Raw genomic sequence first — 42,062 nt, 5'->3', positions numbered from 1 at the left:
ATTTGTGTACGACAAGCTTTCCCGGATCAAGGAAGAATCAGTCGAGGGTAACGTTAAGCAATACGCTTATGACAAGCGCGGCAACCGCCAAGTGTATGCAAACGCTCCGGTAGATATCCTGGGCTCCTATGAAATGAAGCACGATTTGTTTAATCGTTTGCAGGAGTACAAGGATGGGAAAGGGACAACGACGTACACGTATTACCCAGGTGGATTGCGGGCGACGAAGCAACAGACTGGTGGCGTAACGGATACGACTCACTACGTCTATTTGGATGGGCAAGTGATTGAAGAGCTGACGCAAGATGGCAGGGTCAAGGCGCGGAATGTGTTTGGTAACCAGTTGATCTGGCGAAAGGACTATGCGTCGAATCTTGAAGGTACCTACTATTACAACAGCCACGGTGATGTTGTCAAAATCAAAGCTCCTAATGGTAATGTTCTGAATACGTACGACTATGATATTTGGGGTAATCTGATTGCGGATAAAGTCAAAGAGACGATTTCCAACCCGTTTATGTATGCGGGGGAGATGTTTGACAAGGAGAGCGGATTCTATTATTTGCGGGCCCGGTATTATGATCCGAAGATAGGGCGATTTATCTCGGAGGATACGTATAAAGGGCAAGTGGATAATCCGTTGACGCTTAACAGATATACGTATGGACATAACAATCCAATTATCTTTGTTGATCCGACAGGTCATCAAGTAACAATCGAAGGTACTGGGGAAAGGTTTAAGCCTTTAGATTTTTATAGTATGAGTCATGAAACTAAACAGATGTACGTTGATCGCTATCTCAAGTATGGGGAGAACTCAATCCCTAAAGAGCTTCGAGGTGGTGTAGAATTCGAAGTATTTAGTCAGGCATATACAAATGAACTAGCGGAGTATGGACCTGGCGGAGCAGGTGTTAAGATAGTTAAGGTGGGCAGCAAGGCGGTTATAGCAGCAGTAAATGGTACTAAAGTAGCGAAGCAGGTACTGAACACTTCAACACAAAGCTTTCGCGCTAATGCCCAAGGGCATATACTTCAAGGTAGTAATGGTGGGGGATTTCACTGGTTGGCGGGTTCAAATGGAGCTGCTAGAATTGTACCAGGAACTAAATCATCCGCTAATCAATTTGGAGTCTACGAAGCACAAGTAGAGTTTAATGGTGTGTTGAAAAATGGTAATAATGGAAAGTCAACTTTCTTCCCTGATAATTGGACTAGAGATCAAGTATTAAATGGAATTAATGAAGCCTATTCGAACAAAGCATTAGTTCAGGGGAATACCTATCGAGGAACTACAAGTTCTGGAATGGTAATTGAAATGTATTTAGATAGTGCCGGAAAAATAATCTCAGCATTTCCTAAATACTAGTATAGTTAAGGAGGATACCATGGAGTACCAATATAAGATTAAGACAGTCACTTTATCAAACGGATTAAAGGCACTGACAATTGATCTCCCAGAATCTATGGGTGCAGTAGTAGATTTTTTGACTAGTGATATATCATCGGAATTGGATGGTTTTAGAATCAACGAACTTATTGATAGCGTCCTGGATGGAATGTGTGAGTATGAAGAAGCTAGGGGCAATGCATGCCGAATTGAAATTAACAAGGAGCATACTAGGGTTGTTAATTACTTATTTGAACAACTTGAGGATGAGGAAGATGTAGAATATAGCATCAAAACAACTGAGTTGAGAAAATTGGTGCAGGAATGGGCCATTGAGATTGAAAAATTTAGAAAGCAAGTAAATTAAGAAACTGCTTGAACCCCAAACGAAAAATCAAGAACTCGTTTGGGGTTTCCTTAATTTATTCCTGAAAGAAGTAAAAAACTCTTGTTTTAAAATGTAAATTTATAGTATTATCAATTCAAAGAAGTCGAACTGTAAATTTATAGTAATCCTGTTTCATCAAGAAAGGTGTGTAACCATGTTTAACCCCGAAATAAAAACTACCTTTCTGCAAGGATATAAAGAAAACACCCAAAAAGCTTATTCAAGAGTGTTCAACCTGACAAAGAAGTTCGAAGTGGAAAAGGATAAGGATTTGCTCCACTTTACACTGGATGAGATTGAAACTGCCCTGCACAGCTTCCATGCTTCTACAGGAGACTCTCTTAATACGGCTGGGAGAACGATATCTGCTTACTTGAATTGGGCAAGGGCAGAGGGGCTTAGAGAGGACAGCAATCCACTGGAGTCCGTTTCAAAAGAATGGTTTAAGAACATGGTAGGAAACACCCATCAACAATTTACTACGAAGCAAGAAATCGATGCAATTATTGACCAATGTAATAACGATCAAGATTCAGTGATTCTCTCCCTGCTATTCGAAGGTGCGGGTGGAAAAGAGGTAAGTGAACTACGCAATCTAAAACGTGAACAAGTCAATGATGAGAAACGAACATTGATATTGTTTAACGATAAAGATGAAACAAGAGAAATTCCAATATCCGAGCAGTGTCTGAAATTGATAGATGGCGCAATCAAGCAAAAGGATTATCTCAAAGGTAATGGGGAGATGAGACGAGATCATCTCAAAGAAACAAGTGAATTAATTGAAACAGGCTATGTAATCAGGCCAGCCAAGACAAGAAATGTTCATATGGAACAAGTCAGTCCTCATCTGATTTATGGGAGATTACATGCATTAGAAGAATACTTTGGTTTGGACAATCTACGAGTGAAAACAATTCAACGCAGCGGGATGATCTGGATGGGAAAACAACTGCTTGAACGTGATGGTGAACTCGGAAAAGAGCAGTATCATGAGATATGTGAACGGTTCGGCGTAAGCAAAGTAATGAATGGCAACAAGCTAGAGTATATGTGGTGGGGATTAAAAGACTTCGTTAACCCAGACATGATTGCTGCATTGTACGAGTAACGCACCTAGAGGATGTAATTCCTCTGGGAAAACAAGATAAAACTAAAGATTTATTGTAAATCGACGGAGGAGGTGATTAAACGTATGAGTCGCTATCTTTTGTTATAACAGTCCAAATCATATTCAATATATTAAAATTTATAGTAAAAAGGAGATTATATAATTGTTTGATTCCATCAAAATGAAAGTAAGTTCCGTATTTATTCAACCTGACATATTACGACAATTTAACTTTGCATCTTTTACATACCGTAATCAGAAAACAGGTGTTATAACCACATTCCAAATGCAAGACGAGATCATTCCATATATCAAATATCAGGATGCAAGCGGCACTTTAACTATCCAAGTTTCGATTCCTAAGATGCTATATGGAAATAATGTCAAAGCAATCGAACAATCAGATATTCCTATCTTCTTTCAGCGTGTACAAGAACGATTACAGCAATTATTCGGCATCCATATTGCCCATGAAGATTGGAGAATTACCCGTTTAGATGTATGCTGCAATTTCCATGTTGGGAATCGAACAGGGGAATATGTTCGTCAGTTGAGCAAAGGGAAAATGCCCTATAAAGATACGCGAAATTATAATCATGATGAAACGGTAGAGTTTTATAACAAAAGCAGCAGAGTCATGCTATACGATAAATACAAGCAATGTAAACGAGTGAAGGAACCGAAGGAGATCATTGAGCAGTCCAAAGGAATTTTACGATTAGAAATTAGACCAAGCGACAATGACTTGAAGAAATATACCAAAGAGAAGAGAGCCATTCATCTCGTCACTCATTCCTTTTTTACTTACATAATCAATAAGACACTGGAGGGATTGCCATACACAGAAAATGTGGAAACCATTGATTATGAATGGCTTTTGGAAAACAAGGAGGAAATATCAAAGATTGAGACTTATCTAGGTTTCACTATGATCAAAAACTTGTTCCAAGAAAGTGGAATAAGAGCAATTTATACAACATCCACTCTTCCTAATCGTAGGAGTTTGGCAAAGAAAATAACCATCCCGAAAAAGGAAGGGCTAAAAAGGTTAGAGATTATTGATTCAGTTCAGGGCTGAAGACATCCACCCAATTGAATCTGTTACGTTTACGATAGCGATAATAATTACAGAATATTGTATCTGATTCAAGGTGCCAAAGTGTGAAAAGTAGGAGTAATAAGGACAAATTGGTACAACCTATGGAAAAACGAGGGGAAAACGATGCATTGACGATTGGAACAGTGGGGGGGGCAAATTACATCCAGTGCTGAATCTGACATCGACGATAAGTGTTTTGCACATCGAGTTCCACGGTGAAGTTGTAGAAATTACAATAAGCAGCTATTCAACCTCAATAAGCTGCTCAATAGGAATGTTTAAAGTCTTGCAGATGAGTTCTAGTGTTTCCAAGTAAACCCGATCAACCTTTTCAGAACAAAGATGATTCACTGTGCTGGCTCGCAAACCAGTCAATCTAGCCAACTCCCGCTGAGTTATCCCTTTTTGTTCAAGAATTTCTCTTAATTTTATACGAATTGCCATGTAGTTTCTCTCCTGAAAAGTGACTCCTAAGAGACGGAATTTGTTTTCATTATAGCATCGAAGAAGGAGGAAGTCATTGAATGTTACGGTTAAGAGTTATATAATAAAACCATAATGTTTCGGTTAAGCGTTACATTAATTTCAATTCCTGTAACGGTAGGGGTGAAACGCATGGAGAAAGTAGTCGGTTATGTGAGAGTATCCACCAAAGGACAAGTAAAAGATGGGTACAGCCTATCCTATCAAGTAGAAGAGATCGAGCGCTATTGCAAGGAGAATAACCTAGAATTACTCGGAATCTACAAAGATGAAGGAATCAGCGGAGCAAAGGTGGACGAGGATGGATTAACGATTGAGCGTGCAGGACTACAGGAATTACTTGCTAATCTTCATTGGCAAAAAGTAAGCCAGATTATCGTTCTCAACACTTCCCGATTGTGGAGAGCCGACATGGTGAAAGTCCTCATTCAAAGAGAATTAAAACGGCACAGCGTAGACGTAAAAGCAATTGAACAGCCCAACTATAGTATTTATGCCCATGACCCAAATGATTTTCTAATCAATGGCATGATGGAATTACTCGATCAATACCAACGTTTGGAGATCGCACTCAAACTAGGGCGGGGAAGAAAAAAGAAAGCGCAACAAGGAGGATATGCAGGAGGTGGCGTTGCTTTCGGATATACGGCAACGAAAGGACAAAAAGCTATTCAGATAGATGAGAGACAGGCGGAGACTGTGCGGAGATTGTTTTCCTTACGTGAAACGCATCCTACTTGGTCACTCTCCCAATTGGCTGTCCAACTGAATACAGAGGGGTATACTACGACACACGATAAATCCTTTACCAAGGTACAGGTCAAACGAATCATTGATCGTGAAGCCTTCTACAAGGGTACCTACCGCTATGGTCAGATTGAAGCAAATGGACTTCACGAAGCCATTATGTAGCGGGAGGAACGAACGTGGAAGCTCAATTCACTCATTATAAACAGGAAGAGATACGCTCTCTTGACAAGATTCAGACATGCGAAATAGGTACACAATTAATTTTTGACTATGTTCAACAAGAGAACGCTGTATTTAACATCGCTACGATAGAGGAAATAATAAAAGCCATCTTTCAGGTGGAATTACATCAACGAGAATACTTGCTGCAAATCCGTTTAGCGAAGGCATTGTCTAGCACCAAATTACAACCGTAATGATAGAACGATAATGACATGAAAAGAATGTACGAGCTAACGTATCCGTGCGTGTTCATCTTTGAATAATGCTTGTTCGGAGGGTGCTGGCATTCTTTTCTCTACATCATTACTCATCAAAGATAGGGGTGAAGTCTTTTTGCATCATAAATTGAAGTACCTATATATCGGCATAGACTTACATAAACGTCATCATACAGCGGTGATTATGACCTGTTTCCATGAAAAGAGGGACGAAATCCAATTCGAGAACAAGCCGTCAGCGTTTCCTAAGTTTCTGCAACAGGTAGAAAAAATGGCAAAGAGGGAAGGCTTGACCCCTGTGTTTGGCTTGGAGGATGTAGGGGGCTACGGAAGAGGATTGGCTATGTTCCTTAACGAAAACAAATACGAAGTAAAATCGGTTAACCCTGCCCTTACGATATCTATTCGGAGAAGCAGTCCAAATAACAAGAAAACAGATGCGTGGGATGCAGAGTGTGTGGCTCGAATCCTGATTTCCAACTTGGATACATTGCCGACTGCGAATCCACATGACCTTTATTATGCAATCTCACAGCTTGTCACAAGAAGAGAGAACATTGTGAGTGTTGTAACAGGAATCAAGTTACAGCTTCATCAATTGCTAGGCTATCACTATCCAAGTTACAAGAAATTCTTCTCACAAGTAGATGGGAAGACGGCATTAGCTTTCTGGTTGAAATATCCTTCTCCGAGTTGTTTGCGTGGGGTGAGTGTGGATGAATTGGCTACCTTTCTGTATAAGAAGAGCAATCGCAACATGTCTACCAAGAAGGCAGAGGAAATTCTATCTTTCGTACAGCAAGACGGTGACACATCGAAGGACTATCAGGAAGCCAATGATTTTCTTATAAGAAATGTGGTTCGGGACTTGATCATCAGAGACCATCAGCTATCACAAATTGACACAGAGTTGGCTAAGCATCTTGCCTTACTGGATTACAAACTAGAGACCATGCACGGAATTAGTACGGTCACGGCAGCGGAACTAATCGCGGAGATTGGCGATATTTCACGTTTTTCCAGTGCTGACAAGTTAGCTAATTTCGCTGGAATTGCACCCGTTCAGCATAGTTCAGGGAACAAGCAGAAGAGTAAAAAGAGCAAGTTAGGCAACCGTAGTCTGTATGATATCTTCTATAACCTTGCCATTCGTCAACTGGGTGTATCAAGGGCGAAGAAACCCAATCATCCTGTTTATCATGCATACTACGAAAGAAAGCTAGCAGAAGGGAAAACCAAGTGGCAAGCGATTATTTGCGTGATGCGTAAATTGGTCAATGTCATATACAGCATGATGAAGTACAAGACGGAATATAAAATGCCAGTTCTTACAGAACAGGCGGCGTAGTAGCAGGGTGGTAGCAGAAATGTTGCCACCTAACCTTTATCCATTGAGCGCTTTATCATGGAGGATACGTATAAGGGGCAAGTGGATAATCCGTTAACGTTTAATCGGTATACGTATACGCATAACAATCCAATTAGATTCATAGACCCGAGTGGACATTATATAGATCAAACAGAGGGCGGCAGTTATTTCGGTGGTAGTAATAAAGATCTTGCAATGTATTGGGCACAAAAATCTGTCAAATATGCGGACGAAAATCGGATGGATTTTGGTGATGCAGTGAATGCAATTGTGCCTGTGAATATGCGAGAAGAAGTTTCTACGATTGTATATTTCCATGGCGGATTGAATGCCTTTCATCAAGCAGGAGATATCTCCACTATGGGAAGCTCAAACACAGGGGCAAGTTTAGCAAAGACTACCGTAAAAAGCACTACAAAAAGCACTACAAAAAGCATAGCTGTTAAATCAAATGCTAAAATTTCGAATTGTAATTGCTTTACTGCGGGTACAAAGGTTAAAACAGACGAAGGGGAGAAGAATATTGAAGACATTGAAGTCGGAGATAAGGTACTCTCGAAGAATGAAGAGACTGGTGAGGTAGCTTATAAAAAGGTTACTGCTACGTTCAACCATGAGACGGATGAGATTTACCAAATCCATGTAGGCGGTCAGATGATTGAATCGACCTTTAACCATCCGTTCTATGTAAAGGACAAAGGATGGACATTCGTTAAAGACCTCAAAGTCGGTGATTTGCTAGTTCAGAGTGATGGGAATACACTCAAGATAGACAGCATCGAACTGTTGCACAAGCAGGTAACGGTTTACAACATGACGGTTGATGAGTTTCATACCTACTTCGTTAGTGACCTTGGTATTTGGGTGCATAATACTAATAATGGATGTATCGATTTGAGTTACCTTCAAAATTATGGAAAAAAATAGAGGATAAGCTTAAGGATCTAAAAGATCCAAATGGGAATTATCTAAAGATGGCAGAAGAACAGGGGATTACCAATTTTAATCCAAATGATTGGAAGAAAGGCTTTATGACATGGGAAAATGCGCAAGGGAATAGAGTGGAATGGCACTATGTAGTTAACCCAAAAACTGGTAAAATATTGTCGCAAAAAGCGTATGTTCCCGGTCCAAATAAAACTAGCGATTGGCTAGATATAAAGTAATATTTTTGAATAATCAACGAGGTGATAATAATTTGGAGTCAATAAATGAAGTGCTTCTAGCTAAACTAGAGCATGTTATGCATAATTTAACTGAAGTTGAACAACTATCCCGGTGGGCAGACGAAAAGTATCAATTATTCTGTAATAAGGGCTATGATCAATATTTAAGAAATAGGCTAATAATTGACATTTTGCAGAGGTTACGAGACTTAAATGATCCTTTACTTGATGAATGGGAATGGGGATATCAGGAGAATAATGCATCCTTTTATCTTTCTGAAATTAAGGATATTATTGAGTACTTAGAAGGAAAGAGGAAATTTATCGAGGTAACTTCTGTAAAAGAAAATTTGCTTGAATTCCCAAATAAACGATCATTATTTTTTTACCCTTTTATTACTGATTTATTAGCTAATAAATGTTTGTCTAATGATGATGTAAGTACTTTAAAAGAAATATTATCTTCAACACATGTGAAAACAAGAGATGAATATGTTTTAAATGAAACAATTGTGGCAATGTTACACATCAATGAGTCTCTTAAGTTTTCAAATGATGAAATAATTTCCATAGGTAATTTTGGTAAGAGTAACAAGGTCACTATTCAACAAGAGAAAAAAATACTGAAAGATTTATTGGAAATTATTGAAGGGAAAAAAGCTTATCGCTTAAGCGTGTGTATTGTAAAGCAAGATGTTTGTTACACAAATATTATTCCTTTATAATTTATCCAGACTTTGGGGAGCGATCCTCAAGGTCTTTTTTTTACTCCTACCTAGTAACGAATGAATTGGGAGGCTAAGCCTAACAGAGCCGAACTATCATGGATTGCAACAATGTACGTATATAAAACGATGTATAGGGTATGAGACGGTCAAAAAGTATTTATTGCAACAAAATGAGGGGATGTCCCGATTTTTTATAGTTAAGGCCCAAAAATTAATCTAGTAACGTGCCAATTTATATAGAAGCAGGTAAGGAAGGTTTTAAGCTAGCGGACTTGCCCTCTATAGTCCGAAAATCGTTAAAAAATTCGGGTTGGGGGCCTGAGTATGGAGTATGCACAGTTTCGATTGACCAGATTGTAATAAATTTTACGGATGTATTTTGAATTTCTTCTACCAATTCCATCTAGCTTTACGTATCCATTTCCTATCAGCTTTTGTCCCTAACTCAAGAAAAAACGTGTTAAGAATTGAATATCATCCTGATAGTTTAGTTCATTTCAAGTCATGGCTGTTGCCTTTAAAAAAGTATGCCGTGAATTTTTTGATTGTTAGGGCACTTGTTAAAAAGCTTAAAGTTGGAGGATTGCGTTTCAAGTGACGGTACTAAACTAGCTATTGATAAAATTGAGAAAGAGTCGCGTGAAGCAACGGTTTATAACTTTGAGGTTGTTGATTTTAATTCGTACTTTGCATCAAATTTTGGAATATGGGTGCATGATTGTGTTGTGAAGAATTGGTATACGCCTAATCCAAATAATGGAGGGTGGATTTAACTGAACCGCACATCCATATATATAGCTCGATAATAAGGGGGATATATTTAACTATGAATCGTTATTACCTTAATAACTTCTATTATTGGTAAGATTTCATTAGAGGAAAGGATAAAAGTGATGCTCTCCTTTCTCAATCAAGGAGATATTTTTCTGTTCTTTCACACTAAGGACCATTTTGAAAAGCATTGTACTTCTCAAGAGAAAGAATTTATAGGTCCAAGAATTAGGTTTATTAATAATGAGTGGGTTTTTCCTTGGGGAACTCAACCCTTACAAAACAATTCACTTGTCTGGTATGAAATAAATAATTCTAATGAGGTGGAGGAATCTTTAGGGATAAATAATTTATTTACATGTTTAGTCATTCAGAAAAACGATGAGTTTATGAATCACGCGTACGTACTTAGTTTAAGAGAAAGTGTTGATTCATTTGTGCTGATAATTGATGAGAAGCAGAAAGGAGATTTTATGGGGCGGGTATTTCCTAAAATTAAATGGTATTTTACGGAGGAAGTGAAACTCGCCTCAATAGAAGAGATATATCCATAAAATTAATCGTCGTTATTACACCCTTTTTCGAAATTGGGGAATAAAGTTAAAAATGAATGCCTGACCTTAAGGACAAAAGTTCTTAAGGTCTTTTTTCCTCTTCGGCACAATGTTGACGGTCTGCCAGTTTAGAGAGAAAATATTTGATTCTTGTTGGGTACAGGGGATGATACTGCTAGACCAGATTTAAATTGCGTTGATATCTAAGTAAACTATCTAGCAGCCCCAAATAAGCGTCCTTATTGGCTCGCAGGGGCTGTTTTGTTTATCTAGTTTATAAGTATACGTGAGCAAGCCTCCATCACTGTTTAACCTCTCAATCACCAAAATCTTTTCAATAAACAGAAATTCCTCAAACATAAAACAATGACAAAACTTGAATATTATGGTATTTTCTCTGTAAAAATACGTCACGCCTCTCGCATATCTCGAGTCGCACGAAAGGAGATCGATAGATTTGCTCATAGCCATAAACATGATCTTTCTACTTATCTTTGCCTTCATACTGGCAAAACTCCTCACCCTACTAAAACAAACACAAGATCAGGTCCATCACTTCCACCCATTCATCCCGGAAACCGGACCAGCAATCGGCACCAAACTACAATCGCTACCTTTCCGCACGCTAAACGGTCAAGAACAACAACTAAATCACCTGCCCCGCCCACTCATCGTAAACTTCACCCATACAGGCTGCGGGCACTGTGCCAATCATGTGCACGAACTATTATCCGAGGGAAGGGTACTCACAGATGCATCCGTAATCATCTCGACAGAATCCGAGTACATAACCACTTCCCAATGGCTACAAGAAAACAACATATCCGGCATACCAGTATTGATCGGTAACGAACCCATGCTGGAAGCATACCAGATCAACCATTTCCCCAGCGTTTTCGTAATCGATGAACAGGACGTCATTCGTGCCAAGCCGATAACCGCCGTGGAATCCAAAAAGAAGCTCCTGGCGCTAGCAGGTGAACCAGCATGATTCGCTCCTATTTTGCAAAAACCGTTCGATTAATTTGGACACATGGCAAGCTATGGCTCATTTGTTCTATTGCTCTCAGAATCATCCTGGCATTTTCCCCGTTAGCTACGATCTGGATTATGAAAGAAATGGTGAACGAGGTTACAGCCATTGCGCTGGACCACACGGATGATTACCAGCCATTGCTTTGGCTGCTTGCTGGATTGTTTTCCGTGACGTTGGTGACGAATGCGTTGGAAACGGTCTTGCGTGTTCTCAATGCCCATACGGAGCAACGACTGGAATATCATTTGGAGCATATGGTAGCAAAGAAAGCAGCATCTGTTCCGCTCTCCTATTTCGATGATCCGGAATTTTACAATCATCATCACCGCATTCGGGCAGAAGCAATGGGGGAACGCTTCCTGGACCCTCTGGAAAGGGTATTGGATCTCGGGAAAAATCTGATTACTCTGATTTCGTTTGCGGTATTTTTGTTTAGCATTCACTGGGGATTAGCTGTGATGAGCTTGCTGGCCGTGATCCCGCTGTTAATTGTCCAAATCAAATTTGGTATGTCGGAATACTATCTCGCAAGGCTACAGACGCCGGAAATTCGAGAAGCCTCCTACATCAGTTCGATCCTGAATGAGCGTGACAGCTCCAAAGAAGTCCGACTGTTTCAGCTCAAGGACTTTTTGCTAGGCAGATGGTCTCGCCTGTTTTTGAAAAATATGAAAGAGGTACTTCGTCTGCTCCACCGCAGAGAAAAAGCACTGATTCTCTCAGGGATATTTACCTCCTCGATGTATATTGGCTGCTTGGGATTGGTCGTATCGCTGCTTCGTGCGAGCGCCCTGATGGTAGGGGATTTTGTAGCGATTGCACAAGCGGTACAGAATACGCAGCAGCTGCTTTCGCAAATGACCTTTAACCTCGCACATATCGTCAACAGATGCTTGTACATCGCTGATCTGTTTGACTTTCTGGAATACGAGGATATAACGATTCCGCAGCTCACTGGCAAAGCTGAGTTTCCCACCAAGCTGCAATCTGGTATTAGGTTTGATCGGGTTTCGTTTTGCTATCCCAAAATGGAGCGTAATGTGATCCATGAAGTTTCCTTTACGATCAAGCGGGGGGAGCGTATTGCGATTGTCGGCGATAATGGCTCTGGAAAAACGACGCTCGTCAAATGCCTGATGGGGCTTTATCCGATTCATTCAGGAAATATTCTGTTCGACAATCAGTCGATTCGTGAGCTCGATATTTCCGACCTGCAACGAAATATCACGGTTATTTTCCAAGACTTCATACGGTATAACTTCACTGCTGGAGAGAACATCACCATTGGGAGAGTGACGCAGGAAGTCAATCCCGCCCAGATGAGGCAGGTAGCGGTTGAAACCGGTGCAGATACCTTTATTCGTCGGCTCCCTAGTGGATACGATACGATTTTGGGGCGGACGCTACAGGATGGCGAAGACTTGTCAGGTGGACAGTGGCAGAAGATCGCGTTGTCGCGGGCTTTATATAGAAGAGGTGAGATTTTTATTCTGGACGAGCCTACGGCAGCACTTGATCCGCAGGCAGAGCTGGAAGTATTTCAGCAGTTTGATGCCCTCACACAGAATAAGACGGCGATTTTTATTTCCCATCGGATGGCTGCGGCACGAATGGCGGATCGGATTTTTGTCATGAAGCAAGGTCAGCTGATCGAAGTCGGGCATCATGATGAGCTCATGGATGCAAACGGAGAATATTCGCGCATGTACCGCATGCAGGCGAAATGGTTTGCGTAACAAAGGAGGGGTGTTATGGAGGAGCTTGGGCTGCTGTTTCGGCTGATTCTCGCGTTTTTATTTCTCAGCACGTTTATTTCAAAAATAAGGGATATGGGCACGCATTTGTCCATTGTGCGAGCCTATCAGATCATACCTTATTCGTGGTCAAAAGGCTTTACGTATCTGGATCTGGGGTTGCAAGTCACCGTAGCGGTATCCTTGCTAATCGGTCTTTTTACAACGCTGGGACTGTTCTTGGCGATTTTTTTGCTAGGGGCGTACACACTTGCGATCAGTATCAATCTAGCAAAAGGGAGAAAGAAGATTTCATGCGGATGCGGCGGAATGGCGGGAAACCATTTTTTATCGTGGAAGCTTGTATTGCGTAACCTCGTATTCATCAGTCTGGCAGTCTGTGTGGGGCAATGGAGCGGGGGCTGGGCGAGTGTTGACCATTATTTGTTGTCCGGTAGTTTCGAAATCACCAACGAAGTTATGGCTATCTTCTTTTCGAGTGTATGCATCTCACTGCTCATGGCCATTAGCGGAGAAATCAGTACGTCCAAACATATTTTGCGAAAAAGGCAGGGATGAACATGTCTACAGGCTGGATGATTGGGTTCGGGGTATTATGGGTGACGGTCATCGCAATTTTGGTCGTCTTGTTTCAAGTATTAAAGGTGGTCGGGACGTTCATTAATAAAATGGAAGCAGCAGAAGAGTACAGTAGAAGAAGCGACAAACATATGAATTCCTGAAATTTCAGAAAACGCTTTCAATTTTGATATAATCATTGTATTATATACCTGTAAATACAATTTATTACAAAAAGGGGCGATAAGAATGTTCAAGAAATTACTCCAAAAGCTCGGAGCAAGTGGATTTGCAGGATGCCAAAAAGGATGCATAAGAAATGGCCCATTGTGTGAATGCCCTTGGTAGTTTTTCAGACACATAAGTAGAGCAAGACTGTCTCGCTAGTAGAGAATTCTACTACATGAGGCAGTCTTGTTTTTTTGGCTAAACCGAAAATTAACGTTCTAAATCTAAATGAAGCAGAGGAAAGGGCCTTCCCGAACCATCCAGTTCAGATCGTCCTGTTTGCACAAATCCATACCGTTTGTAGAAAGCGTGAGCCCCCTCGTTTTGCTCGTTGACATCTACTTTCAAATGAGGGCCATACTTACGCTCTGCATGTTCGAGTAATCTGCTCCCAATCCCTTTTCCGTGATATTCAGGATCAACGAACAGCATTTCGATTTTCGTTCCATCAAGGCCAATGAAGCCTACAGGCTCTTTCATTTCGTTTATTTCTATCCATACCTCAACGGCAGATAGTGCTTCATTTTTTACCATGTTTTTATAAAACGCAATATCTTCCTTTGTCAAAAAATGGTGCGTACGGCAAACGGCACGATACCAAATATCTACCAATTGATCATGATAGCTGGCTTCATAAACAACAGTTTTGGTATTCATCATGAAACCTCCCTGATTCAAACTAACAAACAGTAAAGAGCGCTCTTGAGAGCTTATTATATAGAGATGCTAGGAACTTTCCTATCATGTTCACAGCTTTCGCTCTATTTGGCGGAATTTTAAAATATTTCAGACATCAATTCGCGGATTGAGCTATACTGTCTTTATGGAACAATCTTCTAATTAGTGGGGGCGGAAAAATGAAAAAACTCGTTTCTTTGGCAGTCGTTGCAAGTATTGCGATCCCGTTACTAAGTCCAACTTTTGTCCAACAAGCAGCTGCAAACGCTATTCATGATTATCGGAATGAAGTTCAGGTCAACCAGTTCCGCCCACATGGGGGAGACAAGCAGGAAGTGAATGATTTCATCGCATCCTTGGTGAAGCAACGATCCCATCCTGCTGAAGTAGCAAAGCTGGTAGCAGATGACTCCTTGGCGAATTTTGCGATGAAAACCTATATGGAAGGATTGGCGCAATACAAAAACATTCAGGTGATCGAAGCAAAGGTAGACAAGCTGTACACCGTCACGAAAGAGGACGCCTTCAATAATTATCGCGCGATTGTAAAATTCAAATACGTCGGGTATACCGCAGATAACAAGGCCATTGAAAAAACGGATTATCTCGGCTTGGCCAGACTCGGGACAGACCCGGTAAACTGGAAGGCGTGGGGCGTCATTTGGCAGGACTCTGGCATCGATGTGTCAGATGTGAAGCTGATTCAGTTAGAGAAACCGCGCAAAGGAGAAGAAGTATGCGTGATCACGACAGATGCGGGTGTGATCAAGCTGAGGCTGTTCCCGAACAAAGCTCCAAAAGCGGTGGAAAACTTTAAAACACTCGCGAAAAAAGGGCAATACAACAATATGATTTTTCACCGTGTGATCAACGACTTCATGATTCAGGCGGGAGATTTGAAAGGGCCGGATGGCAAGGAGCTGCCGAGTATTTACGGCGAGTCGTTTGAGGACGAGTTTAGCCGGGATCTGTTCAATTTCAGAGGAGCACTCAGCATGGGGAACGCTGGACCTAATACAAATAGCACGCATTTCTACATTGTACAAAGCCCGAAGATAGATCAGGAGTACCTCGATTTGTCGGCGCTGCCGCTGAATGCAGAAGCGAAGTATAAAGAAATTGGCGGACGAGCTTACCTCGACAATCGTCACACTGTTTTTGGGCATGTATTTGCCGGGATGGAGGTCGTAGACAAGATTGCAGCCCAGAAAACAGATGAGAATGCAAAGCCCATCCAAAATCCGATCAAGGTACAAAAGATTGAATTTGTCCCGTATAGCGAATAAGTTTTGCCAACAAAAACCCCCTCTCATTCCTGAAATTTGGGATGATGAGGGGGTTTGTCAATGAAGGGGAGAGACAAGTCAATACGGCTCCCAGCGCAGTTTTCGTGCTTTTTCGAATCGCTCTTCCACATAGGGCCAGTTGACGATATTCCACCAGTTCTCTACATACTTGTCTCGCTGGTTTTGATACGCCAGGAAATAGGCATGCTCCCATACGTCCAGAGCCAGCAACGGAATTACATCCCATTGTGACAGGTTCTGGTGCTTTTCGGCTGTAAGAATCTCCAGATGATGTGCTCGCGGGGCCCAAACGAGGATCGCCCACCCCGGACCTTCTACCTTTTCTGCCGCCTGACTAAATTGTCTTTGAAAGGCGTCATACGAACCGAAATACCGATTGATTGCCGCTGCGAGATCACCAGAGGGAGTGCCACCCCCATTTGGACTCATGGATGACCAAAAGATCGTATGCAAGTAATGACCGGCCCCATTAAAGGCTAGCTCGCGCTCCCAATGGCGTATGAGATCGAAGTTGCCACTTTCTCGCGCATCCGATAGCTTCCTCTCTGCTGCATTGAGATCGTCTACATATTTTTGGTGCAGTTTGTTGTGATGGATTTGCATAGTAGCTTCATCGATGTACGGCTCTAAAGCATTGTACGCATAAGGGAGCGGGGGGAGGGTATGCCGACCGACAGCCACGGGGCGTGCCGCACGGACTGGCTCACGTGCACCGGGATAGGAAACTGGTTCTGGTACAACAGGCACTTGTACTTCTTCTGCCACCGCTGGCTGTGCATTTATTGATTCCGCAACAGGTTCCTTCGCTTCTTCTTCCAGTTGGTCATCCTCACTCAACTGTGCCAGTCGTAAAAAGTGATGGAATTGCTCCTGCACTTGTTCTGCGCGAGTGATGAGAGTAGGGAGTTCGTCGCTGTCTTTTGTTGAATAAAGCTTGGATGCTTGCCTTCCGATCCGTGTAAATGTTTCTTCGAATTTGTGCAGATGCCGTTCGAGTTCTCGGTTGAGGGTCTTATGTTTTCGCAAATGTTCGATCCATTGTCGCCCCCATTGGCTCCAGTCCAGCAAATTCTTGGCTTCTTCTACCAAAAGATTCTCCTCCTCGTGGGCACATCATCACTCCTCACATTATGAAAGGCGCTTAGAGAAGGTGCGACATTTGCGGAGTACAAGAAATTTCATCTACGCATATGGTAGTAGCACAAATGTTTGAGTGGTATGCTGTACTATATTCATTTCAACAGGGGAGACACATTAGTATGAGTAGAGAACGAGCGATTGCCGTTATTGATTCAGGAGTGGGAGGATTAACTGTTGCGAAGGAAGTCATGCGTCAGCTACCCGAAGAACGGATTGTTTATGTAGGCGATAATGCCCGTTGTCCGTATGGCTCCAAATCGCCGGAAGAGATTCGTACCTACAGCTTTCAAATGATCGACTATGTGATGCGTACACCGTTAAAGGCATTGGTGATCGCCTGTAATACTGCGACTGCCGTCGTGCTGGAGGAAGCGATAGGGGATTTGCCGCTACCCGTCATCGGGGTGATTGAGCCAGGGGCGCGTGCGGCTGTTCAAGTAACGAAAAACGGAAGGATCGGTGTCATCGGGACGGAAACGACTATTCGTACCAAGGCGTATGAACGTGCGCTTTTGCGGATTCAGCCTGATCTGTACGTCGCAGGAATGGCTTGTCCCGCATTTGTGCCACTGGTGGAGAGCCACATGGCAAATACGGAGGAAGCAAGAAGAGTTGTAAAAGAAACGCTTGCCCCGTTCTTGCACGAAGATTTGGACACGTTAATTTTGGGTTGTACACACTATCCGTTGCTGGCACCAATTATTTCGGAAGTGATGGGAGATCGAGTACGCCTGATTAACTCCGCAGAAGAGACAGCGCGAGAATTGTCCCTGCAAATTGCGACGGACGCCGAACGCAAGCAAATAGGGCGCCCGGAGCATCTGTTTGTGACGAGTGGGGATGCTAACAAATTCCGGACCATTGCAGAAGAATGGCTGGATTGCAAAGTGAACGTCCAGCACAACTCACTGGAAAAAACTGTCCAGCCCTGATGGAAGACCTTGTCTGGCGAGACAAACTTTCAACGCATAAACCCAAGCCTAGCTCGTATACATGGTAGTACAAAGTGTGTGGAGGAGGCTGGGGAAATGAAGATAAGGCACATCGGGAAAATGACGGCCGTGCTGGGAGTTAGCGCAGTGCTTTTGTCGGGCTGCGGTCTCTTTGGCCCGGAAAAGGAAACAATTAGTATTGATGCACCACCACAGTCAGAGGTATCTGTGGATTTGCCCAACGGCACGCCGACCCCGGATGCTGCAAAAGATGGCGCACAACCGGTCGTTCAGGAGACTGGAGAGAGAATGGTGTACTTGCAGGATGCTAACGGCTATATCGTTCCTGTCTCGATGACTCTTCCGAAATCAGACGGTCCTGCCAAACAAGTATTGAGCTACATGGTAAAAGGTGGACCGGTTGAGAGCATGCTCCAGGGTGGCTTCTCCGCTGTCTTGCCGAAAGGGACAGAAGTAAAAGGACTTGTCATCAAGAACGGCGTAGCCACTGTTGATTTTTCCAAAGACTTCAAAACGTACGAAGAGAAGGACGAGAAGAAAATTGTCGATGCTGTCACCCGGGCGTTGACGGAATTTAGCACCGTCAAGACTGTGCAAATTTGGGTGAACGGAACGCCGTTGACAGAAATGCCAGCAACCAAGACACCCATCACGCTATTAGACCGGAATCAAGGAGTCAATCTTGAGCTGGGCGATGGGGCAATACCAGGGGATACCTCTAGCGTAACGGTTTATTTCCAGGGTCAGCTGGATGATACACGTACGTATTATGTCCCGGTCACTCGTCTGGTTCCGGAAACAACTGACATCGCCAAGGCAACGGTCGAAGAGTTGATCAAAGGACCGAAACAAGGATCCCAGCTCTTCAGTTCCTTGCTGCGTACGACACGTGTTCTGAATGTGAAGCAGGAAAAAGATTTGGTGACAGTCAATTTGAGCAGTGACATCCTCAAGTATGACGATGGCAAGGAAGCGAGCCCAGAAGCTCTGCAATCGCTCGTCTTGTCATTGACAGAGACGACAGGAGCCAAGCAAGTGCAGCTGCTGGTGGAAGGAAAACCGCTCGCTAGTGGCGCGTTTACCAAGCCCGTGAGCCGCCCAGTTCAACTCAATCCCATACAGATGTAAGGAACGAGCCACGCCCGTATTAACGAGCGTGGTTTTTGTTCGCCAATGGTTCGTTGTCACCGGTCCGTACGGTTCTCCAAATAACGGGCCCGAGTCCAAGCGATGGGATCGTGATCAAAAGACCTGCCACAAAGCCGACTATGCGTGGGTCTGCCATCGTCAAAATCCAGCCGCCAAGGAGCATGGAAAGACCGATCAGAATATTTGAGATCGTCGCATCCAAAGCAAATACTCTGCCGTGGTAGCTAGGGGTGACATGCCGCATGATCAACGTATTCAGGCTGGCGTTTCCCATTCCTCCCGCCACGGTGGATAGCGCAAAGAACAGTGCCGTTACATAAATCGTGGGTGAAAAGCTGGTCAAAAGCAGTCCAAAGCCTTCCACAGCAAAGCTGCTGGCAGCCACTTCGTAAAAGTATCGTTGAAAGCGCTGAGCAAGTATTCCTCCGATGATGAAGCCAATCCCGATCGCTCCGTACAACAGACCAATTCCCCATTCACCGGCAGCAAACACTTGATAGGCATAGACACTGATCAAGACATTGATGATCCCCCCACCGATTGGCCACACGGCTTTTAACAAAAGGATGGCGTACACAATCGGTGTGGATGTGATGGCGCGTATCACCTCTCCGTAGGAAGAGACTTTAGCAGCCTGCTGCAACTGTACGTTAGAAACGGGGGCGTTTGGGGAGGCGGGTACCTTCAGCCTAGCCAGAAACAGAGCCGAGGCGAAAAAGGAGAGGGCATTGAAAAGAAAAGCGAGATCACTTCCCCACAGTGCAACAAAAATACCGCCGATCAACGAACCGATGGCCATGACGATTCCATAGATACTTTGATCAAGTGCATTCGCAGTCGCCAATTCCTCAGGGTCAACGATTTTAGGCAGCAGGGACATTCGTGCAGGATTGTAAAGGGAAGAAAAGGCAACTAACGAAAAAGTACCTGCATAGACCATCCATACATCTGATTTTTCAGATACGAACAAAAACGAAAGAGCAACGAAGCCGCGGACGAGATCACAGGCAACCATCACTTTTTTTCGATCAAAACGGTCTGCCATCAGACCGCCCAGTGGACCAAAAATCAAGTGAGGCAGCGTGCGTAGTGCGAGGGTTATGCCGACCGCGATAGCTGTTCCCGTTATTTCGAGCAGCAGTGCGAGTACAGCAACGCTGTTAAACCAATCTCCGATTCCGCTTAAGAAATTGGCGGTTAAAAGGCGCCGCAGATTCGGCTTTTTCAAAAGAAACAAGAAGCTCATGAGCAGATTCACCTTCCATCAAATTAATTGAATATCTAATTAGATGATATTTTAAATAGTCGAGTGACGGCAAGAAATTTTTTATGAGGAAGGAAGTGACAAGAATATTTGCAATTCACGTAAATAGGGAAGAGGCGTTTGTGCAGTGGCAGATCGTTTCCCGCCTCTGGTATAATGAGCGGAGTGTAACAAAGCGATTTAGGAGGAACTTGGAATGAGAGTGGATGGCCGTGCCCATGACCAATTGCGCCCAGTAACCATTACGCGCAATTACATTAAACACGCAGAAGGATCTTGCCTGATTGAAGTCGGAGACACAAAGGTGATTTGTACGGCGACTTTGGAAGACCGGGTACCGCCTTTTATGCGTGGTGGCGGGAAGGGCTGGATCACAGCCGAGTATTCCATGCTTCCCCGAGCAACAGCGACCCGCAACGCGCGTGAGTCGTCGAAAGGAAAAGTCGGTGGACGAACAATGGAGATTCAGCGTCTGATCGGACGCGCTCTGCGCTCCGTTGTGAACCTTGAAGCAATGGGTGAACGCACCATTTGGCTGGATTGCGATGTCATTCAGGCAGATGGAGGTACACGGACAGCTTCGATTACCGGAGCGTTTGTGGCAATGGTAGACGCAATGCAAAAGCTGGTGGATAGTGGCACCTGGAAACAGCTTCCGTTAAACGATTTCCTGGCAGCAACCTCAGTAGGGGTAGTCGGCGAGCAAGCCGTGCTCGATCTCAACTACAAAGAGGATTCTACAGCAATTGTCGACATGAATGTCGTCATGACGGGAAAAGGAAAATTTGTCGAGCTGCAAGGAACAGGGGAGGATGCTCCGTTTTCGCCTGAACAGCTACAAGAAATGATTGCCCTTGCAAAAGTCGGCATTGACAACTTGATCAACAGTCAAAAAGAGGCGCTCGCTGATGTTACGCTCTCTTTTGCACAATCGGTAGCGGAGGAAAGTCATGCCTAATCGAAAAAAAGTCGTTCTCGCAACACGGAACCAAGGAAAAGTGAAAGAATTCAACAGGCTGTTCGCAGATGCAGGCTGGGAAGGAATTAGCCTCGCTGAATTTGATGGTGTGCCTGAGGTAGTAGAAGACAAGGACACCTTCGAAGGAAATGCGCTGAAAAAAGCAATCGAAATCTCTACATACTTGAATATGCCAGCCTTGGGTGACGATTCCGGTTTGGAAGTAGATGCGCTGGAAGGACGCCCAGGTGTTTACTCCGCACGCTTCGCTGGGGAAGATGCAACAGACGAGCAGAATTGGCGTAAATTGTTGAAAGAGCTGGAAGAGGTATCGACAGAGGAACGCACAGCTCGCTTCCGTTGTACGTTGGCGTTGGTGATTCCGGGCGAAGAGCCAATTATTGCCACAGGGGCTTGTGAAGGCGTGATCGCGCGTGAACCAAAAGGGACAAATGGCTTTGGTTACGATCCGGTATTCTACGTCCCATCGATGGACAAAATGATGGCCGAACTCATGCCAGAAGAAAAGAACCAGATTAGCCACCGCGCTCGTGCCATGCAGCAACTGCTTGCAATCCTCAAGTAGACAAGAGAGAAAACAGGAGAGTGAAGCGTGATGGGAATACTCATCATGAGCGATAGCCACGGCTTGGTTCGGGAAGTAAGCCAGGTCGTCAACCGACATCATGTCGAAAAAATTCTGCATTGTGGCGATTTTTGTGTCGATCATAAGCGCGAGCCGTTTTCCAACATGACGCTTGTCCGAGGCAATTGCGATTCGACACAAGAGGTGCCGACTGAGCAAGAGACCAAATGGCGCGACCTTCACATCCTGCAAACGCACGGGCATCTTTTTGGAGTGAAAGGCTCTCTTCTGCGCCTTCATTACCGTGCAGAAGAGGTCGGGGCAAATGTAGTCGTATTCGGTCACTCCCATGTACCTGTCTGTGGAGTAGAAAGAGACATTTTGTTTCTAAATCCAGGTAGCCTGCAAATGCCACGAGGTTTTCACGTACCGACATACGCTCTTTTAGAAGAGACAGGAACGAGTCCGACAGAAACTTACATATCCGTGGCGTTTTATGATCATGCTGGCAACCTGGTTCCACAATTGGGAGGGAACTATTCTGTTCGTCGACCAATGAGGTCTTCTTGAAAACTAAAAGATTTGTGCTATACTAGAATGGTTATAATGGCTAGAATATTATCATCCGAGCCTGCGAAGATACCATGGCGCGGCTGGCGATGTTCTGTTATTCGATTTAGGAGGGGAAGTTTACGTGGCAGCAAATTGGGAAAAGGTAGAGAATAACCAGGGAGTCCTGACGATTGAAGTAGATGCTACGCAAGTAGACGCAGCATTGGATCAAGCGTTTAAAAAAGTGGTTCAAAAAGTTCAAGTTCCAGGATTCCGTAAAGGAAAAGTACCACGCAAAATGTTCGAATCCCGTTTTGGTGTAGAATCTTTGTACCAAGACGCTCTTGACATTCTGCTTCCAACTGCATACGGACAAGCTGTTCGTGAAGCTGGTATCGAGCCAGTAGATCGTCCAGAAGTAGACGTAACGCAAATGGAACAAGGGAAAAACCTGATCTTCAAAGCGACTGTAACTGTGAAGCCTGAAGTGAAGCTGGGCGACTACAAAGGTCTGTCCATCGAAGAAAAAGACTTCTCTGTAACAGAAGAGAGCGTTGACGCTGAACTGAAGCGCATGCAAGAGCGTCATGCTGAGCTCGTAGCAGTAGAAGAGGGTGCCGCACAAACAGGCGATATCGCTGTAATCGATTTCGAAGGCTTCCAAGACGGAGTAGCTTTTGAAGGCGGTAAAGCAGAAGATTATTCTCTGGAACTGGGTTCCGGTACTTTCATCGCAGGGTTCGAAGAGCAACTGGCTGGTTTGAACATCGGCGAAGAAAAAGAAATTACCGTAACTTTCCCTGAAGAGTACCACTCTCCTAACCTCGCTGGTAAAGAAGCGGTATTCAAAGTAAAGCTGAACAGCCTGAAGCGCAAAAACATGCCTGTTTTGGATGATGAGTTTGCCAAAGACGTGAGCGAGTTCGACACGCTGGAAGAGCTGAAAGCAGACACCAAGAAAAAACTCGAAGAAAAAACAGCGCAAGAAAAAGATCAATATGTTCGTGAGCAACTCGTTCTGAAGGCAGCTGAAAACGCTGAGATCGATTTGCCAGCAGTAATGGTTGAGCATGAATTGGATCAAATGGTTAATGAATTTGGTCAACGTCTGCAATACCAAGGCATGACGCTGGAACTGTACTACCAGTTCTCCGGCATGGATGAGAGCCAATTGCGTGATCAATTGCGTGCAGACGCAACATCCCGCGTTCGCACTTCCTTGACTTTGGAAGCAATCGGCAAAGCAGAAAACATCGAAGCAACAGAAGAAGACGTAAACGCAGAGCTGGATAAACTGGCTGGCGTATACGGCCGCCCAGCAGATGAGCTGCGCAAAATCTTCTCCGCACAAGATGGCATGGTTGCGCTGTACCGCGATGTGCAAACTCGCAAAACAGTAGATTTGCTGGTTGCAGAAAGCAAAGTAACAGCATAAGCTTAGAAGAACGCATGATTGGTCAGTGGGCAGGCTAACCCTGACGCTGGCTGTCAAGACCACAAGGCACGAGTGTATCGTGCCTTGTTTTTCCACCATTGACTTTTTTCGGCAAAGGAGGAAAATACATAATGTTAATCCCTATGGTCATCGAGCAAACAAGCAGGGGAGAGCGCTCCTACGATATTTACTCGCGCCTCCTGAAAGACCGGATTATTCTCTTGGGCACCGAGATTGATGATGAAATCGCCAATCTGGTTGTCGCTCAGCTGCTATTCTTGCAGGCAGAAGATCCGGACAAAGACATATCGCTATACATAAACTCTCCAGGTGGTTCTGTTACAGCAGGAATGGCCATCTATGACACCATGCAGTACATCAAACCGGATGTGTCCACGATTTGTGTGGGCATGGCTGCCAGTATGGGTGCTTTCCTGTTGGCTGCTGGTGCAAAAGGCAAGCGCTTCGCTCTGCCAAACGCCGAGGTGATGATTCACCAACCGCTCGGCGGCGTACGTGGGCAAGCAGAAGACATCCGCATTCATGCGGAATGGATTATGAAGACGAAGCGCCAGCTGAATGAGATTTTGTCTGAGCGGACAGGTCAGCCTTATGAACGTGTAGAGCAAGATACAGACCGCGACAATTTCATGAGTGCAGAAGAAGCAAAGGCCTACGGATTGATTGACTCTATTATTGAACGCAAAAACTGACCCGTTGTGAGGTGAAGCGCATGTTTAAGTTTAACGACGACAAAGGCCAACTGAAGTGTTCCTTCTGCGGCAAGTCCCAGGAACAGGTGCGCAAGCTGGTAGCTGGTCCTGGTGTTTACATTTGTGACGAATGTATCGAACTGTGCAATGAAATTGTACAGGAAGAACTGGGCACTGAAGAAGAAATCGATATGAAAGAAATTCCAAAGCCAGTGGAAATTCGCAAAATCTTGGACGACTATGTCATCGGTCAAGATATGGCGAAGAAATCCTTGTCTGTAGCGGTGTACAACCACTACAAACGGATTAATTCCGGGGCGAAGATCGAGGATGTGGAGCTGCAAAAATCCAACATCATGCTGATCGGTCCGACTGGTAGCGGAAAAACGTTGCTCGCGCAGACATTGGCGCGCATTCTGAATGTACCTTTCGCGATTGCGGACGCAACTTCTCTGACAGAAGCAGGTTATGTGGGCGAAGACGTTGAAAACATCTTGCTCAAGCTCATTCAAGCTGCTGACTATGATGTGGAGAAGGCTGAAAAAGGAATCATTTACATCGACGAGATTGATAAGGTAGCCCGCAAATCGGAAAACCCATCCATCACGCGTGATGTATCTGGTGAAGGCGTTCAGCAAGCGCTCTTGAAAATTTTGGAGGGTACCGTTGCGAGTGTTCCACCACAAGGCGGACGCAAGCATCCTCACCAAGAGTTCATCCAAATCGACACGTCGAACATTTTGTTCATCTGTGGCGGTGCATTTGATGGCGTCGAGCAGATTATCAAGCGTCGTTTGGGTAAAAAAGTCATCGGTTTCGGTGCAGACTTCGGCGATGGCGTAAAAGGCGATCTGAAAGCCGGAGAATACCTGAAATACATTTTGCCGGAAGACCTGCTGAAATTTGGTCTGATTCCGGAGTTCGTTGGTCGTTTGCCAGTGCTGGCTACTTTGGAGCCGCTGGATGAGGAGACGCTCGTGCGTATCCTGACAGAGCCGAAAAATTCTTTGGTGAAACAGTACCAAAAACTGCTGAGTCTCGACGGTGTTGAGCTGGAGTTCGATAACGGTGCGCTGCTGCAAATCGCGAAAGAAGCGATTAAGCGCAACACTGGTGCTCGCGGACTGCGTGCGATTATCGAACAAATCATGCTCGATATGATGTATGAGCTTCCTTCCAGAGAAGACGTCAACAAGTGTGTCATTACCGAAGAAACGGTACGCGACAAAGTGAAGCCGCAACTGTTGACCAAAGAAGGACAGGAATTGCACGAAGAAACAGCCTAAGCATTGTCTACAAAAACCATCTCGTTATCAGCGAGGTGGTTTTTTTGTTGGTGGTTTACGTCTACGCTTGCGGGGCAATACTACTTGATATCGTTCAAGAGAAGCTTTACATATGCACAATACGGTCATGAACGTGCTCCTCTCTCTTGGGAGGACAAAAGCTGACCGCAAGCGAAGACGCATGGGAGGGACTGCATATGGACTATACGACATTGGTCATTGCTGTCATTGAAGTGGTTGTTGGTATCGTGATCGGCACCTACTTTTGGAACTTGCTGCGAGCGCAGAGAAACACGAAAACCTCAACCGAAAAGGAATCGCGCAAGGATCTTGATTCCATTCGGAAAATGAGAATGGTTGCGTTGACAGAACCTCTATCAGAGAGAACAAGACCGGCGACTTTGGAAGAAATTGTAGGACAAGAAGATGGGCTTCGTGCGTTGCGTGCCGCTTTGTGCGGTCCCAACCCGCAGCATGTCATTATTTATGGACCACCAGGTGTAGGCAAGACCGCAGCGGCTAGGGTCGTACTGGAAGAAGCGAAGAAAAATCAGCTATCGCCGTTTTCTTCTGATGCCAAGTTTATTGAAATCGATGCGACGATTGCGCGCTTTGATGAGCGCGGGATTGCTGATCCGTTAATTGGCTCCGTACATGATCCGATTTATCAAGGGGCAGGCTCGCTTGGGCAGGCAGGGATTCCGCAGCCAAAGCCAGGCGCTGTGACGAAAGCGCACGGTGGCATGCTTTTTCTTGATGAAATCGGGGAACTTCATCCTATTCAGATGAATAAGTTACTGAAGGTTCTCGAAGACCGTAAAGTCATGCTGGAGAGTGCTTACTACAGCGAGGAAAACAACCAAATTCCTTCGCATATTCATGACGTTTTCAAATACGGTTTGCCCGCCGACTTTCGTCTGGTTGGAGCGACGACGAGGCTGCCAGAAGAACTGCCTGCTGCGCTTCGTTCCCGTTGCCTGGAAATCTTTTTCCGTCCATTAAAGGCTGGGGAAATTGGGTGTATCGTGCGTACAGCCGTGCCTAAAATGAATATGAATATAGAAGATAGCGCAGTTTCAGTGATCGAGCGCTACGCGACCAATGGACGTGAAGCGATCAATACCTTGCAAATCGCCGCGGGAATTGCCTTGACGGAAGAGCGCCAAGACATCCAGGCTGCCGATGTGGAATGGGTAATGCACAGCAGTCAAAAATCGCCACGCCCCGAAAAACAGGTGCATGATACACCGCAGGTCGGTTTGGTCAACGGTCTTGCTGTGTACGGTCCGAACATGGGCAGTGTGATGGAGCTTGAAGTGACGGCATCACCCGCAGCTGTTCCTGGTCAAGGTCGAATGGCGATGACAGGAATGGCAGAGGAAGAGGAAATGGGCAGCCGTAGCCGGACGATTCGCCGAAAGTCGATGGCAAAAGGCTCGATCGAAAACGTTTTGACTGTCTTGAGCAGAATGGGCGTCCGTCCGTATGATTATGATCTGCATATCAATTTTCCGGGAGGCATCCCTGTCGATGGGCCTTCTGCTGGCATTACCATTGCCACTGCGATCTACTCGGCGATTGTGAATCAGCCTGTCGATAATTTACTGGCGATGACTGGCGAAGTGAGTATACATGGGAAGGTAAAGCCAGTTGGGGGTGTAGTGGCAAAGGTGGAAGCTGCCAAACAGGCGGGAGCGACCAGAGTCCTCATTCCACAGGAAAACTGGCAAAGTATTTTTGTGGACATGAATGGGATCGAAGTCATTCCGGTGTCTACAGTCTCTGAAGTAATCGAGCTAGCTGTACCGCAAGCTACCATGCAAGAAGAAGAGGCGACGGGATTTACTTTGCAAATCCCAGAAGAGGATCTCGCTTCCTCTCCGCTATCCCTGTAACAGTCGGGTATGCTCGCAAATTAGACATCGGATTGTGTTTGCGCTACAATGGAAAAAAGCTTCTGCTTGCAAAGAGCCAGAGGCCTTGCCCGGCCTGAAACGAGCTCCACAAAAAATGATTGTGTATGATCTTTTTTGTCTCGTTTTTTGGGGCCGGGTGGGCGTTTAAAAAACGGCTTTGAGGGCCGTTTTTGTCTGTTATAAGGCTCTTTGTAAGAGGGTAGATCAACAAGGAGAGGTGCATCCGCTTGGGCGAACGTTCCGGTAAACGAGAATTACCGCTTCTCCCGTTGCGAGGATTGCTTGTTTATCCGACAATGGTACTCCATTTGGACGTTGGACGGGAAAAGTCCATCCGCGCATTGGAGCAAGCCATGGTAGACGATAACAAGATTTTGCTTGCGACACAAGAAGAGGTCCACATAGAAGAGCCAGATGCTGAGCAAATTTACAGGATTGGTACTGTTGCGCGTGTGAAACAAATGCTGAAGCTGCCAAATGGGACAATCCGTGTTTTGGTAGAAGGCTTGCAACGCGCGAAGATCGAGGAGTATCTTCAGCAGGAAGATTATTTCGTCGTGTCGATTACATATTTGCAAGATGAAAAGACAGAGAAAAATGAAGTGGAAGCTTTAATGCGTTCCTTGCTGGGCCACTTTGAGCAGTACATCAAGCTGTCCAAAAAGGTTTCTCCAGAGGCACTGACCTCTGTGCAGGATATTGAGGAACCAGGACGTTTGGCCGATGTCATTGCTTCCCATTTGCCACTCAAGATGAAGGACAAACAAGAAATTCTGGAGACGACCAACATCAAGGAACGTCTCGAAATTCTTTTGACCATTTTGAACAACGAGCGCGAGGTACTTGAGCTGGAGCGCAAGATCGGCAACCGCGTGAAGAAACAGATGGAGCGCACGCAAAAGGAATACTACCTGCGTGAACAAATGAAAGCTATCCAAAAAGAGCTGGGCGACAAGGATGGCCGCCAAGGTGAAGTAGATGAGCTACGTGCCGGGCTCGAAAAATCGGACGCTCCTGAACGGATCAAAGCGAAGATCGAGAAGGAGCTCGAGCGTCTGGAAAAGATGCCGGCGACTTCTGCGGAAGGCTCAGTCATTCGCACATATATCGATACCTTGTTTGCGCTACCGTGGACGAAGACGACAGAAGACAATCTGGATATTCATCATGCACAGCAAGTTCTCGATGAAGATCATTACGGCTTGGATAAACCAAAAGAGCGCGTCTTGGAGTATTTGGCAGTACAAAAGTTGGTAAACTCCATGCGTGGACCGATCCTTTGTCTGGTTGGTCCTCCGGGTGTCGGGAAAACATCTCTGGCCCGTTCCGTAGCGCGTGCAATCGGGCGTGAATTTGTTCGCATTTCCTTGGGGGGAGTGCGCGATGAAGCAGAAATTCGCGGTCACCGCCGTACGTATGTAGGAGCTCTACCAGGACGAATCATCCAAGGAATGAAGCAAGCTGGCACGGTTAATCCTGTCTTTTTGCTGGATGAGATCGACAAGCTCGCGTCCGACTTCCGCGGAGACCCTGCGTCTGCCCTACTTGAAGTGCTAGATCCAAACCAAAATGATAAATTCAGTGATCACTATATCGAAGAGACCTATGATTTGACGAACGTCATGTTTATTACGACCGCAAACAGTCTCGATACGATTCCGCGTCCGCTCTTGGACCGGATGGAGGTCATCTCGATTTCCAGCTATACCGAACTGGAAAAGCTGAACATTTTGCGTGATTACCTCTTGCCGAAGCAAATGCAGGATCACGGTCTTGGCAAAGATAAGCTGAAGATGAACGACGATGCGATGCTGAAGCTTGTTCGTTTGTACACGCGGGAAGCGGGAGTTCGAAACCTCAATCGCGAAGCAGCAAACGTATGCCGCAAAGCTGCCAAGCTGATTGTGGGCGGTGAGAAAAAGCGTGTTGTGGTTACGGTCAAGACGTTGGAGACGCTGCTCGGCAAACCGCGCTACCGCTACGGTCTGGCGGAGATAAAAGATCAAGTCGGCTCTGTTACGGGTCTGGCTTGGACACAAGCAGGCGGAGATACGCTGAATGTAGAAGTCAGCATTTTGCCTGGAAAAGGAAAGCTCACCCTGACAGGGAAACTGGGTGACGTCATGAAGGAATCTGCGCAGGCTGCATTCAGCTATATTCGCTCCCGTGCAGAACAGTGGGGAATCGATCCTGCCTTCCACGAGAAGAACGACATCCACATCCACTTTCCGGAAGGGGCGATTCCAAAAGACGGTCCGTCTGCTGGGATTACGATGGCAACCGCACTCGTATCCGCCCTCACGAAAATCCCTGTGAAAAAAGAGGTGGGGATGACCGGGGAGATTACCTTGCGAGGTCGGGTACTGCCAATTGGCGGGCTGAAAGAAAAGTGCATGTCCGCTCATCGCGCAGGTTTAACCACGATTATTTTGCCAAAAGACAACGAGAAGGATATCGAGGATATCCCGGAGAGCGTACGCGGTGAACTGACATTCTATCCAGTTGACCATTTAGATGAAGTGCTGCGTCACGCGCTAACTAAACAGCCAGTAGGTGACAAAGCATGAAAGTAACATCATCAGAGTTTATTATCAGTGCGGTTGGACCGAAGCAGTATCCGACAGATGGCCTCCATGAGATCGCGCTGGTAGGACGCTCTAACGTAGGAAAATCATCGTTGCTCAATAAAATGATGAACCGCAAAGGGCTTGCCCGGATTAGTTCTCGTCCGGGTAAAACCCAGACATTGAACTATTTCCGTGTCAATCAAATGCTCTACTTCGTTGACTTCCCGGGTTATGGGTATGCAAAGGTAGCGAAGACGATCAAGGAACAATGGGGAAAAATGATCGAGGGTTATTTGAAAAACCGGAATGAGCTTCGCTTCATTATTCAACTGGTCGATATTCGCCATGCTCCGAGTAAAGACGATATTGCGATGTACGATTGGTGCAAGCAAATCGGGCTCCCTACCGTAGTCGTAGCGACGAAAGGTGATAAAATCGCTCGCGGGCGTTGGCTACAGCATACAAAGATCATCCGTCAAAGCCTGAATTTGCGCGGGGATGATACAATCATTGTATTTTCCTCGGAGACAGGTCAAGGCAAGGATGAGCTGTGGGCAGAAATCATGCGTCGTATCCGTGCTGGTGAGGAAATGGCAAGGGAGACGGCTGCCAGGGCAGAAGAGATTGCTCCAGCCAGTGAGTAATTCTTAGACCCAATTCGTCGTGGGGAAGGGAGCATCTAAGTGAGCGGGAGTGCTTGCTTTGCTGTACGTGGTGTGATCGAAGGCTTCTACGGAACACCTTGGACACATGAAGAGCGGCTGGATATGATCGACTTTTTACACCGATATGATTACAATGCGTATTTCTACGCTCCCAAAGATGACGAGTATCTGAGGGAACGCTGGATGGAGCCGCTTCCTGTGAAAGCCAATCAACAGTTAGATGAGCTGATTCAGCGGGCAAAGACTCACAACATGCAGTTTATTTATTGTCTGGGTCCCGGACTTAGCATGGAATATACGAATCGTCAGCACTTGGAGCTGTTAGGTAAGAAGTATCGGGATTTGTATGATCGCGGTGTGCGTTATTTTGCGCTATTGTTCGATGATATCCCCATGCACCTGTTGCATGAGAAAGATGTAGCCGAGTTTGCCCATTTGGCGGAGGCGCATGCCCATACGACGCTTTATGTGTGGGATTTGATACGTAGCTGGGGCGATCCAGTTAAGCTGGTTGTCTGTCCTACACAATACAACGGGATAGGAAAAGAAGCGTATATCATGTACCTCGGCAAGCATTTGCCGCCAGAAATCGATTTGTTCTGGACGGGACGATTCGTCTGCTCGCCTTACCTGACGGACGGTGATGCGATTCGCTTTCAAGAGTACACCGGTCATCAGCCATTTTATTGGGACAACTACCCGGTGAATGATTTGGCCATGGCGAACGAACTACATATCGGTCCATTGCGTCACCGTGACCCTGACCTGTGGCAATACGCAGCAGGCTATGTGGCGAATGCGATGTCTAGACCAGAATGCTCGAAGATTCCTTTGATTACGACGGCAGCCTATTTGCGAGATCCGATCGGCTACGACCCTGAGACGGTATGGAAACAAGCGGTCGAGGAAGTAGCGGGACAAAAGGATGCGGATGCTTTCTTCACCTTTGCGAATAACGTGCAAAGCTCGTTTTTATGCGAGGTGGAATCGCCGCGATTGCTAGAAGCGATCCTGACCTTCCGCTTTCATTTCTTGGAAGGAGATCGACAAAAGGCCATTTCGGACTTGACGGCTCTTTTTCAGAAGATGGAGGCAGCGGCAAACAAGCTGTTGGCAGGAATGGCGAATGAGAAGCTTGCAGAAGAAACGAGGCCGTGGGTGGAGAAGTTCCATCTGTGGACCAAAGTCGGTCTGTCGGCAGTCGCGCTCATCGATCATGGGACAAGAGGGCGACTGCCACAAGCAGTCTATCACTTGCTCCGCCTCAAACAGTGGCTCAAACGAACGGAGCGTTACCCGCAAGAAGTGTGTGGACCTGTTATGCAGCTTTTTGTGGATGCCGTCATGCTAGAGGTTAAGAAGAGTTCATAAAAAAGTTCCTAATCCCGCAGGGGAGAAGGAACTTTTTTGCTTTTCGCATCAGGCGGATTCACGACCGTCATTTGGCTTTCTCTGACGGAAATTCCGCACCCATTCTTGAATCGGCAGCTCAGCGAGAATCATGCCGGTGAAAATCAGGAGACATCCGGTTAACTGTCTTCCACTTAATATTTCATGAATAAAGACGTAGGAGGTGACTGCAGCAAATACGGGCTCCAAAGCGAAAATGAGAGCGACCCGCGTCGAGCTGGTTTGCTTTTGCAAGGCCGTTTGCGCGAGAAAGGCCAGTGCCGTGGCAAAAATAGAAGTGACGATCAAACCAAAGGCCACCTCGGGTATGAACAAAATCGCCGGATCAAAAGCACGACTCCAATCCTCAAAGAAAAAGGCGTACAGCCAGCTCATTACAGCTACTGTGCCTAATTGCGTGATGGCAAGGGGCAATGCTGCAAAACGAGGTGCGTATTTACCGGTAAAGACGATTTGCATGGCGAAGCAGATGGCAGCGACGAAGATCAGAGCATCACCGAGATTAAAGGAGAATGACTGGTTCTGCGTTAGCAAATACAAGCCGAATGCTGCCAGAATCACACCGAAGATAGCGAAAGGCTTGACGCGCTCACGTAAGAGCAAAAACGAGAAGAGCGGCACCAATACGACGGCTAATCCAGTGATAAAGCCAGCTTTGGACGGCGAAGTATACAATAGTCCTACGGTCTGTAAGGCGTATCCCAGACAGAGCCAAAAGCCGAGAATGACGCCTGCACGAAGTAGTGGCCCTCTCCATTCAGAGGTTTGCCCACGATGACGATTGCGGATGAAATAGATGATCAATAAAAATAACGCAGCAATGGTAAAACGAACAGCGTTAAACGTATTGGGAGGCAGCGATGCGATTGCCTGCTGTACGATCAAAAACGTAGTTCCCCAGATAACTGCGACGAGGAGCAGCGTTATGTCTGCCATCCAAGGTTTTCTCAAAGCTTCTTTCCTCTCCTTTCTGACATTTTCACAATTTTTCTTCGGTTTTCATGTATAGGCGAAATCATAAGGGATTCCCGGAAGGAACGCAAGCGGATTATATAGGAGATACGCAAAGTGCGCTCCGTTAAAAAACTTTTCACAATTACTCCTATCCGATTCGGGACATAATGATATAATAATAGTGCATTTTACATATGCCGCTAACAGGTTTGTTATTCTGGGAGGACATTATGGATATTCTTTTGCTGGGTTTAAACTATAAAACAGCTCCTGTCGAAATTCGCGAAAAATTTACATTCAGCGACGATGGGACAGCACGCGCTCTTCATCTACTCTCCCAGACGAAGAGTATCGCAGAATGTATCATCCTGGGGACGTGCAACCGGACGGAAATTTACGTCGTTTGCGACCAGGCAAATATAGGCCGAGACTATACCCGCCGTTTTTTGGCTGAATGGTTCGGCGTGGAGAAAGAACAATTTAAGGATCATCTCTATATAAAAGAGAACGAACAGGCAATCGAGCACTTGTTCCGCGTCTCTTCCGGTCTTGATTCGATGGTAATGGGAGAAACACAAATCCTCGGACAAGTCCGGGATGCGTTCCTATTGGGGCAGGAGCATCAAACGACAGGGACTGTCTTCAACACCTTGTTCAAGCAAGCGATCACGTTTGCCAAGCGTGCCCATACAGAGACAGCGATTGGACAAAATGCGGTTTCTGTTAGCTACGCTGCTGTCGAACTGGGGAAAAAGATCTTCGGTTCCTTTGCAGGGAAGTCTGTCCTGATCGTCGGAGCGGGCAAAATGAGCGAGCTGACCGCCAAGCATCTGCACGCAAATGGATCGGAACGCGTCATGGTTGCCAATCGTACATTGGAGCGAGCGCAGCTTTTGGCAGAGAAGTTCAAGGGTGACTCCTGTACGATGGAGCAGCTGCCTGAGGCACTGCTCACAGCAGACATCGTCATCAGCTCGACCGGAGCGACAGGTTATGTCCTCGGTAAAAAAGAACTGGCTCCGATCATGAAACAACGAAAGCATCGTCCGTTGTTCATGGTGGATATCGCAGTTCCTCGCGACCTGAATCCTGACTTGCATGATCTTGATAACGTATTTTTATATGATATTGACGATCTGGAAGGCATCGTTGCGAGTAACGTTGCGGAACGTTCTCGTGAAGCGGAACGGCTGGATGTCATGATTCAAGAAGAGATCGTGGCATTTACGACCTGGTACCAGACGCTTGGCGTGGCGCCATTGATCGCTGCACTGCGTGACAAGGCAAACACGATCCAAAGCGAAGCGATGCGAAAAATCGAAAACAAGCTGCCGAGCCTGTCTGAGCGGGAGATGCACATCATCCGCAAGACAACCAAGGGCATTGTCAATCAACTGTTGCACGATCCGGTCGTGCGTTTAAAAGAAATGGCAGCTACCAAAGATGGGGAAGAAGTACTGGATATTTTCGAGAAAATGTTTGCGTTGGAGGAGATCCTGGAGCGAAAAGAACAGGAAGCAATCTGGGCTAACGATAAAAATAAACAGACATCTTCTTCTCGGGAGCAAGTATTGGTTTCCCGGTTCCCTGACTAAGCTGACCTGACAATCAATCTATCTGCTACTGTTAGAAACCGATTGGGAAAGTGGGGGAGAGAGTGCATGGCCGAGGTGAGATGGATCTACGACTTGACGATCTTTCTCTACGCTGCAAGTGTTCTCTTCTATTTTAACGACTTCTTGCAAAGCAACCGGAAAGTCAATCGTCTGGCTTTCGGGTTGCTTGTTGTCGTTTGGGCCTTGCAAACCGCATTTTTTGTCTCGCAAGCAGTCATGAAGGGGTATTTTCCAGTCATTACGCTGTTTGAGACGCTCTTTTTTTATTCATGGGTGCTGGTAGGCTTGTCGCTTGCCATTCACTATTTTTTTCGGATTGATTTGCTGGTTTTTTTTACTAATATTATCGGGTTTGTCGTGCTAGTCATGTCAATGTTTTTACCGGAAACGCCGATTGAGGCTGTATCGAGCATTTTGACCTCTGAACTATTGCTGACGCATGTGACACTGGCCATGTTCAGCTACGGGGCGTTCTCGCTCTCGATGATTTTCTCGGCCATGTACTTGCTCCAGCACAAAATGCTCAAGGGAAGACGGTGGTCACCGTTGCTCAGGCGTTTGCCTAGCCTCGATCAATTGGAAGGCTACGCGTACCGAATGAACATGCTGGGTGTACCGATGCTCTTGCTCTCGATTGTATTAGGGATTATTTGGGGTAAAATGGTTTTGCCGGAGAAATTTCTGCTAGATTCAAAAGTAGTGCTCTCCGTGCTCGTTGTTGCGATCTATTCGCTGTGGCTGTATCAGCGCTATCGGGATACGATGCAGATGCGCAGACTCGCGCAGTGGAACGTCGTGGCGTTTTTGTTACTGCTTATCAATTTTTTAGGCTTCACTACTTCTACATTTCACGACTGGTGGTAGGAGCTGTTCATCAAGGAGGCTGTCATGGGAAAATGGAAAGTGGGAACGCGTCGCAGCAAATTGGCGCTCACTCAAACGAATTGGGTCGTTGATAAACTGAAGGGGTTCGCACCTGAGGCTGATTTTGAATTGCATGAAATCGTGACGAAAGGCGATCGAATCCTCGATGTGACCTTGTCCAAAGTTGGCGGAAAAGGATTGTTTGTCAAAGAAATCGAGCAATCCTTGTTCGATAAGGAAACCGATTTTGCGGTACACAGCTTGAAGGATATGCCTGCTGAATTGCCAGAGGGCTTGGTAATCGGCGCGATTCCGAAGCGTGTTGATCCTCGAGATGTCCTGCTTTCCAAGGACGGCAAGACGTTGGATGAATTACCACAAGGCGCTTTGGTAGGGACCAGTAGCTTGCGCCGTTCTTCACAGATTCTCGCATATCGCCCTGATATTCAAATCGAATCTTTGCGTGGAAATATTGATACCCGCATGCGTAAGCTTGCGGAAGGAAATTTTGATGCGATCATCCTTGCTGCGGCTGGACTTGAGCGCGTGAATTTTGAAGGGGAAATCTCGCAGTTCCTGCCTGTTGAAATCAGCTTGCCAGCAGTCGGTCAAGGTGCGCTTGCCATCGAATGCCGAGCTGACGATGAGGAGACACTCGCTCTCTTGAAGCAGTTTGATGACGCACCGACGCGTTTGGCGGTAACGGCAGAGCGGAGCTTCCTGCACAAGCTCCAAGGGGGCTGTCAGGTGCCGATTGGCGCATATGCGACAGTTGGAGAGAACAATGAAATTACGTTGACCGGAATGGTTGGCTCCCCAGATGGGAAGCAAATGTTCAAAAACACGGCGACTGGCCAGGATCCGTTAGCGCTGGGTATTCAAGTAGCAGAAGCACTTCTGGCGCAAGGAGCGGGAGACGTACTTGCGGAAGTATTGCGGGAGAATGAGCAATGATTGTCCACGGATCGCACAAGCCGCTGACTGGCAAGTGCATCATGGTCACCCGGGCAAGAAGTCAAGTTCGCGAGCTCGTTGAACAGATCGAGCGGTTGGGTGGAGAAGCATACGCATTTCCCCTGCTAAAAATGATGCCGCCGACGGACACTGCCAAGCTCGACGAAGCCATCACCCAGTTGCCAACATACGACTGGGTGGTCTTCACGAGTGTGAATGGCGTGCGCTTCTTCTTGGAGCGCATGCGCGAGGTCGGGGTTGGCCTTGAAGGTTTCACTGGCAAAATTGCTGCGGTCGGTCCGAAAACGGCCAAGGCGCTTGAGCATCACGGGCTCGAAGTAGCTGTCATCCCGTCTGATTACGTCGCGGAGGGCTTGCTGTCGAGTTTGTATGATCAATTGCTCCCTGATCAGCGCGTTCTGCTGCCTCGTGCAGATATTGCGCGCAAGGCATTGCCAAAGGAGTTGGCTCGCTTGGGGCTTGCTGTGACAGAGGTAGACGTGTATCACACTGTCATTGATGCAGAGCACGCTCCAGAAGCAGCGGAAAAACTACAGCAAGGTCTCATTGATATCATCTTGTTTACCAGCTCTTCAACGGTGACGCATTTCATGGCAGCGATGGAGCCCTATGCATCGTTAGACTGGCTCAAGCACGTTCAGATAGCCTGTATCGGACCGATAACGGCAGATACAGCAAAGCAAAACGGACTTTCTGTTCATGCAGTAGCAAGTGAGTACACCGTGGAAGGATTACTAGCAGCTATCATAGAGAATCTGGGAGGGAATCGACATGGCACAAACATTTGACCGTCATCGCCGCCTTCGCAAAAGCGCGGCTATGCGCAATCTGGTGCGGGAGAACCACGTACGGGTGGAAGACTTGATTTATCCGTTGTTCGTAGTGGAAGGAACCGGTATTAAGAACGAGATTCCGTCCATGCCAGGCGTGTATCAGCTTTCCTTGGACACGCTGGCCGAAGAGATGAAGGAAATCGTAGCTCTGGGAATTCAAGCTGTCCTGATGTTTGGGGTACCAACACATAAAGACGCATGCGGAACAGAGGCGTACAATGATGATGCGATTACCCAGCAGGCGATGCGTCTGATCAAGGAAGCCCATCCGGAAATGATCGTGATTGCAGATACATGCCTGTGTGAATACACCGATCATGGTCACTGTGGTGTCATTCACGAAGGTGAAGTTGTGAATGATGAAACCTTGAAGCTTTTGGGTCAGACTGCCGTTTCCCAAGCAAAAGCTGGAGCAGATATTATTGCACCTTCCAATATGATGGACGGTTTCGTGATTGCAATCCGTGAAGCTTTGGACGAGGCTGGTTTTGAGCACATTCCGATCATGTCCTATGCGGTGAAATACGCTTCTGCCTTCTACGGGCCGTTCCGCGATGCGGCAGGCTCCACTCCACAATTCGGCGATCGAAAAAGCTACCAAATGGACGCGGCCAATGCACGTGAAGGTCTGCGCGAGGCAGCTTCCGATGTAAAAGAAGGCGCGGACTTCTTGATCGTCAAGCCAGGTCTTGCCTTCATGGACATGGTTCTTCGTCTGCGTGAGAACTTCAACCTGCCGATCGTGGCTTACAATGTGAGTGCCGAGTATTCCATGGTAAAAGCGGCAGCTTTAAATGGCTGGATCGATGAAGAGCGTATCGTTATGGAAACATTGGTTGGCTTCAAGCGCGCAGGTGCAGATATGATCATTACGTACCACGCAAAAGATGTTGCAAAATGGCTGGCGAGGTGAGCACGAGATGAATAGAGAAAAATCTACTCAGTTATTTGCAGAAGCACAACATTACATACCAGGCGGAGTAAACAGTCCGGTTCGTGCCTTTAAAAGCGTGGGAGGCAATCCTGTTTACATCGAAAAAGGAGAAGGCTCCCGCATTTTTGATGTAGATGGAAACAGCTACATTGACTACATCGGCTCGTGGGGTCCGTTGATCTTGGGTCATGCGCACCCGCGTGTCCTTGCAGCGATTACGGAAGTAGCTGCGCTTGGAACCAGCTTTGGTGCACCGACTGAGCGGGAAACAGAAATGGCAAAGCTCGTTTGTGAGATCGTGCCATCTGTCGAAGTCGTGCGCATGGTGAACTCCGGTACAGAGGCGACGATGAGCGCTCTGCGCCTCGCGCGTGGCTATACCCGACGCAACAAAATCATGAAGTTCGAAGGCTGCTACCACGGTCATGCCGATAGCCTGTTGATTAAAGCTGGTTCCGGTGTGGCTACATTAGGACTTCCAGACAGCCCAGGCGTACCAGAAGGAACAGCACACAACACGATTACGGTTCCTTACAATGATCTGGAAAGCGTCAAACTGGCATTTGAAGCGTTTGGCGATGATCTGGCAGCAGTTATTGTAGAGCCAATCGGCGGCAACATGGGGGTTGTTCCTCCACAGCCAGGCTTCCTCGAAGGGCTGCGTGAAATTACGGAGAAACATGGGACACTGCTCATTTTTGATGAGGTCATGACTGGCTTCCGTGTAGCATTGGGCGGTGCACAAGAGCTGTACGGCATTACTCCTGATTTGACAACGATGGGAAAAGTCATCGGCGGTGGCTTGCCAGTAGGTGCATACGGCGGCAAACGGGAGATCATGCAGCAAGTGGCTCCAGCAGGGCCAATCTATCAGGCAGGGACGCTGTCAGGAAATCCTTTGGCGATGGCTGCTGGTTTGACTACCTTGCAAGAGCTCAGCAAACCAGGTGCTTACGAGCGCTTGGAGAAGATGTCCGCCCGTTTGGCTGAAGGCTTGGCTGACAATGCTAAGAAATTAGGTATTCCGCACACGCTCAATCGCGTAGGCTCCATGGTTTGCCTGTTCTTCACAGAGACGCCGGTGATCAACTATGAAACAGCGAAAACATCCGATCTGGAGCGTTTCTCAGCATACTTTAGCTATCTGCTGGAGGAAGGCGTCATGATCCCGCCGTCCCAGTTTGAGGGTATGTTCGTTTCTTTGGCTCATACGGATGAAGATATCGAACGGACGATTGAAGCAAGCTACCAAGCGATGAAAAAAGCGTTTGAATAAAGAATGAAAAGAAGAAAGCACTTCCTTGCTGATGCGGGAGGTGCTTTTTTTGACTTTTAGCAGGATTTTCCTATCTCCTGTCAAAATACGAAGGAAAATGCCGATGAATGAGGTGGAGAGATGGAAGGGACGATTGTTCACGTACCACAAAAACATCTGATTGGGCTTAGCTTCTCCGGTTCTTTTCCGATGCTTGTCGAATACATGCCCAAACTATGGGAGACTTTTTTGAAGCGTCAGGCTGAGATTCCTCTCGCGATTTCACCAGATGTACGTTACGACATCAGCGACGAGAATCGGACGTACCAAATGTATACCGAGTACATTGTGGTGGAGGTAGAGCGTTTTGAGCATATCCCTGAGGGCATGATGGGGTTCACCATCCCAGCGAAGACATACGCTCGTTTTACTCACACAGGACCGATGGAACAGGTCCAAAACACATACCACAGTCTGTTTGGCTGGCTCAACGAGAATGGCCATCAAGTGGACGAGCAAGCTCTTCGCATGGAGCGCTACGACCAGCGGTACGTTCCCTCTGTGCATGAGTCTGCTCGCGCCGGCAATGCGTATGAAATTTTTATCCCGCTTCGGTAAAAAACAAGAAAACAACACCTACTTTGTACGAGCAAGAGGTGTTGTTTTTAATGTCAATCCATTTGCTTGTCCAAGAAGCTTGCCAGTTCACCCATGACAGACTGAAGCACTTGAAGGGAATCATCGACGCAGAGATCAACATCGAGGGAGTGCTTGGCGTTTTGCGGGAGATGGAGCTGGATGTTCGGTTTGGATGTGGCAAGCTGATCAACCACACCCTGGTTGTAGTAATGATCGGCAGTACCTGAGACGAGGAATACTTGTTGGGTAAGATTCAGCAATTCCGTATGGAACACATCCTCAGTCAGCAATGGAGTCAACAGGATAGCCGATGAACGGGCAAAACGAGATTCCTTGAGCAATCCGCATGTTATCGGCACCGTACCGAGTGACTTCCCGAGGAAGAAAACTCGTTCATACTCGTGAACATCCAGCACACGTGAAACAACGGTTTGCATCTCCTCGCTGATCCAAGCACTTCGTTCACCGAATGAGCGATTCCACAAATCCGTATTTTCTAGTCCGTAATTTGCATGTACATGGACCAGATCGATCTGTTTGTTCAAAAAAAGCATGGTAGAATAATACAGATAAGGCCTGTCGAACGAATAGCTGGCTCCGGGAAAGAAAAAACAGACGGAGCGAGATGGCGTCTGATTTGCCTGAATGTGCGTGTACGTCAGTTCTCTGCCGTCCCTGGCGATCACGGAACCTGTTTTTGGGTATACCATCTACTAGCTGCACCTCTTTCATGTTCTTTGGAACAAGGGTTATTTTCCAATCCTAAGGGTCAGTAGCACTTCTTGACAAGAAGTAAACAAACAATAAAGGAGAATGACCGATGAAAAAGGAAGTCCAACTAAGTAACGGCATCAAAATAGCCTATGTAGAAGAAGGAACGGGGGATTCGCTTGTTTTGATCCACGGTTTTTGCGGGAGCTCAGCTTACTGGCATAAGCTAGTGCCGCTCTTGTCTAAAACGCATCGTGTTATTGCAATCGATTTGCGTGGTCATGGAGACAGCTCGGCGCCTGATGAACCGTATTCGATCGAGCGCTTTGCAGACGATCTGGCTTTGCTTGTAGAGGAGCTTGGTTTAGCGAAGATTCATCTGTTTGGACATTCACTCGGTGGCTATGTGACCTTGGCATTTGCCAATCAATACGCGGACAAGCTGGCGAGCTTTGGTTTGGTCCATTCGACGCCTTATCCGGATGACGACGCTGCCAAAGCCAATCGGGATAAAGGCGCAGACAACATCCGCCAAAATGGAATGGAGCCGTTTATCAAAGCCCTCGTACCGAAGCTGTTCGCACCTTCCCATATCGACACGATGAGAGAAGAAGTCCAGCTGGCAAAAGAAATTGGCTTTGCAACGAGCCCGGTTGGAGCCGTCCAAACATTAATCGCTATGCGTGATCGAGCGGATCGCAATCATGTGCTGCAAGAAACGACATTACCTGTGCTATTAGTCGCAGGAACAGAGGACCAAATCATTCCTACTGAAAAAACTTTTACAGTAGATAAAAATAACGTCGAACAAGTGCTGTTGCCTGATGCTGGGCATATGGGCATGGTTGAATCACCAGAGAAAATGGCTGAAGCCTTC

42 protein-coding genes (1 of these 42 only partly in view) are annotated in these 42,062 nt (G+C 46.2%); 36 read left to right on the top strand and 6 right to left on the bottom strand.

Annotation, left to right across the window (positions count from 1 at the left end; all coding sequences use genetic code 11):
* The 4 genes from HP401_RS29670 to HP401_RS10625 all read left to right on the top strand — a co-directional run.
* Positions 1-1,369 (top strand): RHS repeat-associated core domain-containing protein (locus HP401_RS29670; RefSeq protein ID WP_217366027.1); only part of this gene is annotated, 1,369 nt, incomplete at its 5' end.
* A gap of 19 nt (positions 1,370-1,388) precedes the next feature.
* The gene (locus HP401_RS10635; RefSeq protein WP_173604983.1) at positions 1,389-1,757 is read left to right on the top strand and encodes a hypothetical protein; all 369 of its coding nucleotides are present in this window, start codon (positions 1,389-1,391) and stop codon (positions 1,755-1,757) included.
* Positions 1,758-1,932: 175 nt separating this feature from the next.
* Positions 1,933-2,889 (top strand): phage lytic cycle repressor MrpR family protein, encoded by a 957-nt coding sequence (locus HP401_RS10630; RefSeq protein WP_173604982.1) that lies wholly within the window; start codon positions 1,933-1,935, stop codon positions 2,887-2,889.
* A 163-nt stretch (positions 2,890-3,052) separates the two neighbouring features.
* A complete protein-coding gene (locus HP401_RS10625; protein WP_173604981.1) occupies positions 3,053-3,967 on the top strand; it encodes a phage/plasmid replication domain-containing protein in 915 nt (304 codons plus the stop codon).
* A 264-nt stretch (positions 3,968-4,231) separates the two neighbouring features.
* Here the strand turns inward: HP401_RS10625 and HP401_RS10620 are convergent, their stop codons facing one another.
* A complete protein-coding gene (locus tag HP401_RS10620) occupies positions 4,232-4,432 on the bottom strand; it encodes a helix-turn-helix domain-containing protein (RefSeq protein ID WP_173604980.1) in 201 nt (66 codons plus the stop codon).
* 171 nt (positions 4,433-4,603) lie between these two features.
* Between HP401_RS10620 and HP401_RS10615 the strand changes: the two genes are divergently transcribed.
* The 11 genes from HP401_RS10615 to HP401_RS10565 all read left to right on the top strand — a co-directional run bounded on the left by HP401_RS10615 (position 4,604) and on the right by HP401_RS10565 (position 13,761).
* Positions 4,604-5,383 (top strand): recombinase family protein, encoded by a 780-nt coding sequence (locus tag HP401_RS10615; protein ID WP_173604979.1) that lies wholly within the window; start codon positions 4,604-4,606, stop codon positions 5,381-5,383.
* 14 nt (positions 5,384-5,397) lie between these two features.
* Positions 5,398-5,637, top strand: a complete 240-nt coding sequence (locus tag HP401_RS10610) for a hypothetical protein (RefSeq protein ID WP_007722200.1) — start codon at positions 5,398-5,400, stop codon at positions 5,635-5,637.
* A gap of 139 nt (positions 5,638-5,776) precedes the next feature.
* Positions 5,777-7,009 (top strand): IS110 family RNA-guided transposase, encoded by a 1,233-nt coding sequence (locus tag HP401_RS10605; RefSeq protein WP_173604978.1) that lies wholly within the window; start codon positions 5,777-5,779, stop codon positions 7,007-7,009.
* A 57-nt stretch (positions 7,010-7,066) separates the two neighbouring features.
* Positions 7,067-7,957, top strand: coding sequence for a polymorphic toxin-type HINT domain-containing protein (locus HP401_RS29855; RefSeq protein WP_254457044.1), 891 nt, complete (start codon positions 7,067-7,069; stop codon positions 7,955-7,957).
* Between the two features lie 47 nt (positions 7,958-8,004).
* Positions 8,005-8,196 carry a PepSY domain-containing protein gene (locus HP401_RS10595; RefSeq protein WP_173604977.1) on the top strand — a complete coding sequence of 64 codons (192 nt, stop codon included), beginning with the start codon at positions 8,005-8,007 and terminating at the stop codon, positions 8,194-8,196.
* Between the two features lie 32 nt (positions 8,197-8,228).
* Positions 8,229-8,921: a hypothetical protein gene (locus HP401_RS10590; RefSeq protein WP_173604976.1), complete on the top strand. Its 693-nt coding sequence runs from the start codon at positions 8,229-8,231 to the stop codon at positions 8,919-8,921.
* Positions 8,922-9,814: 893 nt separating this feature from the next.
* Positions 9,815-10,249 carry a hypothetical protein gene (locus HP401_RS10585; RefSeq protein WP_173604975.1) on the top strand — a complete coding sequence of 145 codons (435 nt, stop codon included), beginning with the start codon at positions 9,815-9,817 and terminating at the stop codon, positions 10,247-10,249.
* A gap of 457 nt (positions 10,250-10,706) precedes the next feature.
* Positions 10,707-11,240, top strand: a complete 534-nt coding sequence (locus tag HP401_RS10580; protein WP_173604974.1) for a TlpA family protein disulfide reductase — start codon at positions 10,707-10,709, stop codon at positions 11,238-11,240.
* Positions 11,237-13,021 (top strand): ABC transporter ATP-binding protein, encoded by a 1,785-nt coding sequence (locus HP401_RS10575; protein ID WP_173604973.1) that lies wholly within the window; start codon positions 11,237-11,239, stop codon positions 13,019-13,021. The genes HP401_RS10580 and HP401_RS10575 overlap by 4 nt, the downstream gene beginning before the upstream one ends.
* Before the next feature lie 15 nt (positions 13,022-13,036).
* Positions 13,037-13,597 carry a MauE/DoxX family redox-associated membrane protein gene (locus HP401_RS10570; RefSeq protein ID WP_173604972.1) on the top strand — a complete coding sequence of 187 codons (561 nt, stop codon included), beginning with the start codon at positions 13,037-13,039 and terminating at the stop codon, positions 13,595-13,597.
* 2 nt (positions 13,598-13,599) lie between these two features.
* Positions 13,600-13,761, top strand: coding sequence for a hypothetical protein (locus HP401_RS10565; protein WP_173604971.1), 162 nt, complete (start codon positions 13,600-13,602; stop codon positions 13,759-13,761).
* A 274-nt stretch (positions 13,762-14,035) separates the two neighbouring features.
* Here HP401_RS10565 and HP401_RS10560 read toward each other — a convergent pair whose 3' ends face one another.
* Positions 14,036-14,482: an acetyltransferase gene (locus HP401_RS10560; RefSeq protein ID WP_173604986.1), complete on the bottom strand. Its 447-nt coding sequence runs from the start codon at positions 14,480-14,482 to the stop codon at positions 14,036-14,038.
* A gap of 200 nt (positions 14,483-14,682) precedes the next feature.
* Here HP401_RS10560 and HP401_RS10555 point away from each other — a divergent pair, with 200 nt between their 5' ends.
* Entirely contained in the window at positions 14,683-15,789 is a 1,107-nt protein-coding gene (locus HP401_RS10555; protein ID WP_173604970.1) for a peptidylprolyl isomerase, read from the top strand.
* Positions 15,790-15,867: 78 nt separating this feature from the next.
* On the opposite strand, the gene HP401_RS10550 is transcribed toward HP401_RS10555, so the two are convergent.
* Positions 15,868-16,899 (bottom strand): superoxide dismutase, encoded by a 1,032-nt coding sequence (locus HP401_RS10550; protein WP_173604969.1) that lies wholly within the window; start codon positions 16,897-16,899, stop codon positions 15,868-15,870.
* A gap of 170 nt (positions 16,900-17,069) precedes the next feature.
* Between HP401_RS10550 and racE the strand changes: the two genes are divergently transcribed.
* Positions 17,070-17,882 (top strand): glutamate racemase, encoded by an 813-nt coding sequence (racE, locus tag HP401_RS10545; RefSeq protein ID WP_173604968.1) that lies wholly within the window; start codon positions 17,070-17,072, stop codon positions 17,880-17,882.
* 96 nt (positions 17,883-17,978) lie between these two features.
* Positions 17,979-19,031 (top strand): GerMN domain-containing protein, encoded by a 1,053-nt coding sequence (locus HP401_RS10540; protein ID WP_173604967.1) that lies wholly within the window; start codon positions 17,979-17,981, stop codon positions 19,029-19,031.
* A gap of 19 nt (positions 19,032-19,050) precedes the next feature.
* On the opposite strand, the gene HP401_RS10535 is transcribed toward HP401_RS10540, so the two are convergent.
* A complete protein-coding gene (locus HP401_RS10535; protein WP_173604966.1) occupies positions 19,051-20,298 on the bottom strand; it encodes an MFS transporter in 1,248 nt (415 codons plus the stop codon).
* Positions 20,299-20,512: 214 nt separating this feature from the next.
* Here HP401_RS10535 and rph point away from each other — a divergent pair, with 214 nt between their 5' ends.
* The 10 genes from rph to HP401_RS10485 all read left to right on the top strand — a co-directional run bounded on the left by rph (position 20,513) and on the right by HP401_RS10485 (position 32,365).
* Entirely contained in the window at positions 20,513-21,274 is a 762-nt protein-coding gene (gene rph / locus HP401_RS10530; RefSeq protein ID WP_173604965.1) for a ribonuclease PH, read from the top strand.
* On the top strand, positions 21,267-21,860 hold the full coding sequence (locus HP401_RS10525) for an XTP/dITP diphosphatase (protein ID WP_173604964.1): 594 nt from the start codon (positions 21,267-21,269) through the stop codon (positions 21,858-21,860). Before rph ends, HP401_RS10525 begins: the two co-directional genes overlap by 8 nt.
* Before the next feature lie 30 nt (positions 21,861-21,890).
* On the top strand, positions 21,891-22,430 hold the full coding sequence (locus HP401_RS10520) for a metallophosphoesterase family protein (RefSeq protein ID WP_173604985.1): 540 nt from the start codon (positions 21,891-21,893) through the stop codon (positions 22,428-22,430).
* A 124-nt stretch (positions 22,431-22,554) separates the two neighbouring features.
* Positions 22,555-23,847 (top strand): trigger factor, encoded by a 1,293-nt coding sequence (gene tig, locus HP401_RS10515; protein WP_087350684.1) that lies wholly within the window; start codon positions 22,555-22,557, stop codon positions 23,845-23,847.
* A 131-nt stretch (positions 23,848-23,978) separates the two neighbouring features.
* Positions 23,979-24,560 carry an ATP-dependent Clp endopeptidase proteolytic subunit ClpP gene (gene clpP / locus HP401_RS10510; protein ID WP_007722241.1) on the top strand — a complete coding sequence of 194 codons (582 nt, stop codon included), beginning with the start codon at positions 23,979-23,981 and terminating at the stop codon, positions 24,558-24,560.
* Positions 24,561-24,580: 20 nt separating this feature from the next.
* A complete protein-coding gene (gene clpX / locus HP401_RS10505; protein WP_012685515.1) occupies positions 24,581-25,846 on the top strand; it encodes an ATP-dependent protease ATP-binding subunit ClpX in 1,266 nt (421 codons plus the stop codon).
* A 197-nt stretch (positions 25,847-26,043) separates the two neighbouring features.
* Positions 26,044-27,741: an ATP-dependent protease LonB gene (gene lonB / locus HP401_RS10500; RefSeq protein WP_173604963.1), complete on the top strand. Its 1,698-nt coding sequence runs from the start codon at positions 26,044-26,046 to the stop codon at positions 27,739-27,741.
* Between the two features lie 248 nt (positions 27,742-27,989).
* Positions 27,990-30,329, top strand: a complete 2,340-nt coding sequence (gene lon / locus HP401_RS10495; protein WP_173604962.1) for an endopeptidase La — start codon at positions 27,990-27,992, stop codon at positions 30,327-30,329.
* The gene (gene yihA / locus HP401_RS10490) at positions 30,326-30,973 is read left to right on the top strand and encodes a ribosome biogenesis GTP-binding protein YihA/YsxC (RefSeq protein ID WP_012685518.1); all 648 of its coding nucleotides are present in this window, start codon (positions 30,326-30,328) and stop codon (positions 30,971-30,973) included. The genes lon and yihA overlap by 4 nt, the downstream gene beginning before the upstream one ends.
* Before the next feature lie 39 nt (positions 30,974-31,012).
* Positions 31,013-32,365, top strand: a complete 1,353-nt coding sequence (locus tag HP401_RS10485; protein WP_173604961.1) for a protein O-GlcNAcase — start codon at positions 31,013-31,015, stop codon at positions 32,363-32,365.
* A 48-nt stretch (positions 32,366-32,413) separates the two neighbouring features.
* Here HP401_RS10485 and HP401_RS10480 read toward each other — a convergent pair whose 3' ends face one another.
* The gene (locus HP401_RS10480) at positions 32,414-33,355 is read right to left on the bottom strand and encodes a DMT family transporter (protein ID WP_305852427.1); all 942 of its coding nucleotides are present in this window, start codon (positions 33,353-33,355) and stop codon (positions 32,414-32,416) included.
* A gap of 233 nt (positions 33,356-33,588) precedes the next feature.
* Here HP401_RS10480 and hemA point away from each other — a divergent pair, with 233 nt between their 5' ends.
* The 7 genes from hemA to HP401_RS10445 all read left to right on the top strand — a co-directional run bounded on the left by hemA (position 33,589) and on the right by HP401_RS10445 (position 40,453).
* Positions 33,589-34,953 (top strand): glutamyl-tRNA reductase, encoded by a 1,365-nt coding sequence (hemA, locus tag HP401_RS10475; protein WP_173604960.1) that lies wholly within the window; start codon positions 33,589-33,591, stop codon positions 34,951-34,953.
* Between the two features lie 66 nt (positions 34,954-35,019).
* The gene (locus HP401_RS10470) at positions 35,020-35,838 is read left to right on the top strand and encodes a cytochrome C assembly family protein (protein WP_012685522.1); all 819 of its coding nucleotides are present in this window, start codon (positions 35,020-35,022) and stop codon (positions 35,836-35,838) included.
* A 24-nt stretch (positions 35,839-35,862) separates the two neighbouring features.
* Positions 35,863-36,792: a hydroxymethylbilane synthase gene (gene hemC / locus HP401_RS10465; RefSeq protein WP_142495652.1), complete on the top strand. Its 930-nt coding sequence runs from the start codon at positions 35,863-35,865 to the stop codon at positions 36,790-36,792.
* Complete coding sequence (locus HP401_RS10460; protein ID WP_173604959.1) at positions 36,789-37,601, top strand: uroporphyrinogen-III synthase; 813 nt, start codon at positions 36,789-36,791, stop codon at positions 37,599-37,601. Before hemC ends, HP401_RS10460 begins: the two co-directional genes overlap by 4 nt.
* Positions 37,585-38,559 (top strand): porphobilinogen synthase, encoded by a 975-nt coding sequence (hemB, locus tag HP401_RS10455; protein WP_064200736.1) that lies wholly within the window; start codon positions 37,585-37,587, stop codon positions 38,557-38,559. The genes HP401_RS10460 and hemB overlap by 17 nt, the downstream gene beginning before the upstream one ends.
* 7 nt (positions 38,560-38,566) lie before the next feature.
* Positions 38,567-39,856 carry a glutamate-1-semialdehyde 2,1-aminomutase gene (gene hemL, locus HP401_RS10450; protein WP_142495654.1) on the top strand — a complete coding sequence of 430 codons (1,290 nt, stop codon included), beginning with the start codon at positions 38,567-38,569 and terminating at the stop codon, positions 39,854-39,856.
* A 120-nt stretch (positions 39,857-39,976) separates the two neighbouring features.
* Positions 39,977-40,453 (top strand): GyrI-like domain-containing protein, encoded by a 477-nt coding sequence (locus HP401_RS10445; RefSeq protein ID WP_173604958.1) that lies wholly within the window; start codon positions 39,977-39,979, stop codon positions 40,451-40,453.
* Positions 40,454-40,506: 53 nt separating this feature from the next.
* Here HP401_RS10445 and HP401_RS10440 read toward each other — a convergent pair whose 3' ends face one another.
* Positions 40,507-41,184 (bottom strand): alpha/beta family hydrolase, encoded by a 678-nt coding sequence (locus HP401_RS10440; RefSeq protein ID WP_173604957.1) that lies wholly within the window; start codon positions 41,182-41,184, stop codon positions 40,507-40,509.
* 110 nt (positions 41,185-41,294) lie between these two features.
* Between HP401_RS10440 and HP401_RS10435 the strand changes: the two genes are divergently transcribed.
* On the top strand, positions 41,295-42,062 hold the 5' portion of the coding sequence (locus HP401_RS10435; protein ID WP_173604956.1) for an alpha/beta fold hydrolase. The gene runs 24 nt beyond the window's last position; 768 of the gene's 792 nt are visible here — the first part of the coding sequence; it begins with the start codon at positions 41,295-41,297; its stop codon lies beyond the right edge, outside the window.

Source organism: Brevibacillus sp. HB2.2, from assembly GCF_013284275.1.
Classification (GTDB): domain Bacteria; phylum Bacillota; class Bacilli; order Brevibacillales; family Brevibacillaceae; genus Brevibacillus; species Brevibacillus brevis_D.
The sequence above is the reverse complement of the archived record's forward strand: the minus strand, read 5'-3'. Positions and strand labels throughout refer to the sequence as shown.

What these genes read in the sequence shown, in the direction of transcription:
- HP401_RS10635 (WP_173604983.1), top strand. Translation starts at nt 1,389, where the DNA reads ATGGAGTACCAATATAAGATTAAGACAGTCACTTTATCAAACGGATTA.
- HP401_RS10630 (WP_173604982.1), top strand. Translation starts at nt 1,933, where the DNA reads ATGTTTAACCCCGAAATAAAAACTACCTTTCTGCAAGGATATAAAGAA.
- HP401_RS10620 (WP_173604980.1), bottom strand. Translation starts at nt 4,432, where the DNA reads ATGGCAATTCGTATAAAATTAAGAGAAATTCTTGAACAAAAAGGGATA.
- HP401_RS10615 (WP_173604979.1), top strand. Translation starts at nt 4,604, where the DNA reads ATGGAGAAAGTAGTCGGTTATGTGAGAGTATCCACCAAAGGACAAGTA.
- HP401_RS29855 (WP_254457044.1), top strand. Translation starts at nt 7,067, where the DNA reads ATGGAGGATACGTATAAGGGGCAAGTGGATAATCCGTTAACGTTTAAT.
- HP401_RS10595 (WP_173604977.1), top strand. Translation starts at nt 8,005, where the DNA reads ATGGCAGAAGAACAGGGGATTACCAATTTTAATCCAAATGATTGGAAG.
- HP401_RS10575 (WP_173604973.1), top strand. Translation starts at nt 11,237, where the DNA reads ATGATTCGCTCCTATTTTGCAAAAACCGTTCGATTAATTTGGACACAT.
- HP401_RS10570 (WP_173604972.1), top strand. Translation starts at nt 13,037, where the DNA reads ATGGAGGAGCTTGGGCTGCTGTTTCGGCTGATTCTCGCGTTTTTATTT.
- HP401_RS10565 (WP_173604971.1), top strand. Translation starts at nt 13,600, where the DNA reads ATGTCTACAGGCTGGATGATTGGGTTCGGGGTATTATGGGTGACGGTC.
- HP401_RS10560 (WP_173604986.1), bottom strand. Translation starts at nt 14,482, where the DNA reads ATGAATACCAAAACTGTTGTTTATGAAGCCAGCTATCATGATCAATTG.
- HP401_RS10555 (WP_173604970.1), top strand. Translation starts at nt 14,683, where the DNA reads ATGAAAAAACTCGTTTCTTTGGCAGTCGTTGCAAGTATTGCGATCCCG.
- racE (WP_173604968.1), top strand. Translation starts at nt 17,070, where the DNA reads ATGAGTAGAGAACGAGCGATTGCCGTTATTGATTCAGGAGTGGGAGGA.
- HP401_RS10540 (WP_173604967.1), top strand. Translation starts at nt 17,979, where the DNA reads ATGAAGATAAGGCACATCGGGAAAATGACGGCCGTGCTGGGAGTTAGC.
- HP401_RS10535 (WP_173604966.1), bottom strand. Translation starts at nt 20,298, where the DNA reads ATGAGCTTCTTGTTTCTTTTGAAAAAGCCGAATCTGCGGCGCCTTTTA.
- rph (WP_173604965.1), top strand. Translation starts at nt 20,513, where the DNA reads ATGAGAGTGGATGGCCGTGCCCATGACCAATTGCGCCCAGTAACCATT.
- HP401_RS10525 (WP_173604964.1), top strand. Translation starts at nt 21,267, where the DNA reads ATGCCTAATCGAAAAAAAGTCGTTCTCGCAACACGGAACCAAGGAAAA.
- HP401_RS10520 (WP_173604985.1), top strand. Translation starts at nt 21,891, where the DNA reads ATGGGAATACTCATCATGAGCGATAGCCACGGCTTGGTTCGGGAAGTA.
- clpP (WP_007722241.1), top strand. Translation starts at nt 23,979, where the DNA reads ATGTTAATCCCTATGGTCATCGAGCAAACAAGCAGGGGAGAGCGCTCC.
- clpX (WP_012685515.1), top strand. Translation starts at nt 24,581, where the DNA reads ATGTTTAAGTTTAACGACGACAAAGGCCAACTGAAGTGTTCCTTCTGC.
- lonB (WP_173604963.1), top strand. Translation starts at nt 26,044, where the DNA reads ATGGACTATACGACATTGGTCATTGCTGTCATTGAAGTGGTTGTTGGT.
- yihA (WP_012685518.1), top strand. Translation starts at nt 30,326, where the DNA reads ATGAAAGTAACATCATCAGAGTTTATTATCAGTGCGGTTGGACCGAAG.
- hemA (WP_173604960.1), top strand. Translation starts at nt 33,589, where the DNA reads ATGGATATTCTTTTGCTGGGTTTAAACTATAAAACAGCTCCTGTCGAA.
- HP401_RS10470 (WP_012685522.1), top strand. Translation starts at nt 35,020, where the DNA reads ATGGCCGAGGTGAGATGGATCTACGACTTGACGATCTTTCTCTACGCT.
- hemC (WP_142495652.1), top strand. Translation starts at nt 35,863, where the DNA reads ATGGGAAAATGGAAAGTGGGAACGCGTCGCAGCAAATTGGCGCTCACT.
- HP401_RS10460 (WP_173604959.1), top strand. Translation starts at nt 36,789, where the DNA reads ATGATTGTCCACGGATCGCACAAGCCGCTGACTGGCAAGTGCATCATG.
- hemB (WP_064200736.1), top strand. Translation starts at nt 37,585, where the DNA reads ATGGCACAAACATTTGACCGTCATCGCCGCCTTCGCAAAAGCGCGGCT.
- hemL (WP_142495654.1), top strand. Translation starts at nt 38,567, where the DNA reads ATGAATAGAGAAAAATCTACTCAGTTATTTGCAGAAGCACAACATTAC.
- HP401_RS10445 (WP_173604958.1), top strand. Translation starts at nt 39,977, where the DNA reads ATGGAAGGGACGATTGTTCACGTACCACAAAAACATCTGATTGGGCTT.
- HP401_RS10440 (WP_173604957.1), bottom strand. Translation starts at nt 41,184, where the DNA reads ATGGTATACCCAAAAACAGGTTCCGTGATCGCCAGGGACGGCAGAGAA.